This window comes from Pseudomonas sp., from assembly GCF_046581935.1.
GTDB lineage: Bacteria > Pseudomonadota > Gammaproteobacteria > Pseudomonadales > Pseudomonadaceae > Aquipseudomonas.
In genome coordinates this window covers 1-56184 of sequence record NZ_JAYGFK010000016.1, presented here as the reverse complement: position 1 = coordinate 56184, position 56184 = coordinate 1, and the positions used below count along the sequence as shown (strand labels likewise).

The window sequence follows — 56184 nt, the reverse complement described above, 5'->3', positions numbered from 1 at the left end:
CAGGTCATGCCGCTGATCGGCAGATCAAAAGTGCTGAGGTTAGGCATTAAACGCCCTCCGTTGGATTGCGCTACAGGATCAACCTTTCCCCCTTGGTAAGGTCAAGCGCTGTTTTATGGTGATGCATCTTGGCGTTAAAAATGATCCAGGTTTTTATGGCTTGACCTTACCCCGTGGGCAAGGCGGACACTGTGCGCCCAATCAGGCAATTTAGGTGTTAGTGATGCAAGCAACGAGCGCTCATGTATTTCGCGTCGAAGGGATGACCTGTGATCATTGCGTCAAGGCAGTAACTGAAGCCTTACTGGCGCGGGATGCGGCGGCTGAGGTCAAGGTAAAACTGCAGGGCGGCGAGGTGCGGGTGAGCAGCAGTTTGTCCAGTGACGAGCTGATTATCGCGATTGCCGAGGCCGGCTACAGCGCAGGCCTGGCTTAACCGCCGCTTAACTGTTTATTGGGCTGGCCAATCACTGATCAGCCCGCGAAAGCAGGCATCGAACATTGGCCCGGTGTCGGTCAGTGGGTCAAACAAATTGGGGTCGCGCGACCAGTCGTGGAATAAGCCGACTAGCAAAGCATGCACTGTTCGTGCGGCTAAGCGCGGGCTGAGCCCTGCGTGCAGGCGCACATTGACTGCTGGGCTACTGAACTGTTGTTCGCAGAGATCAATGAACAGATTGATAAAGGTTTCGTGCCGCTCTTCGGCCTCGCGCAACTCTTCGGTGAACTCACAGCGCCGCAGCAGAATGGTGAATATCCGGCGCTTTTGCTCACTGCGTGCCAAGCTGGCGACCGCATCGATACAAACCTCGCGCAATGCCTGCAGAGGATTATTTTCGGGGCATACGCGCATGCGCTCGGTTAGTTGCTCGGGCGGTAGGCGTACTTGGCTGAGCATCGCGCTGAACAGGTGCGCTTTGTTGGCGAAGTGCCAATACACAGCGCCTCGGGTCACGCCGGCATGACGGGCGATATGCTCCAGGCTGGTGTGGGCGACACCTTTCTCCAAAAATAAGATTTCGGCTGCTTCAAGAATGGCGATGCGGGTTTTTTCGGCGTCTTCTTTGGTTCTGCGCATGGATAAAGGCTGGTTTCTGGATAGGCTCAGGCCTGGAGTGTAATGAAATTAGGGTCTATGCGCTATTTACATACATGCGCGGTTGTAAATAGTATTGCCGGCACGCAAACTGTGCAGCTAGCCCAATTACCATGATTTCGTTGCCTTTCTCCCTGCGCGATCACCTTTGTTGCCCGCGCTAGTCGGCCTTTGATTGGTTCCGGGGATCATCTGCATGTTCGGGCGACTCCCTTGGTTATTGCGCTAATTGCGCCGCTCTACTTATGAAGAATTTGCGGGTCGCTGCAGTCGGGCCGAGATGCCTGTTTGAGTCTTACCGTGAGCTTTTAGCTGGGGCGTTGTCCGGGTTAAATCGCTCATTAGCCCTTACCTATCTGGATATCCATGCCTTTACGAATTTTGCTGATCCTCGGTGCGATTAGCGCCTTTGGCCCCCTGGCCATCGATTTTTATCTGCCGAGTTTCCCGGCCCTGGCGCATGCGTTTGATACCGATGTAGAGCACGTGCAGCTGTCGTTGTCCGCCTACTTTGTCGGCCTGGCCATTGGTCAGCTGGTCTATGGCCCGTTGGCTGATCGCTTCGGGCGGCGCACGCCGCTGCTGGTCGGGGTGACGCTATTCAGCTTGGCGTCGCTGGCCTGCGCGTTGGCGCCCAGCCTGGAGTGGTTGATCGCCGCGCGCTTTGTGCAGGCCTTGGGTGGTTGTGCCGGGATGGTGATCTCGCGAGCGGTGGTGCGTGACCTGTGTGACCCGATCCGCTCGGCCAAGGTGTTTTCCCAGTTGATGCTGGTGATGGGGCTGGCGCCGATTCTGGCACCGCTGGCCGGCGGTTTGCTGCTGAGCACGCTGGGCTGGCCGTCGATCTTTATCTGCTTGGCATTGTTCAGCTTTGCTTGCTTGCTGGCCTTGGCTAAGTGGCTGCCGGAAACTCTGACAAAAGATATTGCTCCGGCCCCTTTGCGCGGGGCTATCGGTGAGTACAAGCGCTTGTTTGCCGACCTGCCATTCCTCGGTTATGCGCTTACTGGCGGTTTCGCCATTGCCGGGATGTTTGCTTACATTGCCGGTTCGCCGTTTGTGTTTATCGAGTTGTACGGCATCCCAGCAGAGCATTACGGTTGGTTGTTTGGCAGTAATGCGCTGGGCTTTATTTTGATGGCGCAGCTGAATGCCTGGTTGGTGGCGCGGCACGGGCCGCAATACTGGTTGGGTAAGACCGTGTGGTTCTACCTGGCTAGCGGCCTGGCCCTGCTCCTAGTTGCATTGGCCAAGCCACAGGCCTTATGGCCGCTGCTGATTCCGCTATTTGGCTGCATTGCCAGTTTGGGTATTTTGCTGCCCAACTCTTCAGCCTGCGCGATGGCTGGGCAGGGGCGTCATGCGGGCAGTGCCTCGGCGCTGCTCGGTAGTCTGCAGTTCGTCATCGCGGCCACTGCGGCCGCTATGGTTGGTGTACTGCATGACGGCAGCGCCTGGCCCGTTGCCGTGGTGATTTTCAGCTGCGGGGTGCTGGCGGTGTTCTTCTCGCTATTTACCCGCTGGGCTGAGCGCCGAACTGCTGGCGCATTGGCTTAGCTAGCGATGCGTTGCTGCAACGGCGGCAAGATATGAGGCGCACTCAGGCGAGTTTGCAGTGTGCTAACAAACTGCCGCGCCTCGGCCTCACTGCGAAACGTGACGCTATGTTTGTCTAGGCATACTTGCCAGCCGCGACCTGTGGCTGTTTTTACCGGTTGGATCATGACGTTCATCAACGGATCTCCTCTGCAAGAGAGGGCAGTCTAGTCCTTCAATATGACTATTCATTGACCTGTAACAACTTAGTGACTGATGGCGTGCCGTTGATCTTATCCGCTTAGCGTTGGCGTGCTGAATGGACCGCCAGACCGGCCAGCCGAGTGAACTCGGTAACCAGGGCGATATCCGCCGAACTCGGCCGGGTTGGCTGCAGGTAGTAGATGCCAAAGGTGCCCAGTACCTGTCCGCTGTCATCCTTGAATGGCAGTGACCAGCAGGCGCGCAGGCCTGAAGGGCGGACGATATCCTGGAAGTCTTTCCAGTAAGGATGGCTGCTGAGGTCTTCGGCAATGACCAGCTCGCCGCTGCAGGCGGCATGTCCGCAGGAGCCGACTTCCAGGTCTGCCTGAATGCCGTCGATAGCTTGGCAGTAAGCCGTCGGGAGGCTCGGTGCTGCGCCGATATGCAGGCGCTGCTGGGCATCAAGCAGCATGATTGATACGCGCATCTGCGGTTGCAGCTTTTCCAGGCGGACGGTGATGCCGGCAAGAATGGTCTGCAAAGGATGTAAACCCAGCAGTTCATCGAGCACCGCATTGCGCGCTTGTTGCAGTTGCTGGGTCTGATGGCGCTCATGTACATCGCGCAGGGTGCCATGCAGGCCTGGTTGCAGCGGGCTGAAGTTGAGTTGCAGCTCAACCCGGCGTGTTTGGCCACTACGGGTTCGTAGTTGACACTCCAGGCGCAGATTATCCAGCTTGCCATTGCTTAGGTCTTGCAAGTGCTGGCTTAGCGGCGCCAGGCCTAGTTCCGGCATAAACCGTTGCAGTGGGCAGCCCAGGCTTTCGTGCAGCGGATAGCCGCTGATTTGCTCCCAGGCCGGGTTGAGGAAGCTCAGTTGATCGTCGGCGTTGGTGATGAAGATTGCATCGCCTAAGTGCTCAACCAATGAGCGATAGCGGCCTTCGCTGACCTGCAGCTCGCTGTCCATTTTCTTCTGCTCGGTCATGTCGATATCGACACAGTAAAGCTCTAGTTGGTCGAGGCTGTTACGCATCATTAGATGGCTGGAGTAAACCCAGATCAGGCTGCCATCCTTGCGTTGCAGTTGGATCTCCGCTGCCGGAATCGGCGGGCCACCGAGTTGCCACTGGTTAATTGCATTGGCTACAGCGCTGCGTGTTAGAGGCGGCACAATCAGCTCTTCCAGGCGACGGCCCATGACCTCATGCACGGCATAGCCATAGAGTCGCGTGCTGGCCTGGTTCCAGTAAATCACCCGGCGGTCGCGGTCATAACCCTGCACGGCGATGCGCGGTGTTTGCTCGAACAATTGGCGAAAGCGCTGCTCGCTTTCACGCAGGGCGTTTTCATCACGCTTGTGCGCGCTGATGTTTTGTAAGGTGCCGAGGATTTTTCCGCTGGCGTCGACCTCGCCCCGCAGCCTCAACCAGATGACCTGTTGGTTGGGGTGCAGCAAGCGCATGTTGATGCTCAGGGTTGTGTGCTCATGCAGTAGCGCAAGTAGCGCCTGCTGAGTGGTGTTGCGTTCGGCTGGGTGCAGCCAGCTGAGGAACTGTTCGAGGCTGCTATGTTGGCTGTCCGCCTCTCGCCCGAGCAGGCTCAAGGCTTCCGGGCTCCAATCAAAGTCGTCGTGGTATTCCCAACTGCCAAGGGCCGCATTGCGTTGCACATGCTTGAGCAGTTGGCTGTTGTGGGTGAGTTCTTGTAGCAACTGATTCTGGGCTTTGCGGTCGCGGTAGCTGAACAGAAAAATCAGCCCGGCGCTGAGCGCGATAAACAGCAGCTCCTTGGCCGTATGCAGCTCGGCTGCCAGGGTACTGTCCTTGAGCATGTGCAGCAGAGGGTCGCTGACAAGTACCCATACAGCACTGAATAGCAGGTATATGCCCGCCAGGCGCAGTGCTGCTTGAAGATCGGGTCGCATCCCTGGCCTCCAATGGCTAGCTAGGTCGGATAAGTTGGCGGGATTATGGGGCGGCAAGCCTGCCGCAAACAATGTGCTTAGTCTAGTTGGCCCTTGGCTGAGTGCATCAACCCCGGCTCGTGTGGTTACGAGCCTGGGTGGTTATGGCTTCTGTGCCGTGTTTGTGCAGCGCAACCCCGCACGTCGATAGTTCGTCTCAGAAACCTTCGAGGACGATCTTGCCCTTGGCTGTGCCGCTCTCCAGCAGGCTGTGAGCGCGGCGCAGGTTGGCCGCGTTGATGCTGCCAAAGTGCTCGCCGAGGGTGGTTTTTAGGGTGCCGGCATCGACCAGCTCGGCAACCCGCTCCAGCAGGCGATGCTGTTCGATCATGTCGGCTGTTTCGAATAGCGAGCGGGTGAACATCAGCTCCCAGTGCAGCGAGAGGCTTTTGCGCTTGAGTTGCATGATATCCAGCGCCTGCTCGGGATCATCGATTAAGGCCAGTCGGCCTTGCGGGGCCAGGGCTTCGACCAACTGCGCATAGTGTTGATCGGTCTGGGTCAGGCTGGCGACGTGAGTGACCTGATTGATGCCGATGCGTTTCAGCTCTTCGCTCAATGGCTGGCGGTGGTCGATCACGTGGTGCGCGCCGAGCTGGCGTACCCACGCCTGGGTTTCTGGGCGTGACGCCGTGGCAATGACGGTCAGACCCGTGAGCTGGCGCGCCAGCTGCAGCAGAATCGAACCGACACCGCCCGCCGCACCGACGATCAGCAGGCTTTGGCCCTGATCGGCACTGCCTTGCTCGATCTGCAGGCGTTCAAACAACAACTCCCAGGCGGTGATCGCGGTCAGCGGCAGCGCAGCGGCTTCGGCAAACGCCAGTGTCTTCGGCATGTTGCCAACGATACGTTCATCCACCACGTGCAGTTCGCTGTTGGCCCCAGCGCGATTGATTGCCCCGGCGTAATACACCCGGTCGCCAGGCTGGAACAGGCTGACCTCACTGCCCACAGCCTTGACGATGCCGCTGGCGTCCCAGCCAAGCACCTTGGCAGCGCCGTCTTCAGGGGCGACGTTGCGACGGATCTTGGTGTCCACCGGATTGACCGAAATGGCTTTGACCTCGACCAGCAAATCGTGCGGCCCCGGTACGGGTGCCGACAGTTCAACATCCTGCAGGGCGTCGGCGTGATCGGCGGGCAGGGAGTGGTAATAGGCGATGGCTTTCATGCGGGCTCCTTAAAGAATGCGTTGCATCAGTTGATGGTCGACCTGTTCCAGCAAGTCGCCGCAGGTTTGGCCGAATTGCAGGAAGTGCGCGGTCTGTTGGTGTGCGCTAAGGGCGGCGGCGTCCTGCCATTGCTCGACCATGATGAAGCGGTTGGCGTGCTCCTGGTGACGGTGCAGGTTGTATTGCAGGCAACCATTTTCTGCCTGGCTGGGCGGCACCAGTTGGCGCAGGCCGGCTTCGACGGCATCGGCGTGGCCGGGGCGTGCGGTGAGAGTGGCGATCAGGGTGAGTGGGCTCGACATGGTTGGGCTCCAGTTGCTGAGGTGGCCATGCTCGGTTATTTGATTGACGAGAAAAACAGCCTGCGAATAGAGTCTCTTTCAATATTTTTTTGATAATGAATTGTCATGCTGCGTTTTGATGACCTGCAGTTGTTTGTCTGTACCGCTGAGTTGGGTAGCCTTTCGGCCGCCGCGCGGCGTCTGGATATTTCTCCGGCGGTGGCCAGTGCCGGGCTTAAACGCCTTGAGCTGCAATTGCAGGTGCGCGTGTTCAGCCGTTCTACCCGCAGCCTGCGGCTGACGCCTGAAGGTGAGCTGTTTCTAGGGCATGCGCGTTTGGCGTTGCAGAGCCTGGATGACGGTCGGCAGCAGTTGGCGGGTAGCAAGGTCGGCATCAGCGGCCCGCTGCAGCTATCCGCTCCCTCGGACTTTGGCCGCAACACCTTATTGCCCTGGCTGGATGACTTTCAGCAGGCGCATCCGCACGTGCAATTGCGCCTGTTACTCGGCGACCGGGTGGCTGATCTGTTTCGCGAGCCGGTAGATATTGCCCTGCGCTATGGCGCACCGGCAGATTCCAGCCTGGTCGCCTTGCCGGTCGCGGCGCAAAACCGGCGGGTGCTCTGCGCCTCGCCGCAGTACCTGCAACAGCACGGCGTGCCGGCATCTGTCGAAGCGCTGGCTGAGCACAACTGCCTGCTGTATATGCTCGGTGGCCGCGTGCATGACCGCTGGCACTTCAGCGATGGCCGGCGCGAGCAGGACATCAGCGTCAAGGGTGACCGCATCAGTGACGATGCCGATGTGGTCCGCCGTTGGGCGGTGAGTGGCGCTGGCGTGGTGTACAAATCCTGGCTGGATGTGGCCGGTGATGTGCGGGCAGGGCGCTTGCAGGTGCTGCTGCCCGAGCTGCGCGGCGAGCCGACGCCGCTTAACCTGATTTGCGCGCACCGTGCGCAATTGAGCAAACCGGTGTTGTTGCTGCGTGAGTTTGTGCAGGCGCGGTGCAGTGCTTTGTTGGCGGATGCGCCCTGGCCGCACTAGAATTGCCGGCGGTACGCTGCGGCAATCAACCGCAGCCGTGCCGCGCGAATCACGCGCAAGAGCAATGCTAGAGTCGCGCCCCATGAAATTGACCCGTACTGATCGACGCTTGCTGGCCTGGATGCTGTATTTCAGCGTGCTGTTCAGTGCGCTCGCCTGCAGTATTGGTCACGGGCAAATGGCCGGTTTGCAGCTCAGCGGCCTGAGCAGCCAGTACTGTTCCTTTGAAGGCAACTTCGGTGCCGGGGCGGACCTGGATGGCTCGGGTGTTGTGGCACCCAATCCGGCTACCGGCGCCGGTTGCTCCCTGAGTTCCACGTTCAGCGCCATCATCCTTGCCGCGTTCTTCGGTCTGTTGGGGCTGCTGGCACCCTGCCGCGCACCACGGCTTAGCGTCTTCTTTGCTCCGCGTCCTGTTCGCTATCTCTGGCCTTCGGCCAACCCCCGCGCTTCTCCTGTTTTCGCCTGATAACTGCGCCCATTAAAGGGCTCTCTTTCGTGTGAATAGCGTGCGTGTCCTTTGCGCACGCCTCTGGAGAAGTTTCATGTCGTCGTTTTCCGACTCCGCTGCAGGCGCGCGTGTGCGTGGGCCGCTGTCTTTCTACAACCTGGCCTGGCGCTGGCATTTCTACGCCGGGTTGTTTGTCATCCCGTTCATGATCCTGCTGTCGCTCACCGGCCTGATCTACCTATTCAAACCGCAGCTTGATGAGCTGATGTATGCAGACTTGTTAACGGTGCCGGTGGCCGAGCAGCGCCTGAGTGCCGACCAACAGTTGGCGCGGGTACGCGAGATCTACCCGCAGGCCACGGTGAGCCAATACCTGCCGCCAGCAGCGGCTGAGCGCAGTGCGCAGTTTGTGCTCAGCTTGGGCGGGCAGCAGCTAAACCTGTTTCTCGATCCCTATAACGGCCGCGTGCTAGGCACTCAGGACGCGCTGTGGAACCTGCAAGCGGCGGCGCGCAAGCTGCACGGCGACTTGCTGATCGGCACCGTGGGTGATCGCTTGATCGAGCTGGCCGCTGGCTGGGGCATCGTGTTGGTGGTCTCTGGCCTCTACTTATGGTGGCCGCGTGGGCGCTCCGGGGCGGGGGTGTTGTGGCCTCGGTTGAATGCGCGTGGGCGCTTGCTGTGGCGTGACCTGCACGCAGTGACGGGGTTCTGGGGCAGCGCGGCGCTGCTGTTTATGCTGCTTACCGGCATGACCTGGACCGGCTATTGGGGCGCGCAGTTCGCCGGAGCCTGGAACCACTTCCCCGCCGCCATGTGGGATGACGTACCGCAGTCCGGCAAGCTCACCGGCAGCCTCAACAGCAGTAGCCAGCAGACTGTCGCCTGGGCCGTGGAAACCACGCCACTGCCAGCGTCTGACCCGCATGCCGCGCACTTGGGCCATGCGAGTCCCTCGGCACCTGCCGGGGCCGGCGGCTTGCTGCAGCAGGTGGTCGACAGCGCTGCCGAGCGCGGTGTGCAGCCGGGTTACAGCATCACCTTGCCCAAGGGCGAGCAGGGTGTTTACACCGTCGCGTTATTCGCCAGCGACCCGCATAACGACGCCACGTTGCACCTGGACCAATACAGCGGTGCTGTGCTCGCCGATGTGCGCTGGCAGGACTACGGCCTGGTGGCGAAGGCGGTCGAGAGCGGGGTGATGATCCACGAAGGGCGGATGTTCGGCCTGATCAATCAGTTGCTGATGGCGTTGGTCTGCCTGCTGATTCTGTTCAGTGCAGTCAGCGGCCTGGTGATCTGGTGGAAGCGCCGTCCAGCCGGGCGCTTTGGCGTACCTCCGCTGCGTCACGACCTGCCGCGCTGGAAGACGGCGATCGGCGTAATGCTGCTGCTCGGGGCGCTATTCCCGCTGGTCGGTGCGTCGTTATTGCTGGTGTGGGCGTTGGATTGGCTGCTTGGCCTGTGGCGTCGGTAGACGCTGCCGAGTACCCCGGCCGCCTGACGCGCTCCCCAAAGGCTGTCGGCTGACAGGTGATTTCCCCTCGCCGACAGGTATGTGCTGCGCCGTATGCGCACGTGAACAGGATTTTCTATACATGCAATTAGCTATCAAACCGCTGAATTTTTGTATCCACCTTGCTGCTGTTGCTCTGGGCTTGCAGGCTTTTCCCGTCTTGGCCGACAGCGCTCTGGCGCTGGGCAGCGTGACCGTTACCCCAGATGAGCAGGGCAAACTGTCGAGTTACAACATTCTCAGCTCGGTGGATTACGTGGGCAGCGATGTGCTGGAAAAGCAGCCGGTGCAATACAGCTGGGAGCTGTTCAACCGCGTGCCGGGCGTGATGCTCACCCAGTTTAACCAGGGCACCACCTCGGGTAAGTTGTCGTTTCGCGGCTTTAATGGTGAGGGCGAGGTTAACGCGGTCAAGCTGTTGATCGACGGCATCCCGAGCAACACCAATGACGGCAACATGCCGTTTATCGACATGGTCTACCCGCTGGATATTGAAGATATCGAAGTGGTACGCGGCACCAACGACCCGCGCTATGGCCTGCACAACATCGCCGGTAATGCCTCTATCAATACTCGCCAGGGCGGTAACGAAGGCAAGTTACGCCTGCGCGGTGGCAGCTTTGATACTCAGGAGCTGCAACTGGTTAAAGGCATCGAAGCGGGCAATTGGGCGCAGAACTATTTCGTCGCGTATCAGAAGAGCGGCGGCTACCGCGATCATGCCGATAGCGAGCGGCAGAGCTTCGCTGGTAAGTGGTTCTATACCGCTGATGCTGGCTGGCGTGCCGGGTTGATCGCCCGCCACTACGAGGCCGATGCGCTGGAAGCCGGTTACCTGAGTCATGACGATGCTCATGATCATCCGCGTCAGTCCTACACCAACAACGCTAGCGATGAAGGCGAGCGCAGCATGGACTCGCTCAGCCTGCATCTGGACACCGACGTGGCCGAAAACCTGGCCTGGTCGAGCAAGGCGTATTACAACCACTTTAAGGATCGGCGCTGGACCAAATACTGGCTGACCAGTGGCCAGCAGGAGCGCTTCAACGATGAAGATCAATACGGTGCGCTCAGCAGTTTGACCTGGCGTCCCGAGGTGCAAGGGCTGTATGACTTTGCCCTGGAGGGTGGTGTCGATATTCAGCGCCAGGAGGTGATCAGCGAGCGCTATCGCACCGTAAACCAAGCGCGCACCAGCCAGACCCGCGATCAGGTGTTTGACCTGACCACTACCGGCGCCTATGTACAGGCCGTGATTCAGCCATGGGAAAGTCTCAAGTTGATCCCGGCCTATCGTGTTGATCGCGTCGAAGGTGATTATCACAACGAGCTGAGTGGCGAGCGTGCCAGCGCCAACGACTATGGCACGATCAAACAGCCCAAATTCAGTGTGGTGTATTCGCCCTGGAAGGAGGCCAGCTTCTACGCCAACTGGGGCCGCACCTTCCAGATCGGCGTGGGCTCGGGTGCTTATCGCCTGGCCAGCCAGAATGATGACCTGAAACCCTCGATCAACGAAGGCTGGGAAACGGGCATCAAGTTCAGCCCGGTGGCCTGGCTTGATGGTCGCGTGGCTTATTGGGAGCAGCATGCTACCGATGAGGTGCAGCGAAAGCTGAACGATGCGCTCGGCGACTCTGAAAACGTCGGTGAAACCTTGCGTCGCGGTTATGACATGCAGCTCAACCTATACCCCAACGATCAGGCACGCGTCTGGCTGTCCTACTCGCGGCAGTTCTCAGAAATTCTCGAACCCAGCCCCAACCTGCCAGCCAGCAAAGGTAAGGAGATGGATCACGTACCCCATCATCTGTATGCCCTAGGTGCTGATTACCAAGCCAATGACCAACTCAAGCTCAGCGCCTGGGTCAACGGCCAGAGTGATTACTACCTGGAACGCACCAACAGCACGGGCCAATATGGCGGTTACACCCTGCTCAACCTCGGTGCCGAATACCGCCTGAGCGAGACGGTGAGCGTGGACATGCAACTGAAGAACGTCACCAACCGCTACTACGAATACGTCTGGTATGACCCAGATGCTGCGCTGGACTCGCTGCATGCGCCTGGCGATGGCCGCGCGCTGTATGCCGGTTTAACCCTGGACTTCTGATTTTCTTTCCCCAAAGGAGGCAACACCCATGAGCTTAAAGAAAACCCTGCTCGGCTTAACCCTGCTGCTGCCGGCTCTGCTGGCCCAGGCCCACGAATACCAAGCCGGCCAACTGCATATCGACCACCCTTGGTCACGTGAGATGCCAGCAGTAGCGCCTACCGCAGCGGCTTATTTCGTGGTGCACAACAAGGGCAGCGAGGCTGATCGTCTGCTCAGCGTGAGCACCCCGCACGCAGGCAAGGCCGAGTTGCATGAACACGTGCACGCAGACGGCGTGATGAAAATGCAGCAGGTGCAAGACGTGACCATCCCGGCTGGCGGCGAGGTGAAGTTCGAGCCCATGGGCTACCACGTGATGATGTTCAACCTGAAGCAGCAGGCCAAAGACGGCGAGCGTTTCCCGCTGACCCTGACTTTTGAAAAGGCCGGCAAGGTTGAGGTCGAGGTGGCTGTACAGAAGGAAGCCCCGGCAGGCCATGACCACGCTGAAGGCCACGCCCACTGACCCGCAGCGCCGAGCCCCGCTGTGTGGCAGTGGGGTTGCGGTGGCCAAGTCGTTGACCTGTATCAGCCGTGTTTCCCCGGTCTTTGGCCATAATCAGCGCAGCATTCTTGAGTTGCCGTGATGCCCCATAAACGCTCTCTAACTGCCCACTACAGCGCGACTTGCCTGGCCTTATTGGCCATGCTGTTGCTCAGTGTCGGGCCGTTATGGTCACAACTTAGTCAACCTGCCGAACCGGCCTGGCTGACTGAGCTGGCCTGTGGCGAGCACAGTGGTAGTCATGACCGCTCGCTGAATCATGAGGCCCCGTGGGCCAAGTGCGGCTATTGCACGCTGTTGTTGCACAGCCCGGCAACCGGCTGCGCCAGCCCAACACTGGCGCTGGCTGCAACTAATGCAGTGGATCGACACAATGCGCCGGTACGCAGCGGCGTGGCGCGTTCGGCCATCTTCCCTGGTTCACGTAGCCGCGCGCCCCCCGTTTACTCCTGATCGTCATCAGCCTATTGCCTGTGTCACTGCCGCTTCGCGGCGCTGGCCACTCTCTAGTTTTGTCTCGATTTTGGAATCCCCATGTCTACTCGTTCGCTATTGATAAGTGCTGCACCTTTTCGTTTGGCTCCGCTGTGTGTCGGCCTGCTCTGGGCTGCTCAGGGGCATGCAGGACAAACGCCTGAACAAACTGCCGAGCTGCAGTTGCCGCCGTTGGTGATTACCGCCGTACAGCAGCGCTCACCACTGACTGTGGTGGCAGACCCTAAGCAAGCGCGTCAGCCAGTGCCGGCCAGTGATGCCGCTGATTACCTGAAGACCATTCCCGGTTTCTCGGCGATTCGCAGTGGTGGCAGCAACAGCGACCCGGTGCTGCGTGGGATGTTTGGCTCGCGCCTGTTGTTGCTCACCGATGGCGGGCAGATGCTCGGTGCCTGTCCGGGACGAATGGACTCGCCCAGCTCGTATATCTCGCCGGAAACCTATGACCTGCTGACCGTCAGCAAAGGCCCGCAAACGGTGATCTGGGGGCCTGGTGCCTCGGCTGGAGTGGTGCGCTTTGACCGTGAGCCGGAGCGTTTTGGTGAGCTGGGCACCCGCCTGCATGCCAGTGTGCTGGCCGGCTCCAACGGCCGTTTCGACCAGACGCTCGATGGCGCTGTCGGCGGCGAGCTGGGCTACTTGCGCTTCACCGGCAACCGCTCGCATTCGGATGATTACGACAACGGTAATGGCGACACCATCCCCTCGCGCTGGGACAAATGGAACGGCGATGTGGCGCTGGGCTGGACCCCGGATGCCGACACGCTGATCGAGCTGACTGCCGGCCGTGGCGATGGCGAGGCGCGCTATGGCGGTCGTGGCATGGACGGCACCCAGTTCAAGCGGGAAAGCCTCGGTTTGCGCATTGAGCGCAGCAATCTCGGTGGCGTGCTGGATAAAGTCGAGGCCAAGCTCTACTACAACTACGCCGATCACATCATGGATAACTTTCGCCTGCGCATGCCGGACCTCACCAGCATGATGAGTGGCCCAATGGCGGCCCAGGTCGACCGCCGCACCCTTGGTGCGCGCCTGGCCGCCACCTGGAAGTGGCAGGACGTCGAGCTGATTACCGGCGTCGACGCCCAGCGCAGCGAGCACCGCCAGCGCAGTTCCACCTTGAGCATGATGGGCGACTACACCGACGCTGACCGTTTTCCTTGGGACAAGGACGCTCTGATGCACAACTACGGCGTGTTTGCTGAGTCCACTTGGCAACTGGCCGAACGTAATCGCCTGGTGTCCGGTGCACGTCTGGACCGCGCCTCGGCCAAGGATTATCGGCAGAGCTTCAGCAGCATGATGGGCATGCCGACGGCTAACCCAACAGCCGGCGAAACCCGTGCCGATACCTTGCCCAGCGGCTTTGTACGCTACGAGCATGATCTGACTGGCTCGCCGACCACGGTGTATGCAGGTATCGGCCATGTGCAGCGTTTCCCTGATTACTGGGAGCTGTTTTCTGCTGAGCTTAATGGGCCGGCCGGTGCGGACAACGCCTTCGATGGCATCAAACCGGAGAAAACCACGCAGTTGGACGTTGGTATTCAGTATCGCGATAAAGCGCTGCAGGCCTGGGCCTCGGCCTATGTCGGTCAGGTGCGCGATTACATCTTGTTTGATTACCGCGGCATGAGCACTCAGGCCGACAATATCGACGCGCGCATCATGGGCGGCGAGCTGGGTGTGGCGTATGACTTGACTGCCAACTGGAAGACCGATGCCACCCTGGCTTACGCCTGGGGCAAGAACAGCTCCGATGGCGAAGCGCTGCCGCAAATGCCGCCACTGGAAGCCCGCCTGGGGCTGACCTACCAGCGTGATGACTGGAGTGTCGGCGCGTTGTGGCGGGTGGTCGATGGCCAGGGTCGCGTGGCGGACGGGCGTGGCAACGTGGTCGGGCAGGACCTAGGCGAGAGTGCTGGTTTCGGCGTGTTCTCGCTCAACGGCGCTTACCGGGTAACCAAGCAGGTCAAGCTGAGTGCCGGGGTCGACAACCTGCTCGACAAAAACTACGCCGAGCACCTCAACCTGGCCGGCGACGCCGGTTTCGGCTTCCCCGCCGACACCCGTATCGACGAACCGGGGCGGACCCTCTGGGCCAAGGTCGATTTCGACTTCTAAGGTGTCCAGTCGTGGGAGGGGTTGGGCGGCATTCCACATCTGCACGGTTCGCTGGCTTGCACGATCTTCCCCGAACCGCCTCTGCGCGATGAATCTGCACGCGCTAATACAGCCTTAAGGTTCAGGCGCGACAGTAGTCCCCGCAGACACACAACTTCCCCTGCATCACGAGGACTACATCATGCGTAAATTGCTTCTGCTGTCTCTGGCTCTGGCCAGCCCGCTGACCTTCGCCGCGACCGAATGCACCACCGCTGATAAAGCGCAGTGGCAGGATCAGGACAAGTTCCAGGCTGACCTCAAGGCTCAGGGTTACGAAATCAAGAAGTTCAAAGTGACCAGCGGTAACTGCTATGAAATCTACGGCCACAACAAGGATGGCCAGAAGGTTGAAATTTACTTTGACCCGGTCACCGGTAAGGTCATCAAAGGTGGCGTTGAAGGCTGATGAACACACCGACCCTACGCCTGTGGGACCCAGTGGTTAGGCTGTTTCACTGGTCCTTGGCGGGCGCTTTTCTGGCTAATTACTTCTTCACTGAAGAGGGCGAAAACTGGCACCGCTGGTTTGGTTATTACGCCGTAGCCTGGCTGGCGATTCGGCTGGTGTGGGGTTTTGTTGGATCACCGGCAGCGCGCTGGGCCGACTTTTGGCCGACTCGGGCGCGTTTGAGCGAACATCTTAAAGCGCTCGTCAGCGGGCGTGACTACCACCGCATGGGGCATTCGCCACTTGGCGGTTTGGTGATGATCGGCATGATGCTGCTGATGCTCGGTCTGGGCGTGACCGGCTTTCTGATGGAGGAAGTCGATTACTTCTGGGGTGCCGATTTACCGCTGGAAATTCATGATTTCTGTGCCAATACGCTGATGGCCCTAGTCGGCCTGCACATCGCAGCGGCGCTGTTTGAAAGCTATCGACTGAAGGAAAACCTGCCGTTGTCGATGGTTACCGGCAAGCGGCGTGTGCGGCGCGATTGAGCCGCGCGTCACTGGCTATTTTCCATTAATCGCACTATCTCGCCGCTGCTACGCAATTGCTCGAAGGCGCGGCGAGTCCGCTCAACAATCGCGTCCTCAGTGGCGTTGCTGTAGGCCAGATAGAGGCCGGTGATAAGACCGTCCAGGGGCATAACTTGCTCTAGGCTGGTGAAATCAGCGCCTGCTTCCTTGCTTAGGCGTTTAGCGTCTCCCTCTAACAATGGCAGCAAGTCGATCTGCCCATTAAGCAGTTGCCGCATGTTGTTGTGATTCTGCGGCGCTACAAATAGCTTGGTGAAGCCTTGGGACTTCAAGTAAGCGTGGCGCACGTCGTCGCGTACCACGCCGATTGAGTAACGCTTGGCGTCTTCCAGGCTGTTCACCTGGATGTCCTGGCGCTGCCTGAGTTTGTAGAGGTAAGCCTTATAGGGCTTCACTTCGCCCACCCATTTGAACAGCTGCTCGCGCTCTGGCGTGCGCAAGATCAGATAAATGAGCACGTTGGGTTGCTGCAGGGCCATGTCGTAGGCGCGTGCCCAGGGGTATAGCGCCAACTGGTATTCCAGGCCGGCGGCATTGAGCGTGCGTTCAACCACTGCAGTGGCCGGGCCAGAAACCTTATCGCCATCCATAAAGGCATGCAGGCTGTCTTCGGTAACCGCCTGGATCGTCTCGGCACGGACAGCGCTGCACAACAGCATAAGCAGGGCTGCAAGCCAGGCACCATGGGGTATGGTCTTCATGATGAGCCTCTTTAGTCGGATGTGGATGTACGGTTTCGTCCCTGATGCTTAGCGCGATATAACGCTTCGTCTGCACGTTGTAGCAGGGTCTCGAAATTGTCTGGGGCATTGCCCAGTTGGGCGACGCCGATACTCAGTGTTATATGCGGCGCTACAGGCGAGTAGGCGTGGGCAATCGGCTGCTGTTCAAGCAGGCGGTGCAAGCGCTGTGCGGCATTCTCTGCTTGCTCGGCATCGAGTCCTGGCAGCAGTACGGCAAACTCTTCGCCGCCGAGCCGGGCAACCAGTTCGCCGGCTCGGCAGAACACCTGTGTCAGCAACTGGGCAAACTGTTGCAGACACAGGTCGCCCGCATTGTGGCCATAGTTGTCGTTGTACAACTTGAAATGGTCGACGTCGCACATTAATACCGAAAGTGGCTGGCCCCGACGCCGGGCGCGGCGTAGCTCGATTTCCTTGACCTCGTCAAAGTGGCGGCGGTTGGCAATGCTGGTCAATGGGTCGCGACGGTTCAGTTCCCGCAGCAGGTCGTTGGCGGCGCGTAGCTCAACGGTGCGTTCTTCCACCAGTTCTGCCAGGCGGTCGCGGTGGGCGGCCAAGTCTTGTTCTGCCTTGTGTTGGCGTTCGATGTAGCTGGAGAGTTTGTTCTGCAGGTTGTTCACGCCGCTCTCCAGCAGGCTTAGCTCGTCCTTATGCTGCCCGCGGCGTTGCAGTCGCAGCGCGCGATGCAGACTGGCAGGTGAGAGCTGGCTCAGGTGGTTGGCGATGTGTCGGACGTGAACCGTTACCGAACGATTGAACGCCCACATGATTACTCCGGCCAGTAGCAGGGATTGCAGCACCTGAGTAACGACAATACTGGCGACATCACTGATTAACTGCCGCCAGAGCAGGGCTGAGTTGCCGACCAGGCGTAGCTCGCCAACTTTTTCCTCTCCCCCGGGGAAGGGCGTATAGGTCAATACGCGCTGCAGTGTCGGAGCTTGGCTTGAGGTGGTTGAGGTGTCAGGTGTTGTGCGCTGGAGCACCTCGGGGGCACGCCCCGGCTTGAGTATGTGCAGTTCAACATTACTGACAGTGGCAACCTGAGCGACGCTGTCCAACTGGGCTTGCAGCGAGTCCTGGTCCATTTCCCAGATTGCCTTGGAGAGTGTGCCGCGAAATACCTGATCGATCAGCTGCAGGTCGTTGCTCATGGCATCCCGGTTGTACTGCCAGGCAGAGAGGGTGCGTACGGTGGTACTGAGCAGGATAAATAACACGCAAAACGCCAAGGTCGTCAGCACGAGGCGACGCCCCAACGAGTGATCGATGAGGGGCGGCACTGCTTGTCCTTCTATACTGCTCAACGGCTGTTCAGGCATTGGCGAAGTCCTATTGCCACTTGCGGGTGATGGTGTCGTAACGGCCACTGGCGCGAATTTTTTGCAGGCCTGTGCGGAATCGCTCGACCGTCGCATCGGGGGTCTTCAGGCTGAAGGCCATACTTAGCCCCCGAGCGCCACCCAAATTAGCCAGTGCCAAGGCGCGATGCAGTGTCTGCGCTGGGTCCTGACCAGCACTGCGCACCAAGTACACGGCGTTTGGTTCATTGGCAATCCACAGATCAACACGACCCAAGAGCAGTTTTTCGTAATTGTGCTCGTACTTGTTGCTCGACTGCAGGTTTTGCCCAACAGCGAAGCCTTGGCCGATCAGGTACTGTTCGCCGGCATCGTCCTTGACCGTGGCAATCTGCAGACGGCGCGCTTCATCCAGGCTATTCAGGCGTAAGTTTGGATTGAGTGAAAATAGGTACCAGTCGGTCTGGGCGATAGTGTCGACCCATTTGAACTTAAGCTCGCGCGAAGCGGTGCGTGCCATGCAATAGATCAGCACGTTCTCGGTGTTTGTGGCGATATCGTAGGCCCTCGCCCAGGGCATCGACTGGATCGTCGCTGTTTCGCCAATTTCGTCCAGTATGGCTTCGACTATCTCTGTGCAAAGCCCGGTGAGATGGCCGTCGATCGTCATATTGAACGGCGGCAGCTCTTCGGTAACGATGCGCAGCTTTTCTTCTGCAAGTGCCGGCAGCGAGAGGCCGAGCAGTAATGCGAGTGATTCCAAAAGATAAGCGCAGCGCCATGGCCTCTTCATAATGCAACCTCAGCAATGCAATGTTGGCGAGAAGCGCAGCCTGATTGCGCATTGCTATCATCGTGCAATATCTCCCGCCGCGCTACGCCGCAGCGGGAAATCATGCCAGCTTGCTGGGTCGCCTTGGCTTTAGGCCAGGCGCGCATCCAGGCTGTTTTGCGCCAGGCGCTTGGCCTGTTCCTGAGTCATGCCGAGGCTGTTATGCAGCGCGGCGAAGTTCTCGGTGACGTAGCCGCCGAAATAGGCCGGGTCGTCCGAGTTCACCGTGACCTTCACCCCGCGTTCGAGCATTTGCAGGATGTTGTGCTGGCGCATGTCGTCGAACACGCAGAGCTTGGTGTTGGATAGCGGGCAGACGGTCAGCGGGATCTGCTCGTCGATGATGCGTTGCATCAGCCGCTCGTCCTCGATGGCGCGTACACCGTGGTCGATGCGCTCGATCTTCAGCAGGTCCAGGGCTTCCCAGATGTACTCCGGCGGGCCTTCTTCACCGGCGTGGGCCACGGTCAGATAACCCTCGCTGCGCGCCTTATCGAATACTCGCTGGAACTTGCTCGGCGGATGGCCCATCTCTGAACTGTCCAGACCGACGGCGATAAAGGCATCGCGGAACGGCATGGCTTGCTCAAGGGTTTTAAACGCTTCTTCCTCGGACAGGTGACGCAGAAAGCTCAAGATCAAACCGTGGCTGATGCCCAGTTGTTTCTCGCCATCGACCAGCGCCTGCTTGATACCGCGCAGCACCACTTCAAAGGGAATGCCACGGTCGGTGTGGGTCTGCGGGTCGAAGAACGGCTCGGTGTGGATAACGTTCTGCGCCTTGCACTTTTGCAGGTAGGCCCAGGTCAGGTCGTAGAAGTCCTGCTCGGTGCGCAGCACGTCGGCACCGGCGTAGTACAGATCGAGAAACTCCTGCAGGTTGTTGAAGGCATACGCACTGCGCAGCGCTTCGACATCATTCCAAGGCAGGGCGATCTTGTTGCGTTCGGCCAAGGCGAACAGCAACTCGGGCTCCAGCGAGCCCTCAATGTGCAGGTGCAGTTCGGCCTTGGGCAGGGCGTTGAGCCAGTCGTACATGGTCAGTTCTCGTTATCAGGCGTAATCGTTGGCAAGTTTAACTGTAAGGACAGGATTTCGCCGAATCGAACGGTGACTCGCAAGGTTGGTTTGAGCGTTCCCACGCTTCGCGTGGTAATGCAGCTGCAGATGCTCTGCGTCTGTGGGACGCGGAGCGTCCCAGGCTGGGGTTCCCACGCTGGAGCGTGGGAACCATCAGAAACGCCAAAGCTCGCGGCTAAAGCCCCTCCCACGGGAAGCCTCAGCTATAAACCCTGCTGCTCTTCGCGCCGATACGCATAAGTGTCGGCAAAGCGCGACAGCAGGTACTCGGCGCTGGTGACGGGCGGGTACTTGGGCGGGTTGGCGGCGTCTGAACAGTTTGGCAGGCAGCTGATTTCGGTGTCCGGGTGCGGCTCGGCGAAAAACGGCATGGAGTAGCGGTCCACGCCCAGCGGGCTGACTACCCGGTGCGGGGTGGAGGTGTAACGGTCGTTGCTCCAGCGCGCGAGCATGTCGCCGATGTTCACCACAAAGCTGCCGGCAATCGGCGGTGCATCAATCCACTCACCCTCGCGGTTACGTACTTGCAAGCCACCGGCGTCGTCCTGGTAGAGCAGGGTGATGCAGCCGTAATCGGTATGCGCGCCGGCACCTTGCTGTTCGGCACTGCTGGCGGTGTGGCGCGGCGGGTAGTGGATCATGCGCAGCACGCTGATCGGCTCGCGAAAGCGGCTGTCGAAAAAGTCGCGCTCGATATCCAGCGCCAGGGTCATGGCCCGCAGCAGGGTCTGCGCCAGTTCCTGCATATCGCGGTAGTGCTGTTCCATCAGTGCAGCCCAGCCGGGTAGCTGTGGATGCCGATTGGAGCCGCGTAGTGGCTTACCGGCGAGCACCTCCGGGTGCTCGGCAGGCATATGGAAACCCATATCAAAGGTTTCCTTCAGATCGCTCGGTGTGTTCGGGTCCAGCTGCTCGGTGGCGATGGCCCCGTAGCCGCGATGGTGAGCGGTCTGGGTAATGTCGATCTTGAGCTTCTCAGCCGCTGGCAGGGCGAAGAAGGTCTTGGCGGCAGTCAGCAGCTCGTTGATCCGCGCCGGGCTGATGGGATGCCCGGTGATATAGAAGAAGCCCCACTCACGGCAGGCACGGTCAATTTGCTCAGCCACCTTAGGCCAGGCGGATTGGTCGCTGCTGTAGAGAGGGGCGATGTCGATAATTGGTAGAGCGTTCATGGTTAGCCTCGGGTGGGGCGTGCTGCGAGTCTTCTCGTACCCAGGGCAGCGAAAAAGGACGATACCGGTTAAGGCATCGTCCTTCTGATGCGGTTCTGCCGGTGAGGCAGGGACGGCATCTGGGTTATGGCTTACTTCGGCAGTTCAGCCTTTACGTTTTCCACGTAGTAGTTCATTGAGGCCAGTTCGGCATTGGTCGCGACCACGCCGGCTGGGATCTTCTCTACGCCGCTTTGGTCCTTGATTGGCCCGGTAAACGGGTGGAAAGCACCGCTCTTGATGTCGGCAATGAGCTGCTCTGCTTCGGTTTTCACGTCAGCCGGTACCAGGTCGCTGATTGGCAGGCGAATGGTGTCTTCAGCCAAACCGCCCCAGAAATCCTGCGACTTCCAGGTGCCGTCGATCACCGCCTGGGTGGCTTGGACGTAGTGCGGGCCCCAGTCGTTGACGATCGAGGTGAGCACGGCTTTTGGCCCGAAATGCGCCATGTCCGAGGCATAGCCTACCGAGTAAACGCCACGACGTTCGGCGGTCTGGATCGGTGCCGGGCTGTCGGTGTGCTGGAATACCACGTCCACGCCTTGGTCGATCAGCGCGTTGGCCGCGTCGGATTCTTTGCCCGGATCGAACCAGGAGTTGACCCACACCACTTTGATCTCGGTGCCTGGGTTGTACTTGTCCAGCGCGAGTTGAATGGCGTTGATATCGCGGATTACTTCCGGGATCGGGAAGGAGGCGATGTAGCCGATTTTCTTGGTCTTGGTCATTTTCGCGGCGAGGAAGCCACCCACGTAACGGCCTTCATAAGAGCGCGACAGGTAAGTGCCAACGTTCTTGTCCTGCTTGTAACCGGTGGCGTGTTCGAAGGTCACCTTGGGGAATTGCTTGGCCACTTTCAGCGTCGGGTTCATGTAGCCGAAGGAGGTGGTGAAAATCAGGTCGTAACCGCCTTTGGCCATGTTGCGGATAACCCGCTCGGCGTCGGCACCTTCAGGCACGTTTTCCACGTAGCTGGTTTCAACCTTGTCACCGAGTTCCTTGATCACCGCCTGACGGCCTTGCTCGTGCTGGTAGGTCCAGCCATGGTCGCCAATCGGACCGATATAGACGAAGCCGACCTTCAGCGGGTCAGCAGCGGATGCGCCCAGGGTGGCGCTGAAACCCAGGGCGGCTACAAGGGCGCGCAGCAGCGGTTTTTTGCTCTTCTCGAACATGGTCAGTGGAACTCCGATGTGTGTGGGTACGTTGTTGTTAAACAGCTGCCAATTGAATTGCAAAAAGCTGACCAACTGGACAATTAGCGGGTAATGCCGCGTTATTACGCAGAACCCCGCCGAAGCGGGGTTCTGCTGTGGTGCTGTGCTGGTGCGTAACAGGATTGCTTTGCTTCCTGCTGGTGCGATGGTGCTCTTGGGGTGTCGCGGCTAAAGCCCCTCCCACGGGACGCAGCAATCTTGGGAAACGGCTTTTGTGGGAGGGGCTGGGCGGCATTCCGCTTTAGCCGCGACTGGCGATAGTGCGTTTCAAGCAGCTATAACCTGTGCAGCGAAAACTATCAGGAGGCAACGGAATGCCCCACTCAAAGCACCTGCGCATCGCTCGCTTTTCTGAGCATCAGCGTATCTACCTGCTAACGGCCACTGTCGAGAAGCGCGAACCGATCTTTACGGATATCCAGCTTGGTCGCCTGCTGGTTGCAGAGCTAAGAGCGGCTCATGGCGATGGTCTGGCTGAGTCCTTGGCTTGGGTAGTGATGTATGACCATCTGCACTGGCTGCTTGTGCTGCAGCGCGGCTCACTCAGCGAGTTGATGCGACGAGTAAAAGGTCGCAGCGCTCGGCAGATCAATCCACTTATTGGCCGCCATGGGCGGTTGTGGCGGGACGGTTTTCACGACCATGCGCTACGCCGCGAAGAGGATGTGTTGGCGGTTGCGCGCTATATCGTCGCCAACCGCTTTGCGAGCGGGGCTGGTGCAGCGGGTTGGTGATTACCCGCTGTGGGATGCTGTGTGGCTGTAAAAGCTGTCGCGGCTAAAGCCCCTCCCACGAGTTACCACAAGTGGTGGGAGTGCTGCGTGGGAGGGGCTGGGCGGCATTCCGCTTTAGCCGCGAGCAAGTTAAAAAATTAGTGCCCCGGCTGCCAGGGTTTGCCCAGTGATACGGGAGCGAACAGGCGGGTTTTGATGGCGTCGCGCGAGAGCAGTACCAGCACCAGAATGGTCGCCACATACGGCAGCATCGCCAGCAGGTTGGACGGGATCGATAGGCCGATACCCTGGGCGACCAGATGGATGATGCTGGCCAGGCCGAACAGGTAAGCGCCGAGCAGCACACGCAATACCCGCCAGCTGGCAAATACCACCAGAGCGAGGGCGATCCAGCCGCGTCCGGCGGTCATGTTTTCTGCCCACATTGGCGTATAGGCCAACGATAGATAACCGCCCGCCAGCCCGGCCATGGCCCCGCCGAACAGCACCGCCAGGGTACGCACGCGCAGTACCGGCAGGCCCATGGCGCTCGCTGCATCGGGATTCTCGCCAACGGCTTGGATGATCAAGCCGATGCGGCTTTTCAGCAGCACCCAGGCCACCAGGCCGAACAGGGCGAAGGACAGGTATACCAGCACATCCTGAGCAAACAGCATGCGCCCGATCAGTGGAATATCACTGAGCAGCGGGATGGCGATAGGTTCGAAACCGGTCAGGGGTTTGCCCACCCAGGCTGCGCCAACAAAGGTCGACAGGCCGACGCCGAAGATGGTCAACGCCAGCCCGGTGGCCACCTGATTGGCGTTAAAACCCAGTGCCACAGCGGCGAATAGCGTCGACAACAACATGCCCGCCGCCATCGCCAGCAGTACGCCGAGCCACAGGTTGCCGGTGCTCAGGGCGACGATAAAGCCGATCACCGCGCCAAACAGCATCATGCCTTCCTGGCCGAGGTTGAGCACACCGCTCTTCTCGCACACCAGTTCACCCAAGGCCACCAGCAGCAGCGGCGTACCGGTGCGCACCATGGCGTAGAAAATATTGCTTAGTAGATCGAGATCCATGTTTTAAACCTCAAGCTGCGCGCTAAGCGCGGCAGGTAAAAATGATGTCGGTTATCTGACTTGTGGGAGGGGCTTTCGGCTCTGGCATCCTGCTTCGCTCTACCTCCTGCATCCATGCAGTCGTAGCCGCGATGCTTTGAATAAAAAAGCAGTCGCCGCTAAAGCGGAATGCCGCCCAGCCCCTCCCACATGCTCGGTCTTAAGTCGTCGCCTGTTTAAGTGCTGCGCGCTGTGTCCACTTCAACTTCAAGCGTGGCCGATAGAGGATCAGCACGTCACAAGCGAGCAGGAAGAACAGCATCATTCCCTGGAATAGCTGGGTGATCGCCTGGGGCAGGTTCATGGTCATCTGCGCGTTCTCACCGCCCAGATACAACAGCGCCATCAACAGGCTGGCGAAGACGATGCCGAGCGGGTTGAGGCGACCGAGAAAGGCCACGGTAATCGCTGCATAGCCGTAACCCGGTGAGACCTGTGGCACCAATTGGCCAATCGGCCCGGCTACTTCACCGACACCCGCCAGCCCGGCTAGGCCTCCGCTGACCAGCAGGGCGAACCACACGAGGCGCTTCTCGCGAAAGCCAACAAAGCCGGCAGCGCGGCGGTCGAGGCCGAGCACCTTAATCTGGAAGCCAAGAAAGCTTTTTTGCAGCAGCACCCACACCGCCACCAGCGCCAGCAGGGCGAAGTACAGGCCGGCGTGCAGGCGGCCGTCCTCACTCACCAGCGGCAGGCGGCTGGCATCGCCGAACATCGCCGACTCGGGGAAGTTAAAACCGGCCGGGTCCTTCAGCGGGCCATGCACGAAGAACAGCAGCAGGTTCAGGGCGATGTAGTTGAGCATGATGCTGGTGAGGATTTCGTTGGCATTGAACTGCGTGCGTAGCCACGCCGTCAGGCCGCCCCAGGCTGCGCCCGCCGCCATGCCGGTGAGCATCACCCAGACCAGCGCCCAGCGGCTGTCCCAGTCGATGATCTGAATCGCCATGGCGCTGCCGGCCAATGCGCCAAGTAGCAACTGGCCTTCGGCACCGATATTCCAGATGCGCGCTTGGTAGGCCACGGCCAGGCCCAGGGCGCAGAGCAGAATTGGCAGCGCCTTGACCAGCAGCTCCGATACTCCGTACCAATCGGCCAGCGGCGCGATCAGCAGGGTGTGCAGGGTTTCCAGCGGGTCATGGCCGAGCAGGGTGAACAGCAGCGCGCCGCTGCACAGGGTCAGCACGGCGGCGAGCAGTGGCGATAACCAGAGCATGGCACGTGATTGCTGACCGCGTGGTTCGAGGGATAACAGCATCTAAAACTCCGTCAGCTCAGGCTGGCAGCAGGCGCTGCGAGCGGGCTTGTTATAGGGGGCAGCACCGCGAATTCGCCAGCCATCCAGCGGCCGACTTCCACCGCTTCAGTTTCTGCTGTGGCGGCCAGGGGCGAGAGCTTGCCGCTGCACAGCGCGCCGATGCGGTCGCTGATCTGGAACAGCTCGTCGAGGTCTTCGGAAATCACCAGGATCGCCGCGCCGGCATCACGCAGGGCAATCAGCGCGCGGTGAATCGCCGCTGCTGCGCCGACGTCCACACCCCAGGTGGGGTGCGCGGCAATCAACAGTTTCGGGTTCTGCAGAATTTCGCGGCCAAGGATAAATTTCTGCAGGTTGCCGCCAGACAGACTACGTGCGGCCGTATCGGCATCCGGGGTCTTGACCGCGAAGCGTTGGATGATCTCGTCAGCTAGCGCGCGCACCTTGCCGCGCTGAATCAAACCGTTGCTCAGCAAGCCGTGCTGAAAAGCGGTAAGCAGTGCGTTGTCGCTCAGGCTCATGTCCGGCACGGCGCCATGGCCCAAACGTTCCGCCGGGACAAAGGCCAGGCCCAGCTTGCGCCGCGCGTCCGGGTACAGATCGGCAATCGGCTGCGTGTCCAGGCTGATGCGTTCACGCTCGTTGCGCGGCAGGCGGGTTTCCCCGCTGAGCAGGGCCAGCAGTTCGTCCTGACCGTTACCCGCAACGCCGGCAACCCCGACGATTTCGCCGCTGCGTACTTCCAGGCGGATGTGGCTGAGGGTGCAGCCGAATGGGTCGGCATTGCGCCAGCTGAGGTCGTCCACGCGCAGGCGCGGCAGGCCGCCCTCGGCTTTCGGGTAGCTGCTTTCCAGGCCTTCGGCATCGCCAACCATCAGCCGCGCCAGTTCTAGGTCGCTGCATTCGGCAGGCACGCAATGGCCCGACACTTTGCCGCCGCGTAGCACTGTGGCGCTCTGGCACAGCGCGCGTACTTCGCCGAGTTTGTGGCTGATAAACAGAATGCTGCAGCCCTCGCCGGCCAGGCGGCGCAGGGTGACGAACAGCTCGTCGGCCTCCTGCGGGGTCAGCACCGAAGTCGGCTCATCGAGGATCAGCAGTTTGATGTCCTGCATCAGGCAACGGACGATCTCCACCCGCTGGCGCTCGCCAATCGACAGGCTGTGCACCAAACGCCCCGGCTCCAGAGCCATGCCGTAACGCTGCGAGACCTCACGAATCTTCGGCTCCAGCTGCTTTGGCGTGCCAGCGCTGGCACCCATGGCCAGGGCGATGTTCTCTGCGACGGTGAGGGTTTCAAACAGCGAGAAATGCTGGAACACCATGCCCACACCCAGGTTGCGCGCCATGGCCGGGTCGCGCATTGAAAGCAGCTCACCGTGCCAGCGAATCTCACCGCTGCTGGGTTGGGTAACGCCGTAGATGATCTTCATCAGAGTGCTTTTGCCGGCACCGTTCTCGCCCAGCAACGCGTGAATCTCGCCGGCGGCAATCGTCAAATCGATACGGTCGTTGGCCAGGCAGCCGGGGTACTGCTTGCTGATGGCGCTTAGCTGCAAGCGTGGAACAGAGGGGGAACTGGACATGGGCAGTGGCTCGGGAATGACAACTGCTCGGGTTAAAGCAAAAAGCTGGCCAGTGAGTCAGAAAATTCACCAGGCGTGGCGGGCTGTCCTCAGCGGTTAGCGCAAGTCCCGATCCTTGCTCTTTTCTGGTGCGTGGCGTGGGCCGGCTCGCGCCAAACCGGGTCGTGCTAACGACATATTCCCTGACAAATGGTCCCGGTAGCGCTTGTCGGGTAAAGGCTGGTGAAAGGTTCGCTCTTTAGGCTCCGCGCGGTTGTGCATGCGGCCCCCGATTGACAAGAACCCGATTGACAAGAACAAAGAGGAGAACGCGGTTTGTTGACCCTGATTGGTTTGTTGACCATTTGTAGCCTGGTAGTGCTGTTGCTCATTGGGCGCATGTCGCCTGTTCTGCCGCTGATTGTGGTGCCGCTGCTTGGGGCGCTGGCCGCCGGCTTTGGCCCCGAAGCAATTTCTGGATTCTTCACCGATGGCATCGGCCGCGTTATGTCGATTGCCACGATGTTTGTCTTCGCCATCACCTTCTTCGGTGTGCTGCAGGACACCGGGCTGTTCCGCCCGCTGATTAACGGCATGGTGAAACTGACTCGCGGCAATGTGATCGCGGTGACTGTCGCCACGGCAGTGATCGGCATGCTCGCCCACCTCGACGGTGCCGGTGCCACTACTTTTCTGCTGACCATTCCGGCCCTTCTGCCGCTGTACAAGCAGCTACGCATGAGCCCCTATCTGATGCTGCTGTTACTGGCACTCGGCGCGGGCATCTTCAATATGCTGCCGTGGGCTGGTCCGCTTGGCCGCGCCTCGGCGGTTACCGGCATTGAGGTGACCGAACTATGGCGGCCGCTGATCGCCGTGCAGGTGGTTGGCGTGGTCTTGCTGATCGCCCTGGCAGCATTGCTTGGCTGGCGTGAGCAGCGCCGCATCGCTGCCGGTAAAGCCGCTGATGAAGGCGTACTGGTAGAAACCGACAATGCCCTGGGTGAAGTCAGTGATGAAGAGCGCGCCCTGGAGCGCCCGACGCGGCTCTGGCTGAATGCCGGGCTGTTTCTGCTGGTGCTGGTCTCGCTGTTTAGCGGCATTCTGCCGGCCGGCTACATCTTTATGATCGGCCTGTCGCTGGCGCTGTTGCTCAACTACTCCGGTGGCAAGGCGCAGATGCAGCGTATTGCCGCGCATTCACCGGCAGCGCTGAGCATGGGCATGATCATTCTGGCGGCGGGTTCGATGCTCGGCATCTTCACCGGTACTGGCATGCTCACCTCCATCGCCCAGGACTTGGTGCAGGTATTGCCCGCGCCGCTGGTGGGCCAGCTGCACATCATCCTTGGCCTGTTCGGCCTGCCGATGGAGCTGATGCTGAGCACCGACGCCTACTACTTCGGCCTGCTCCCGGTGACCTTGGAAGTGGTCGGCAACCAAGGCGTATCCGCCGCTTCAGTGGTCTATGCGCTGACTATCGGTAACATCATCGGCACCTTTATCAGCCCGTTCTCGCCGGCACTCTGGCTGGCCTTGGGCCTGGCCGGCCTGGACCTGGGCCGACACATTCGCTACTCGCTGTGGTGGATGTGGGGCTTCTCGCTGGTGCTGTTCGGCGCGGCCTGGACCATCGGTCTGTTCTAAACAGTTAGCCTCACCCGCCGTCACGGGTGAGGCTGCATTGCACGGCTAATCTGGCGCGCTAATCGGCTGCAGCAGCAGGCGTCCACGGCTGAGGTCAGCCAGGGTTTGTTGCAGGGCAGCGAATTGCCCCTGAGGCACGCTCAGGCTGAGCAGCGCGCCGTTGGCGTCGAAGGTTTCCGCCTCGATGCGGCTGGCAAAGTCGTTCAGGCGCGCCTTGACCAACGCCAGATCGGCAAACGGGCAATGCAGGCTGACCAGTTGCTGCGCGACCTGTTCGACACGCTCGGCCGCTTGCAGGCATTTGTTGGCGCTGCCGCCATAGGCGCGGGCCAAACCGCCGGTGCCAAGCTGGATGCCGCCATACCAGCGGATTACCAGCACGGCCACCTGGTCGCAGTCCTGCGCTTCGATGGCCGCTAGGATGGGGCGGCCAGCGGTGCCGCCCGGTTCGCCATCATCACTAAAACGATACTGCTGACCCACCTTCCACGCCCAGCAGTTATGGCTGGCGCTGGCGTCGCTGTGCGCGGCGATAAAGGCTTGCGCCTCGGCTGCGCTGGCAACGGGCGCGGCGAGGGCGAGAAAGCGGCTTTTGCGAATCTCCTCGCGGTAGTCGCAAGGGCCGAGCAGGGTAAAGGGCATGCACAAGGCCTAAAACGAAAAAACACCCGCCAGTGTAAGGATCTGGCGAGTGTTTTTCGAATTGGTGTGGCGTAGGTTAAGCGCCGATTACACCACCGTCTTCGCGGCGGATGACCACCACCGAGGAACGCGGGCGCATGTCCGCGCGGTGGTCCGGGAAGGTCGAACCGCCACCTTCGCCCGGATGCTGAATGCCCACGAACATCGAGCGTTGGTCCGGGGCAAAAGCCAGCCCGGTCACTTCACAACCGCGTGGACCGACCATAAAACGGCGTATCTCGCCGCTGTCTGGGTCGGCGCAGAGCATCTGGTTGTTGCCCATGCCGGCGAAGTCGCCGCTGTCGCTGAAGTTGCCATCGGTGAGAATCCACAGCCGCCCAGCCGCATCGAAACCCAGGCCGTCAGGGCTGTTAAACATGTTCTCGGCGTTGATCTGCGCGGAGCCGGCGTTAGCCGTGTCGGGGTGCACGGCCGGGTTGCCGGCGACCACGAAGAGGTCCCAGTCGAATACGTCAGCGGCGGCATCATTGCCGCTTTCACGCCAGCGCAGAATCTGTCCGTAGAGGTTGTTCTCGCGTGGGTTGGCGGCATCGACCGGCTGGCCTTCGCTGCCGCGCTTGCTGTTGTTGGTCAGGGTGCAATACACCTGACCGTCCTTGGGGCTCACGGCGATCCACTCGGGGCGATCCATGCGTGTGGCGCCGACATGACGACCGGCCTGGCGAGCGCGAATCAGGACGTTGCCTTGGTCAGTGAAGCCGTGTTCGGCGGTCAGGCCGTTTTTGCCCAGGGTCAATTCCACCCAGCGGCCCTGGCCACGTGGTTGCTCGCCGCTGGCGTCGAGTTTGGCCACAAACAGCGTGCCGTGATCGAGCAGGTGACGGTTGGCTGCCGCGTCGTTAGGCGTTAGGCGGTCACGGCTGACGAACTTGTAGATGAACTCACCGCGCTCATCATCGCCCATGTACACCACCACACGGCCATCACGGCTGGTGGCAAGGGCGGCGTTCTCGTGTTTGAAGCGACCCAGCGCGGTGCGCTTGATCGGTGTGGAGTCCGGGTCGAATGGGTCGATTTCAGTGATCCAGCCGTGGCGGTTCAGCTCGTTGGGGTGGCGGGAAATATCGAAGCGCTCGTCATACAGGTGCCAGCGGTTGTCGCTGGCACCGGCGAGTTGCACGCTGAAGCGCTGCTGATCGTCGCTCAGCGCCAGGTTGGCATCGGTGCTGTCGAAGCAGTCGCTGAAGTTTTCCTCACAGGTCAGGTAAGTGCCCCACGGCGTCATGCCGCTGGAGCAGTTCTGGAAGGTGCCGAGTACCTTGATACCGTGCGGGTCGGCTGCGGTTTTAAGCAGTTCGTGGCCGCGCGCTGGGCCGCCGAAGGTCATCGGCAGGTTGGCGTGAATGCGCCGGTTGTAGCGCGAGTCCTGAACAAACTGCCAGGCACCGTTGTGCCGACGTACTTCGATCACGCTGACGCCCACGGCGTTTTGTGCCTTGCGCACATCTTCCAGCGATTGCGGCGGTTTGCCGTGCACCAGGAAGTAGGCGTAGTTGACGTACTCGTTGTTGATCGCCAGCAGCGCGCGGTCCGGGTTGCCGGGCCACGGGAAGAAGCTCATGCCGTCGTTGTTATCGCCAAACTGACTAAGTTGTTCGGCGGCGCTATGGCTGCCATCACCCCGGTAGGGCGTGGCATCGGCGTGCAAGGGCTGGCCCCAGCTGATCAGCACATCGAACTTATAGCCAGGCGGCAGGGTGATGGTATCGGCCGTGCTGGCCGCCAGGTTGGCGAAGCCGAGCAGCGGGCTGGCGGCAATGGCGTTGGCCAGCGCGCTGCGGCCCAGCAGGCCGCCGCCGAGAAACAGCGCAGCTCCGGCCAAAGCACCCGCGCCGATAAAGCTCCGGCGGCTGAGTAGCAGACGCTCCATATCTGTCAGTTGGTGATCGTTCATGCAGGCGGCTCCCATTCGGTTTAGGGAGTGCATGCTAGAAAGCCATCGTTACGTTTAGATGACGGCTCTACTACGCGCTTATCAGACCGGTGGCGTGAGCCCGCAGCCTTTGAGAATGATGTGGATGAGGTTGTTGCCCGCGTGCTCGATATCCTGCTTGGTGAGGCGTGCTTTACCGCTGACGCGGCAGACCTGCGAGGCGAAGTCAGCGTAGTGCTGGGTGCTGCTCCAGAGCAGAAAGATCAGGTGCACGGGGTCGACCGGGTCCATCTTGCCAGCGGCGATCCACGCCTCGAATACGGCGGCGCGGCCACGGAACCAGCTCAGGTAGTCCTGGTTGAAGTATTCGGACAGGCATTCCCCGCCGCTGATCACCTCCATGGCGAAAATGCGCGAGGCCTTGGGGTAGCGCCGCGAGAACTCCATCTTGGCGCGGATATAGCGGGCCAGCGCTTCGGCCGGGTCGTCCTCGACCGTCAGGGCGTTGAAGGTGCTGTCCCAGAGTTCGAGGATGTTGCTCAGCACCGCCAGGTACAGGCCTAGCTTGTTGTTGAAGTAGTAGTGCAGGTTGGCCTTCGGCAGGCCAACGGTCTGCGCGATGGTATTCATGCTGGTGCCTTTGAAACCGTGTTTGGCGAACTCTTCCTCGGCCGCTGCGAGAATGGCTTCTTCGTTTTTCTGACGAATGCGCCCGGCAGGTTTGCCGGAAGAATGGGCGCTGTGCGCCGGTACTTCAAAGGTCATGGAGTGATTCCGAACTGTTCTGGGAGCGTGTGCACTGATACCGCACAGCTGGCTGAGTGACAAGCATAAGGCCGCGATATCGCACACAAAATCGTCTGCCAAGCATGCCGTGCACTGCCTTTGTGCATGGCGCATGCGCTGTGTGCAGTTATATGGCTACGGTGCTCATCGCGCTGAGCTGCCTCAGGCCTGCCCAGTGTCAGTGGCGCTGTTCGCTGTCCATCGGCAGCAGCAGGTTCATCAGAATGGCGGTAAGGCCGCCGCTGGTGATGGCCGAGCCGAAGACGTTCTGTACCAACTGTGGCATCTGGTTAAGCAGCTCCGGCTGGCTGGAAACGCCCAGGCCGATGCCGAAACTGGTGGCCATGATCAGCAGGCTGCGGCGGTCTAGCGGTGCTTGGGCGAGGATGCGGATACCGGCAGCCGCGACGCTGCCGAACATCACCAAGGTTGCGCCGCCGAGCACCGGCTTGGGAATTTGTTGGAGCACCGCGCCGATCAGCGGGAACAACCCCAGCACGATCAGAATCGCGCCGATGTAGTAACCCACGTAACGGCTGGCCACGCCGGAGAGTTGGATCACCCCGTTGTTCTGGCTAAAGGTGGTGTTGGGGAAGGTGTTGAACAGCGCGGCAATCAGCGAACTGATGCCGTCGCCGAACACTCCGCCCTTGATGCGGGCCAGGTACTCGGGGCCTTTGATTGGCTGTTTGGAAATCATGCAGTTGGCAGTCAGGTCACCGGTGGTTTCGATGGCGGTAATCAGGTAGATCAGGGCCACTGGGATAAAGGCCATCCAGTCAAACGCGAAGCCGTAACGCAACGGTATGGGCAGGCTCATCAGTGGCAGGTCCGGCAAGGCTTTGGGCACCAGCACCCCGCAGAACCAGGCCGCCAGGCAGCCAACCAACAGGCCGATGATGATTGCCGAGAGGCGCAGCCAGGCATTATTCAGGCGGTTGAGCACGATGATCACCAGCAGCACCAGAGCGCCCAGGGCCAGGTTGATCGGTGCGCCAAAGTTCTCCGCTTTTACTCCGCCGCCGACATCGGTGATGCCGACCTTAATCAGGCTGACGCCGATGATGGTGATGACAATACCGGTCACCAGCGGCGTGACGATGCGCTGCAAACGGCCAATAAAGCGGCTGAGGATCATCTCGATAAACGCGCCGAAAAAACACACGCCGAAGATCATCGCCAGAATATCGTCCGGGCTGCCGCCGCGTGCCTTGACCATCAGTCCGGCACCGAGCACCGCACTGAGAAAAGCAAAGCTGGTGCCCTGTACGCAGATCATGCCGGCGCCAATCCCGAACGGCCGCCGCGCCTGAATCAGCGTACCCACGCCGGAGACCATCAAACCCATGCTGATCAGGTAGGGCAGTTGCTCAGCGAGGCCGAGTACGCCGCCGATGATCAGTGTTGGCGTGATAATGCCGACAAAGCAGGCCAGCACGTGCTGTAGCGCGGCGGAGAACGCCGGCAATGGCGCAGGGCGGTCATCAAGGCCGTAAAGCAGATCGGAAGTGGCTGGCGATTCAGTGGTCATGGGGCTGTTCCGTGAATGGGTTGGCGTACCTGCAAATGCGCGCAGGCACGCCGGCCACTGCAAGAAGCTGTCCAGGTTGTCAGCTTTGTGCGGATTTTCCGTAGCAATAGTCGAAGGTCTTGTTGCGCCTTATGTATACGATTGTTTTGTATTCTGTGTGCAGTTTTTCTGGTCGATATGCCGTGGATTTTTTGCACCGACAAGGTGCGCGTGCCTTTTAAGAGGTCGCCAGCGCTTCGAGAAAGCTCTCCAACACCAGATGCGGACGGCGGCCTTTGCGCGTGACCGAGGCCAGGCTGATGTCATAAAAGCGGCTGTCGGGTTTCAGCACGCGCAGGCGGCCCTGTTGCACCCACGCCTGGGCATAGTGGTCGGGCAGGTAGCCGATATAGCGCCCGGTAAGAATCAGAAACGCCATGCCTTCGCGGTCCGAGGCGCTGGCGGTGCAGTTCAGCACCTGGTAATGGCTCTGCACCTCGGGCGGCACGCGGAAGGTCGGCGCGATGGCTTCCTGGCTGTCCAGGCGCTCATCCTCCAGTTGGCGGTCATCGACATAGAACAGCGGGTGGCCGACTGCGCAGTAGAGCAGCGAACGCTCGTCATACAGCGGCTGATATTCCAGCCCAGACAGCGCACTGACCTGTGGCACCACGCCAATGTGTAAGCGACCATCGAGTACGCCTTGTTCCACTTCGCTGGGCGGGGTCATGCGGATATGAATGCGCACATCCGGGCCGCGCTCTTTGAGGCGCGCCAGGGCGTGGGTGATGCGCATGTGCGGCACCGTCACCAGGTTATCGGTCAGGCCGATATTCAGCTCGCCGCGCAGGTGCTGGTGCAGGCCGTTGACCTCGGTACGAAAACTCTCCAGCGCGGCCAGCAGTTGCTGGGTGCTCTGGAACACCTCGCGGCCTTCCTCGGTCAGGGCAAAACCGGCGCGGCCGCGTTGGCACAGACGCAAGCCGAGGCGCTGTTCGAGGTCGCTCATTTGTTGGCTAATGGCCGAACGGCCGATGCCCAGGGCGCTTTCTGCAGCGGAAAAACCGCCGCATTCCACCACGCTGCGAAATAGCTTGAGCAGGCGAATATCAAAATCACTGACCTGGGCCAGCGGGGCGGGGCGACGTGTGCTCATTCGTGTGCTGCTCATTGTTTAGTGAGGGCTTAACTAAAGATAAAAAGAGTCGTGTTTTCCTGACTCTAAGCCCGTGGCACCTTTGCTGACAACTGCTTCTCTATTTAGAACACCGCCCTTCCTCGCGAGGCCGCACCATGAACATGCCGCAGACCGAAGTCCCGTCCCTGGCCAGCCAGCTCAAGCTGGATGCGCATTGGATGCCGTTTTCCGCCAACCGCAACTTCAAGCGTGACCCGCGCCTGATTGTCGGGGCCGACGGCAACCACTTTATCGACGACAAAGGTCGGCGCATCTTCGACAGCCTGTCCGGGCTGTGGACCTGTGGCGCCGGGCATAACCGCAAGGAAATTCAGGAAGCTGTAGCCAAGCAGCTCGGCACTCTGGATTACGCGCCGGGCTTCCAGTACGGCCATCCGCTGTCCTACCAACTGGCCGAGAAAATCACCGAGCTGACCCCAGCCGGCCTCGACCACGTGTTCTACACCGACTCCGGCTCCGAGTGCGCCGACACCTCGGTGAAAATGGCGCGCGCCTACTGGCGTTTGAAGGGCCAACCGAGCAAAACCAAATTTATCGGCCGCGCTCGTGGCTACCACGGCGTAAACATCGCCGGCACCTCGCTGGGCGGCATTGGCGGCAACCGCAAGATGTTTGGCCAGATGATGGACGCCGACCACCTGCCGCACACCCTGCAGTCGCACCTGGCCTTCACCAAAGGCATGGCCGAGACCGGCGGCGTGGAACTGGCCAACGAACTGCTGAAACTGATCGAACTGCACGACGCCTCGAACATCGCTGCAGTGATTGTCGAGCCAATGTCTGGCTCCGCTGGGGTGATCGTGCCGCCTACCGGCTACCTGCAGCGTCTGCGTGAAATCTGCACCCAGCACAACATCCTGCTGATCTTCGACGAAGTGATCACCGCCTACGGGCGCATGGGCAAATGGACTGGCGCGGAATTCTTCGGCGTTACCCCGGACATCATCAACACCGCCAAACAGGTCACCAACGGTGCTATTCCGCTGGGCGCAGTGATCGCCTCCAGCGAGATCTACAACACCTTTATGAACCAGGCGATCCCCGAGCACATGGTCGAGTTTGGCCACGGCTACACCTACTCGGGTCACCCGGTGGCCTGCGCCGCTGGCCTGGCCACTCTGGAACTGCTCAAGCGTGACAACCTGATCGAACAATCGGCGGCCCTGGCTCCGATCTTCGAAGAGAAGCTGCACGGCCTCAAAGGCAGCAAAAACGTCATCGACATCCGCAACTGCGGCCTGGCCGGCGCGATCCAGATCACCCCGCGTGATGGCGACCCCGTGATTCGTCCGTTCGAGGCGGGTATCAAACTGTGGAACGCCGGCTTCTACGTGCGCTTCGGCGGCGACACCCTGCAGTTTGGGCCAACCTTCAACACCACGCCTGAGCAGCTGGACTCGGTGTTCAATGCCGTGGGTGATGTACTGGCTGAGCTCGACTGATGAGCACACGCCCGCAAGCGGTAGCGACCGTGCAAGTGGACAACGATGAGGTGATCGTTACCGAGTGGCGCTTTGCCCCCGGTGCGCAAACCGGTCACCACTGCCACGGTTATGACTATGTAGTGGTGCCCATGAGCAATGGCACCCTGCTGCTGGAAACCCCAGAGGGCGATAAACACGCGCCGCTGGTGGCTGGTCAGGCTTACTTTCGCAAGGCCGGTGTCGAACACAACGTAATCAATGCCAGTGACCACGAAGTGGTCTTTGTTGAAACCGAAATCAAGTAAGTACTGGCGGTTGCGCCCAGCGCCGCCGCCCTCCCGAACAATTACGAGGAGTTTCCATGAGCATCGTTAATCACCTGATCCACGGCGAACTAACCGCCGGTACTGGCCGTCACGCCGACGTGTTCAACCCGTCCACTGGTGAAGTCAGCAAACAAGTCGCCCTGGCCGATAGCGCCACCATGCAACTGGCCATCGATTCGGCCAAGAGCGCTTTCCCAGCCTGGCGCAACACCCCGCCGGCCAAGCGCGCCCAAGTGATGTTCCGCTTCAAACAACTGCTGGAGCAGCACGAAGCCGCGATCTCCAAACTGATTAGCGAAGAGCACGGCAAAACCCTGGAAGACGCCGCCGGTGAACTCAAGCGCGGCATCGAAAACGTCGAATTCGCCTGCGCCGCCCCGGAAATCCTCAAGGGCACCTACAGCCGCAACGTCGGCCCGAACATCGACGCCTGGAGCGACATGCAGCCAATCGGCGTAGTCGCTGGCATCACCCCGTTTAACTTCCCGGCCATGGTGCCGCTGTGGATGTACCCGCTGGCCATCGTCTGCGGTAACTGCTTTATCTTGAAGCCGTCCGAGCGTGATCCAAGCTCCAGCCTGTACATCGCCCAACTGCTGCAAGAAGCCGGCCTGCCAAAAGGCGTGCTCAACGTCGTACACGGCGACAAAGAAGCCGTGGATGCGCTGATCGCTGCGCCGGAAGTCAAAGCCCTGAGCTTCGTTGGCTCCACGCCGATTGCCGAATACATCTACAGCGAAGGCACCAAGCGCGGTAAGCGCGTACAGGCCCTGGGCGGCGCGAAAAACCACGCTGTACTGATGCCCGATGCCGACCTGGACAACGCCGTCAGCGCGCTGATGGGTGCCGCTTACGGTTCTTGCGGCGAGCGCTGCATGGCCATCTCCGTTGCCGTGTGCGTCGGCGATCAGATTGCTGATGCGCTGGTTGAGAAGCTCACTCCGCAAATCAAAGCACTGAAAATCGGTGCCGGCACCTCCTGCGGTCTGGACATGGGCCCGCTGGTAACTGGCGCTGCGCGTGACAAGGTCAAAGGCTACATCGACGCTGGTGTCGCCCAAGGCGCAAGCCTGGTGGTCGACGGTCGTGACCTGGTCGTAGCGGGCAACGAAAATGGCTACTTCGTCGGCGGCACCCTGTTCGACAAAGTCACCCCGGAAATGACCATCTACACCGATGAAATCTTCGGCCCAGTGTTGTGCATCGTCCGCGTCGGCAGCCTGGAAGCTGCCATGCAACTGATCAACGACCACGAATACGGCAACGGCACCTGCATCTTCACCCGCGACGGTGAAGCAGCGCGCCTGTTCTGCGACGAAATCGAAGTCGGCATGGTCGGCGTCAACGTACCGCTGCCCGTACCGGTGGCCTACCACAGCTTCGGCGGCTGGAAGCGCTCACTGTTCGGCGACCTGCACGCCTACGGCCCGGACGGTGTGCGCTTCTACACCCGCAAAAAAGCCATCACCCAACGCTGGCCGCAACGCGCCTCGCATGAAGCGGCTCAGTTTGCCTTCCCGAGTAATGGTTAACTAAAAGACCAAGGGGGCTGATCGCAGGATCAGCCCCCTTTTTTGATACGCAGAACTACCTGTAGGAGCGGCCGGGCGGCGTTCCGTCATGCCCGCGATCAAGGCCAACGCCAAGTCACCCACAGGCGCAATTATTCTGTAGGAGCGGCCTTGGCCGCGATCGTTGCCAACCGCGAATCGCGGGCAAGGACTAGGCGTCCCCCCCGCTCCTACACAAGTAGCACCGTAGGATGGGTTGAGCGCAGCGATACCCATCAAGCAGCAACAGCTTCACGCAACAAACCAGCCGCGCGGGCGCGGCGTTGGTGCAGTGCCCGGCCTGGCCGGTTACGGCACCCCTTGGGTGAGCGGGTTCACGGATAGCGTGACCCGCAAGCCCGCTCTCCCAAGGGCAGCCCACTTCAATTATTTATGAAGAGGACTTGCTATGAACAAACCTTTTATTGGCCTTCCCCTGTGCCGCTGGCAGCTGACTGACCGCGATATCGGTTGGTTTCATCTGGTGGGCGAGAAGTACATCAGCGCAGTCACCGGCTACGGTGCCTTCCCGCTGATGATTCCGGCCTTCGGCGACGACCTGGACATGGACACCGTGCTCGATAGTGTCAGCGGCATCATGTTCGGCGGCTCGCTGTCCAACGTGCACCCAAGCTTCTACGGCGACGAACACCCTGGCCTGGGCCTGGCCGATAAACCCCGCGACGCCACCGTGCTGCGCCTGATGCGCGCCTGCATCGAGCGTGGCATTCCCTTTATCGGCATCTGCCGGGGCGTGCAGGAACTCAACGTGTTGTACGGCGGCACTCTGCACCGTGAAGTGCACAACGTACCCGGCCGTCTCGATCACCGTGAGGTCAAGGACGTACCGGACGACGTGGCCTACGGCCCGATGCACAACGTCACCCTGGCCGAAGGCGGTGTGCTGCACACACTGCTCAGCGAGCGCGAAATTAAGGTCAACTCACTGCATGGTCAGGGGATTGATCGCCTTGGCGAAGGCTTGCAGATCGAAGCGGTGGCTGAAGATGGGCAGATCGAGGCCGTCAGCGTGATCGGTGCCAAGGCGTTTGCCGTTGGGGTGCAGTGGCATCCGGAGTATCGCTATTGGGAGAAGGCGGATTACAACGCGCTACTGGGGGCGTTTCATCAGGCGGCGAGGGAGTATCAGGTGAGGAAGGCTGATAAGAATCGAGAGGTAAATTTTGCGTAGCATTGATTGATAGCAGGAAATGAAAGGCCCATTTTTTGGTGGGCCTTTTGCTGATTGATTTTCAGTGGAGTATCGGCAGAGTGTGGCCTAAATTAAGATTGCTCTTTCTTGACGGCATCCTCAGTCGTATCTCTGTTGGAGTCAAGTTTGTCTTGAGCATTTAAACCATCTACTACCTTGGCATTCTGACCATCAAACAAGTCGTTTGATTTTTTCGAGAGTTTTTCTGCCAAAGCAGAAAAGCCAGGAAGTTTAGATAAGGTCTCGATAGCAGCCCCTAATTTAGCGCTATTCTCTAGCGCTTCCATGAATGGGTGGTCCGATTTATTGTAGTCAGTAATAAGCTTTCCTGGGTTCTCTGAGCTAACTTGTAATATATTGAAAAGAAGCCTAGTTCTGAGGTCATCCTTAACCGCAGATTCGTGCGGCAAATTAATAATTTGATTTGATAGTCCGGAAAACGTCTTGCCGAGAACAGCTTTGTGCGTGTACTCCTCTATAAGGCGTTTGGAGAGATTCAGTTTTTTATTTGCTGAAAATGCGAACCAAAGTACGGGGAAGTAAAGTGGCAGTATTGATAGTATTAAGTTCGGCGTGTCTTTTACTACTTGCACAATGTCAGCATTTCTTTCAATTAACAAGTATGCATCAACCCCGAATGGGATGCATGATATGCAAATCATGGCAATAATTGCATATCCAAAGCTGGTCGAGTATTTCCCTTGGGATATAACTTCCTCAGCCTTTTTTTCTTCATATGCAGCGCTGAGTCCGGCCGCCATACCTTTGGGCATAAGTGCTTTTAATTCGTCATCAACTGCCTTTATTTGCTTTCCAGAATCAGAGACTAGAAGTTCAAATTTTTCTTGATGTTCATTCATTTTCTCTTGGTTTGCCGAAACTATATCGGTAACCAGTTTTTCAATAGTAGAGTCGATGCTTTCAACCTTGTCTCTTACTTCGCTGTAAGCCTCTTCTAATTCATCGCGAAGACCATCAATGTTTTGAGTTGAACCGTCATCTGCGCTAATTTCGTAGCCAAAAATCTCCTTGTGAAGATCATCAATTTTGACTTTCTTTTTTAGCGCGCTCTCAAGTAGGTCGTTTATATTTTTACATTGTTCAATTGCTTTGTTGTTTAGGTTGATGATCTCATCAATTTTATTTGATAGGGATTCCCCTTCAGATAAAAGTTGCTTGATTTTACCAGCCTGTTCAAGGGTTTCGTTTATGGATGTATCTAGTGATTCTTTTCTCTCTATGAACTCACTAAATGCAGCATCTGTCCTCTCAATTGAAGACTCAAGGGATGAGTTATATTCTAGAGCCTTGGTTTGAGTATCATTAATTTCTGCGACTTTTTCGGTGGCAATGGTGTTGCAATTTTCGAGGGCTTGTAAAAGCTCCCCGATCCGTTGCTCAGTGGATCGGATGTTGGCCTCAATCTGAGTCGCATTCTCTGCGGCAACGCGAGCGCTATTCTCTGAATCAGTCGCCTTTAGCTTTATTTCTGCTTCTAACTCAGCGGTTCTTCTGTTAGTAGAGTTCTCTAGGCTTGACAGTTTGGCTAGAAAATCAGACTTGAATTGTTCAAACTCGTTTCGATCAATGCCGGAATCAAAAATTCCCATATACACTCCCTGATATATTTAATTTATTCAGTCTGTAGCGAGTAGGGTGGATGACGCTTTTTCATCCACCATTTAGTTCGGTATTAATCTGTGCTATGTGCGTTGAGTTCGCCGTAGATGCGTTTGACGTTGGCGATTTCCTCGAACAGGCCTTCAACGATTGCGGCGGAGGCGTTGTAGGCGTCGATCAGCACGGCAAGGTGTTTTTGCTGCCGAGGTGGGCTGGATTTGGCTGCCATGCTTCTTCCTTGAATAGGGTTGGCTCGACCTTACTGCGAATAGGTGGCAATGCGCCACGATTTGCGCATTGGCTTTTGGTCTTGGGTGTGTGTCCGCCGCTATGTGTTGTTGCTAACGGTTGACTCGCTCCGCTCGCCCTGCGGGCCAGCCTGCGGCTGTTACTTCGCTGCGCTCCGTTTCGCCATTACGGCGGGTCACTTTTGGCAAACGCCCGGATGGCCGGCCCCGCCAAAAGTAACCAAAAGGTCTTGCCCCTTGCATCCGGCCCGACTTCGTCGACTTGATTCGCTGCGCTCACCCTGCGGGCCAGCCTTCGGCTGTTACTGCGCTTCGCTCCGTTTCCTCGCTCCATCATTGCTCCAGGGGCCGGCGTACAAGGGCCGTCCCTGGCCCTTTATCGCGGTGGCGCCCAGCCTCTCGCCGCATCCATGCGGCTCACTCCCTTCCACAACGATTCCACTCGGCCTCCTGATGGGGCGTTTGGCGTCGTCTGTGAAATCGCTGGTTGAAAAGCAAAAAGCATGGCGGGTTTCACCCGCCCTACAGGCTACGAACCCGTAGGAGCGGCCCATGGCCGCGATGCTTTGGCCTTTGTTCTGTTTTTGCCTTTCGCTCTGCCGTCCACAAGTCACCTAGGCAACGCGGTCCCCAAATCCCGTCAGGAGGCCGAGTGGAGGTGATGTGGAGAGGGGCGTTTGGCATGGATGCCAAACGAGGCATGTCGGGCCATGGATGGCCCGTCTTGCCGACCCTCGGAACAGCACCGGAGCGAGGGGAGTTGAGCGCAGCGAAACCCGGATGCAGGGCGCGCTTTCTCTTTGGTTATTTTCTGCGCGAGTGAAGAGATACGCAGCGAAGCGCAGTAACAGCCGAAGGCTGGCCCGCAGGGTGAGCGCAGCGAATCAAGTAACTCGCCGTAAGGGCGAAACCAGTAAGTAATGACAATACACCTGCGGCGGAATGCCTGCGGTCAATCAGCGGCCGATTTACTGCGGTAGCGCGTCGCCTACTGGACTCAGATGTTTGCTGCCCGCTAGTGGACGCTAGAGTGTCGAGGTCGGCATTCCCATGCGGCGCGTGGGAACGATCAAGGGCATGTGCACTCTCGTTGGTAGCGGCAGGTTGGGAGTAGGCTTGGCTCGACTCTGTGCGAATACTTCCGCCTGTTTGGCGATTCACGTTCTCTTGACTCACTGAGCAGCACACTTGGCAGAAAGCTGGCCGCAAGGTGGCTGTGTTGTGATATGGCCAGCGAAACCTAGAGCATAAATGCAAGACGCGCTTCTCATTTTTTAGCTAATACGCTGGCATGTTCTATGTTTATTGGGATTGATGGCGCTCGCTGAATTTATTGGTGGAAACCGTTAGCCGGCTAACTATTTTCCTAAATAGGTCAGTGGCTCAAAGGTGAATTAAGATGCGCGCCCGCTGCCGGCGTTGAAGTGGTTTTCCCGACTCACTCGCGCGCCTATTTTTATAAGAACCGAGCAGTCCCCCTCACCTCACAACACCGGCTGCGGCGTTGTGAGCTATGTGCTTTTTGTGACTCGTCTATAAGGCGAATCGAGGAAATATCGTGTCGATGAAGTGTTTTATGCGTGCAGTGCTGCTCGGTTGTAGTTTGTTGGTTAGCGTGACCAGTTGGGCGCAAATGGCGCCGCTGGAAGCGATGAACATGGCCGGCCTGCAGCGCAGCCTTGGCCAGATTATCGCCAAGGATTACCTGATGATTGGCTCTGATGTGAAGGTCGACTCGGCCATGCGTCAGCGTGATGAGAGCATCGCGCTGTTTGAGGATCATCATCAGCAACTCAAAGATTACGCGCCCAATGACGAAATCCGCGCTTCGCTGGCGCGGGTTGAGGCTGCTTGGGTCGACTACAAACCTTTGATTACTGCTCAGCCGGACAAGGCTCAAGCGCCGCAGGTATTGGCCAAGGCCGAGACACTGGTGAAGGAATGCCAGCAGATGGTTGACCTGTTTGAGAAGCACAACGGCGATGCCGCTTCCCACTCCATTAATCGCAGTGGCTGGAACCGCGTGCTGACCCAGCGCACGGCGATGTTCTATATGGCGCGTGCCTGGGGTGTTACGGCGCCGAATCTGGATGCTGATTTCAAGGCGTCCGTGGAAGAGTTCGGCACCATCATGCGTGAGCTTCAGGCCGCCAAAGCACCTAATCCAGAGATCGCCGAGGCGCTGCGCAAGACCGACGCCAAGTGGCAGTTTGCGAGCAAGGCGTTTGCCTCCAAGGATTTCGTGCCGACCATGGTGGCGGTTAACGCTGACTCCATGTTCCGCCAGTTGAATGAAATGACTCGCCTGTATGCCGGCCTGCGTACCGACAGCCTCTGATCGCGCAGAGCGTGCCGCTCCGTTTCATGCGGGGCGTTGCGTTCAGTAAAGGGTTAGTTATTTCGGCATTTGCGGACAGCTAGGTGAGGTAGGCGGGCAGCACTGCCAGTGCACGACTGGGCCCGTCAGGCTGTCCCTCACACACTTCTCTGTGTCGCCTATGGCTTGGGGTTCTGCTGAGCAGAAACCATCAGCCTGATCTGGGTGGCAGGCTGCCCGCCCTAAGCCTACTCCACCATCTTGTAAAGCGACTGCTTTGGTTGGGCGAATACCCGGCGCAGCATCGGCTCAAAAAACGCTAACGGTAGTACTTCGCCTTGCGGATCAAACGCGGCGGCGTCGTAGTGCGCGCAGAAGTCGATGGTGGCCTGGTACTGCGGGTGATCCTTGAATTGCTCGCGCAGGTGGCGATCCATGCCCAGGTGATGGAAGAAGTAGTAGCCCTGGAATACCCCGTGTTTCTCAACCATCCAATGGTTCTCTGGGCTGACAAAGGGCTTGAGTATGGCAGCGGCGATGTCTGGGTGGTTGTAACTGCCGAGGGTGTCGCCGATGTCGTGGAGCAGGGCGCAGATCACGTATTCCTCATCCCGGCCGTCGCGGTAGGCAAGGGTGGCGGTTTGCAGTGAGTGGGTCAGGCGGTCCACCGGGAAACCTCCGAAGTCGCCATCCAGCAGTTGCAAGTGGGTCAGGATGCGTGCGGGCAGCTTGTCGGCATGCTGCTTAAAGTCCTTGGCGATGATCTGCCAGTCGTCGGCAGTGCCGTCCTGCATGTGAGTGAACGTGGCCTTTGCATTCATCAGCGTGTCTCCTCTGCGGGGGATTTAGTAAGCACTGCTGCGTATTCGGCAGTGACTAACTTTGCCACTCTAAGCTTCTGCATGAATCTAGGCAGTGGCGTGCAGTGCCAGCTTGCTGTCCTTGGTGGCCATGCTGCGTTGCCGGGCACAAAAGGGCGGTTTTTCCACTAGAGTGAAGGTCATGTTCCGGTATAGGTTCCGACTATGAGTGAATACCCACGACCTCTAAACGATGAAGCCCGCATTCGTGCCCTTGATGCCCTGGAACTGGTGGGATCACGGCCGGAGCGGGAGTTTGAGCGCATCGTGCAGATGGCTTCGCGGATCTTCGATGTGCCTATCGTACTGGTGTCGTTGGTGCACCGTGATCATCAATTCTTCAAGGCGCGAGTTGGCTTGGATGTTAGCGAGACGAGCCGAGAAGTCTCGTTTTGTACTCACGCGATTATGGGGGAGGGCGTATTCGTTGTGGCGGACGCCCACGAGGATGAGCGCTTTCGCAGCAATGCGCTGGTCACGAGCGCGCCGTATATTCGCTTTTATGCGGGGTATCCGCTGCTGACCAGCGATGGTTACGCGTTGGGTAGTCTGTGCTTGATTGACCACAAGCCGCGGCATGATTTCTCTGTGCGTGATGAGCAGGTTCTCAAGGATTTAGCCGCGCTGGTGTGCGAGTACATCGACCTGCGCCGCTTTGAGCGCGAGGGCAATGAAGTGCGCAGCCGCTTCCGGCATATTGCCGCCACCTCGCCCGACGGCATTATTTGTGCCGACAGTCGCAGCCTAATTACCTCCTGGAACGCGGCGGCCGAAACGCTGTTTGGCTACTCGGCGCAGGAGGCAATTGGCCAACCGCTAGATTTGATCATCCCTGCGCCGATGCGTGGTTATCACGCCGCAGGTTTTACGCGGGTTGCCAGTGGCGGGCCGGCACGGATCATTGGTTCGCCGGTCAATCTCAACGCTCTGCGCCGTGATGGCTCGCAGTTTCCCGTCGAGCTGTCGCTGTCGCAGTGGCAGGAAGGCGATGAGCGCTGTTTTGGCGCGATCATCCGTGACATAACCGTGCGCGCGGAGGTGGAGAAGCAGCTTAAATATGCGGCGGACCACGATTACCTGACCGGGCTCGCCAACCGCTCACGGCTCAAGCACTGCATCCAGGAGGCGCTGGCTGCGCAACAAACGGCCACGTTGCTGCTGATCGATCTGGACGGCTTTAAGGATGTTAATGACACCTTGGGCCATAGCGCGGGTGATTTTGTCCTGCAGGTCGTGGCGGCCCGTTTGCGCCAGGCCGTGCCGAGTGAGTGCATGGTTAGCCGGCTTGGCGGTGATGAGTTCGTGGTGTTCGTTACCGGTACTACCGACCCGGTAAAAGCGCGTGCGTTGGGGCGGGAGCTGATCGGTGTCATTGAGGAGCAGATTGAATTTGAGGAACAGCCGATTTTTATCGGTGCGAGTGTGGGGGTCGCGGTCAGCAATGGCGCTGGTGATACGGAGGAACAACTGCTGGGCAATGCCGATTTGGCGCTTTATCAGGCTAAATCCGATGGCCGCCATCTGGTCAATGTCTTCACTCCCGAGTTACGCCAAACGGCCTCGCGCAAGGGCGTGATCAGCTCGTCGATGCGCCAGGCATGGGAGCGTCAGGAGTTCGAGTTGTATTACCAGCCGCAGGTCAATTTGGCCGATGGCTCGTTGTGCGGGGCAGAGGCGCTTATCCGCTGGAACCATCCAACCCAGGGGGTAACAGGGCCTGCCGTGTTTCTCTCGGTGCTCGAAGCCGGACTGCTGGCCGTGCCGGTGGGGGATTGGATTCTGCGCACGGCCTGCCAGCAGGCCGCGCAGTGGCGCGGCATGGGCCTTAGGCCGTTTCGTATCGGGGTGAACTTGTTCGCTGCGCAGTTTCGTGTGCGCGATTTTGCCGGCATGGTGGAAGCCGCGTTAGTCGATTTCAACCTGCCTGCCACCGCTCTGGAGTTGGAGATCACCGAGAACACCATTCTGCGTAACGAGCAGCGCATTATGCAGCCGTTGCATCATTTGCGTTCGCTGGGCGTGGGGATCGCCTTCGATGATTTCGGCACCGGTTTCGCCTCTCTCAGCCTGCTCAAGGATTACCCCGTCAGCCGCTTGAAAATCGATCGTTCCTTTGTCAGTGGAGCCGACCGTAGCCCGCGTGATGACGTCATTATTGAGGCCGTTACGCGCTTGGCTGCGGGCTTCCAGCTTGAGGTGATTGCCGAAGGGATTGAGACGGCGGAGCAAGCCGCGCTTATGCATCGTTATGCCTGTGGTGAAGGCCAGGGTTATTTTTATGGTCGACCGATGACGGCAGGTGATTTCACACGGCGTTATATCGAATCGGCGGGCACTGACGAGTAGTCGGTGCCGTGTTGCTTGTGAGTGGCTGGCTCAGCCGTACAGGTTCTCGCAGAAGCATTGCTGGATATGCATGACGTCTTCACGCTGCGCCAACAGTGCTTGCAGGCAAGCGGGATCAAACATGCTGCCTGAGCGTTCGAGCATCCATGTGAAAGCTTGCTCATTGCTCCAGGCTTGCTTGTAGGGGCGCTCACTGGTGAGTGCGTCGAACACGTCGGTCACGGTGACGATGCGTGACTCCAGAGGAATGGCCTCGCCAGCAAGGCCGGATGGGTAGCCGCTACCGTCGTAGAGTTCGTGATGGTGCAGGACTATGTGGCGCAGCATCTGCACTTGGCTGACGCTGGCCAGGCCGAAGTTTTCCAGCAGTTGGTCGACCAGGTCGAGGCCCGCCCGCGCATGCTGGCGCATGATTTGTTGTTCGTCATCAGATAGGCGGCCGGGTTTGAGCAGCACGCGGTCGGGGATGGTGATCTTGCCCAGGTCGTGCAAAGGCGCAAACAGGTAAACGTGTTCGACAAAGCTGTCATCGAGACCATGCTGGCTTGCCAGCTTTTGCGCGATCAGCCGCGAGTAGCGTGACATGCGTTCGAGGTGGTTGCCGGTTTCCGGGTCTCGGGCATGGGTCATTGTCATGGCTGACTTGAGTGTGGCCAGTAGGGTGCGGACGATGGAGCGCTCGTTGTAGACCATCAGGCTGGCCAGGTGGCCGAGCACATCCAACTCGCTGAGCAGCATGCCGTGGAATATGTTTGGCGTGCGCGAGTTGAAGAAGACGAAACCGAAGAAGTAGCCGTTAACGCACATGGGCACGGTGTAGCTGGCCTGGTATCCGGCATTGAGTAGCGCGCGAACGTGGGTTTTCTGGCTGTTCTGCAGCACGTTAAAGTCGTTGATGACTCGCGGCGTCTGGTTCGTGGCGACGGCCAGCAGCCAAGTGGTGTCCTTGAGTTGGGCGTGGTAAAGCGGCAAGGGGTTGGGCTGGTTTTCCACGGCAACAAAGGTTTTCACCCAGTCACTGCCATGGTCATACAGGGCCACAGCCAAGCGCTCCACCTCGGGGTACTTGTGCTGCAGGGTTTGCAGAAGGAAATGCATTTTTTCGTGCAGCGGGCCTAACTCCTGCAGGTCATGTAAGTGCGACATTCCATTTCCCCCAAAGGCATATTTTGCTGCCTAGGCTTATGAGCTTAGCTGTCTTAAGCGGTTTGGTTACGCAGTGTTCTGTACACACCATCTGATTTTTAGGTGGTCAGGCTTAATAATTGCTTAATCCCGTCGATACAACCTATCTACAGACACCATTGAAGGCGATGCTCCATGAATATCAGGTCTAAATTGCTGGTGAGTTTTCTCGTGGCAACCCTTATTCCGGTGCTGGTTGTGGCGTTGCTAACGATTCGTAATGTCACGGAGCAGGCCAAAGAGAACTTTCTGGTATCCAGCAGCTTGGATATGAAACTGGTAAACAATAGCTTCGCCACGTTCTTTGATTCGGTGGGTTACACCGTTTCCGCTCTGGCGGAATACCCGGCCGTGAAGGATACCCAGGGCGGTGAGCTGAGCACCTATTTTGGTGCCGCGCGCAAGCCTGGTCAGGTCGCTACAGCGAATGGCGGGCGGGAAAAGCAAATTTTCGATTACTACTCCAGCATCGGTAACAACAATCCCACCTTTGGTTACGTTTATATGAGCGATACCAATGGTGCGTATGTGGAGTGGCCAGGTACAGCTGATTATGGCGATTGGGACCCACGTAAGCGGCCCTGGTACACCATCGGTAAAGACGCCAATTTCACTCTGGCTCGCCGTGACGGTTACTACTGGGAAGCAGATGACGCGGTCTATGTGTCGGTACTCAAGGGCTTCAAAGACAATGCCGGCCAGTTTGCCGGGGTTGTTGCGGTGGATGTGTCGCTAAAAGCACTCACGGACATGGCGCAAAAGGTCCGCTTCGGTGACACCGGTTTTCTGATGCTGGTAGAAGGTAGCGGCACTTTGCTGGTGGATGGCCTGCAGCCGAACAATAACTTCAAGAAGGTCAGCGAGCTGCCCAGCGAGTATTTCAAAACCATTGAGAAGACCCAGAACGGCCTGGTCGAAGTGTCTATTGATGGCGTCGACTATATGGCCAACGTTTACACCTCGCCTGAGTTGGGCTGGAAGTTTGTTGGCTTCAAACAGGCCGATGAGATTTATGCGAGCGCCCGCGAGCTGACATGGATAACCCTGGTTGTCTGTGTGGTTCTGCTGCTGGTGTTTGGTTTCGCTGGGGTGGTTATCGCTAACCGTATCGTCAACCCGATCAATCTGGTGAAGGAGGGCTTGCGCACCATCGCTCAGGGGGAAGGTGACCTGACCCGCCGCCTGGATCTGTTCAGCAAGGATGAAACGGGTGAGTTGGCCAAATGGTTCAACCAGTTCATCGAGTCGATCCAGGGCATGATCAAGGTGATCAAGGAAAACGCCATCAGCATGCATGGCGTGTCCAGCGACACCAATAAGCGCACCACCGCGATGTCGGCCACCCTGCAACGCCAGTTGAGCGCGGTGGAGCAAATCGTTACGGCGGTGACGGAAATGTCTTCGGCGGCCAATGAGGTAGCCAAGACCTGTGTGCAGACCGCCGAGGTATCGGAGCAGGGGTTGCTGGCGACGCGTAATGGCAAAGAGGTGATTGCTCGCAGTACTTCTGGTGTCAATAACCTAGGCAGCAGTATTCAGAACTCCAGCAAGGTGATTCAGGAGCTGGAGAAAGAAACAGTCAATATCAACAATATCCTCTCGACCATTCAGCAAATCGCCGAGCAGACCAATCTGTTGGCCTTAAACGCGGCCATTGAGGCCGCCCGGGCCGGTGAACAAGGACGTGGCTTCGCGGTGGTAGCCGATGAGGTGCGTAACCTGGCCAAGCGCACTCAGGATTCCACCGAGCAGATCAACAACATCCTTAACCTGCTGGTTAACCGTATCAAGGAAGTAACGGTGAGCATGGACCAAAGTTTGGTCGAGTCGGGTAAGGCCATTGAGCTGTCTGGCGAGGTTATGGCAGCCTTTGAAAGCATTGAAAACAAGGTGCAGATGATTCGCGACATGACCATGCAGATCGCCACGGCGACTGAGGAGCAGCATCTGGTGACCGAGGAGATCAACCAGAACATTGTCTCCATCAACGAGGCGGTGACGCAGATATCTGTTCAGGCATCCGAGGTGGAGAGCTATGCCCAGGAGCAAAGCGGCTTGAGCGGTGAGCTGAAGCAGCTCGTGGTCCGCTTCCGTACGGAGTGAGACCGGTTGGCTCTTGGCCAGCCTTGGCTCCAACAAAAAGTCCCGCATATGCGGGACTTTTTGTTTTACCAGCCGCGGCCATAGCCGTCGTGGCGGTATTGGTCATGGCCATGCCGGCGCTGGTGTCGTGGTGGTTGTGGGGCGTAATACACCGGGGCTGCTTGGTAATACACCGGCTGCGGTGGGTAGTACACCGGTTGAGCCGGGTAATAGGCCACCGGTTGTGGTGGGTAATAAGCTACAGGCGGTGGTGGGTAATAAGCCGGCGGTGGCGGGCTATAAACCTGCACCGGGCGGCTTTGGCTGACGATGACACCACCAATGACCGCCCCAACCACTGCGCCGGCAATCGCCGCGTCACGATTGGAGGCCTGTGCCGGCGCTTGGCTAAGCAGCGCAACGCTGGCTACCAGGCTTGTGATAAGGGGGATACGCGACAGCATGATTGATATTCCTCTGCAATCCGGTCTTTCCGGCTTGTGGTTTCGACCGCGGATATTGCTCGGCATTGCATCGGGCAGTGTAAAGGCTGTGTAAAAGCGCTGAGCGGTCGTTAGCCGCGTTTGCGCTGTTCCACCGCAGCTCGGCGCAGTGGGCTGCATTGGCTTATGTCGAGAGCCCCGACATAGGGGTTGCTGTGGCCCATAACGCAGCCTACTTGCTGGTTACGCCAGCGCTCCCATTCGCTGACTGGGTACTGCCGGTTCCAGGCTTCGTAAGTGCGTCGGTCGAGTTTGGACAGGCGCAACTGGTAGTGCTCAGCCATATATAGGTAGATGCGTGCCGCTGCACCGCGGGCGTGTACCGGTGGCATAGCGGTCTTGGCCTTGAAGTTAACCACCATGGGGCAGGCGCCGTATTGCTGCGGTGTATCGCTGAGCATCCCCAGGGCGTAGTTGGAGCGGTCGCCATTCACTTCACCGATGCTTGGCACCAGGTTGTGCAGGTCGGCTTCGGCAGCCTTGAAGGTGGCGTCGTTACGTGCGCAGTTTTTACGCCCGCCTTTTTGCCAGCATTGACGTTGATGGCCGATCACCCAGGCGGGCACCACATGCTCCCACTCCACGCGTTGGGCGCGACGTAGTTGTTTGCGCGGGCTGTAGCCGCAGCTGTTGAGGTCAACCTGATTGCCTTGGTACGCGCAGTGGCAATAGAACGTACTGGGGCGTACGGCGTAGATTCGCCAGGCAATCTTCTTGGCGGCGCTGAAGGTTTGTGGAGCATCAGCAAAAGCAGGGAGGGCAATAAGCAGGCAGAGCAGGGTAAGCAGGCGCAGCATGGGTGACTCGGCAGCAAAAAGCCGCGGATGATATCGCTAAAACCGCTCTGCGACGGGCTTTTTTCGATAGTTTTTCACGAGCTTACTAACTTTTTGCATGTGTGGCGGTCAGTTGGGACGCGACTTGAGCTTACGCAGCTAGGTGCTTGATTGTGCTGTAAGTCATGCCTTTTGGCAGAAAAATTGGCCAATCTGGATTTTGTTGCTAGCGTTACTCCATCACACCGCAGCGGATGACCTCCTCTGATGAGTACTGTGCAGCGTTTACCAAGGCTGGAAACGCGCGCCCATGCACTGCCTATTTTGGCTATGGCGAGGCGGGGGTTGCTTGTGCCCGGGCTGCTGTTCACCTTGCTCACGCTGCTGGCCTTGAGTGGTTGCTCCACACGGCAGGACCACCAGAGCATCATCAGCAACAGCAGCCCAATCAAACCCACCGAGTTCTTCCAGAGCCATGCTGACCGCATGGCAACTATCGGCATGCGCAACAACCTCAACAGCCTCTATCGCTTGATGGACAAGCTGTACCTGCGTAATCCGCGCGAGTGGCACAAAACCGGCTTGGCCAATGTGGACGCGGCTAAGCGAGAAGTGCAACGGGCAATCGAGCTGGACCAGCCGCTGCCACAGCTCGGTGGGCGTACTGATATTGCAGCGCTGGGTTATGCGCTGAGCGCCGAGTATCAGGGCGATCGCGTCGGGGCCTTTATCTATTCACTGGCGAGCATGCTGATTACCGCCCATGGCGGCCGTACCGAGTATTACCTGAGCGATACGCTTGATCCGCAGTTTATTCACAACGCCGCGCGCAATATCGAGAAGGCCAGTTGGATGCTGGCTCAGCGCACCGATGCGCTAGGCAAACCATGGCTGCTATCCAACGAGATTTCCGCTGAAGGGCGAAACCTCAGCTATGCCGTGGAGTTCGGCAAGATTGTGGCGCGCTTGGATCTGCTGACTGATGTGCTGGATGAGCGCTATCGGCGCATGGGGGTCAGCTATGCCCAGGGGCTGCTGTTTATGAACTTCTTGCCGGTGCAGTAAGCGTTATTACCAGCTTTGCTGGGCGTCGGCTGCTGGCTTGAACCGCTGGTCTGCATTGGCGCCACTAATTCTTCTGCGCTTTCCCGCCTTTTAGTAGCTTTGTTCCAGGCGCTTGTTGCTCTGCGCGTTAGCCGCTTCAATTTGCAGCTTGAGTTGTTCTGTCTGCTTTTGCAGTTGCACCGCCTGTTCGGCTTGCAGGCTGGCGGTTGCGGCTGTTTCTCCCAGGCCGCAGGCGCTGAGTAATAGACAGGTACAGAGTAGTAAGACGGTAAGGCTGCGCATGGCAACTCCAGGACTGTTTGGGCGGGCGATCTATTGCCAGCGCCGGTAGATGATTTCCAATGTGCCAGCCTGTCTTAAACGCTCAAGGGCTGCTGCGAACTGCTCGGCACGGCTGCGATCACCCTTGGCGAAGGCCACATAACGTGGCATTTCCACTAAGGGTTTGAACAGAACACGCACCTCATGTTCGGCGCGTTGTTCACGGACGAAGTACATCAGTTGAGCACGGTCGCCGACGATGATGTCGATACGTCCGGCCAGCAGCATCGAGACCAATTGGCGTGGGTTCTGCGCGCTGCTGTCGCGGCGCAGATCGGCTTTGTCGAAGGCCGTTTGGTAAGAGTAGCCGCGCACCTGGCCGATGACGTAGGGCGAAAGGTCATCCAGGATAAGCCAGTCGCGGATAGCCGTTTTGCCAGTGGTCATAAACACGGTGGAGCCGGTGCGGATCGGCCCGACCAGTTCGTACTGCTGCATGCGCTCGGGGGTGCCGGCGAACTGAAAGGCCATCGCCACCTCTTTGCGATCAAGCATGCGTTTGACCCGCTCCCAGGGGTACAGGCGCAGGTTGTAGGGAATATTGGCAGCTTGCATTACGGCTTCCACCAGCTCGACGTCCAGGCCTCGCGGTTGGTCATCCTCGAGAGTGACAAAACTGTAGGGGGCGAACTGCTCGTCACCCACGACCTTCCAGTCATCGGCCTGTATCGCGCAGGACGTCAGCAACCACAAGCACAGCGCGGTGATACGCATGACGACCTCCGAGGTTGGCGTTGAGTGAGCAGCTGTTCTTTCAGTGATGCTAGCTAATTGCGCAGTAGATGCCTGGACGGCAAGCTCTTTTCGTTAACAAGGTCGCTAAACAGCTGGTTGCTCGTGAATAGCAAAAGCCCCAGCAGGTGCTGGGGCTTTTGCTTGTGCCGGTGGCGCAATCAGACTTTGCGGACGAACTCGGATTTCAGTTTCATCGCACCGATACCGTCGATTTTGCAGTCGATATCGTGATCGCCATCGCACAGACGGATGCCCTTGACCTTGGTGCCGACTTTTACCACCAGCGACGAGCCTTTGACCTTCAGGTCCTTGATCACGGTGATGGTATCGCCGTCCTGCAGCACGTTGCCTACTGAGTCCTTAATCACCTTGGTGTCATCCGCCGCGTCGGTTGCAGCATTGGCTGACCACTCATGCGCGCACTCGGGGCAGACCAGTTGTGCGCCGTCTTCATAGGTGTATTCGGAGTTGCATTTGGGGCAGGGTGGCAGAGTGCTCACGGCGGGTCCTTTTGGTGGCTGGAATTAAAGGCCGCATATTGTATAGGGTTTTGCCTTTACTGTTTTACTGGGTTGGCGGCTGTGGCCAATTCAGGGTGCCAAAGTCGTTGAAGCGCCAGGTGCCGAATAGACCGTTGGCTAGCTTGCCGCGCAGTTCATAGGGCAGGCCCTGGCCATTCTGGTAACCCGCTGCGGCCCAGGCCTGGCGTAGTGCGGCATAGGCGGAGAGGCTGACCGGTACGTTGAGCAGGGCTTCGCCGTAGCGCGGTATTTGCCCGCTTTGTGGGCTAACGCCGCTGAGTAGGGGTTGGTTGTTGACGCGTAGCTCTAGGTCCACGCCATTGAAATCGATGGTGCTGTTATTCGGATTCTGTACGCGCAGTTTGATCGCGAAGCGGGCTTCAAGGCCTTCACCAGGTAGTGGTTCGATACCAACGAGTTCGATGCGTAATGGGTCGCGCGGGTGCAGGCTGCTACAAGCGCTCAGCGTGACCAACAGGCTGAGCAGCAGGGTGCGCATAAGAGTGGGCATATTGGGGCTCCGCTTTTGGGCTTCAGAGTAGAAGACCCTATTTGCGCGCCAATTACGCCGCAATCTGTGAAATGACGTAAACAATGTTGCCTTTGCGTGCCTCGCCAGCATCTGTGTAGATGCGCTGACGAGGCGCGCAGGAGCATCAGAAGTGCGCTTTTACCAGCAGGCTGGCGGTGTTCTGATCGGTAGCGCCGACAAAGTTGTCGCTGACAAAACCGCTGTCCTTGATGCCGTACTTATCCTTCCAATAGTCGTATTCGATACCGACATACAGTTGCTTCTCGCCCCAGTTCATCGCCTTGCCCAGGTCGTACTTAATTTGTGGGTTGAAGTGCAGGTTGGCGTGGTAGGTTTTATCGTTATCCACCACCCAGTCCATGAAGCCGTCGATAACGATGTCAGATTTACCTGCCGGAATGGTGTAGCTCCATACAGGAGTGATCTGCCAGACGTTTTTGCCATCGCGCTTGCCATCAGGGGTGCGCAGGTAGGTGTTGAGTTGGAAGTAATCGAAGCCGGGGATGGCCAGGTCTATGGCTGGGCCGATCAGGTAAGACTCGTTGTCGTCTTCGCCAAACTCATAGGTGGCGGCGAGCAGCACGTCCTTGATAGGGCCGAATTCCAGCTTGGTATTGAACATTTTGCCAAAAGACAGGCGCGGTGAGAGTTCGCCGTAGAACGTGTGGCCGTCGCCTGAACCGTTGGTGGCTTCAGTGTTGTACTTGATCGTATCGACGAAGAAGAACAGGTCGCCGAAGCTCCAGCCGCTGGCATGTTCGAAGGTGATGGTCTGCTGGATCTCAGGGTCGATTTTGAAGTCCTGGCCATATAGATAGGTCAGGCTGTTGTTCTGCCAGTACAGCAGGTCGCCTGCCATGGCCTGGCTGCCCGCCAGCAGCCCGCCAGCCAGGACGAGAGAGGAAAGAGTACGGTTCATTGAGTGGTGCTCCCCAAAGTGCTGAATTATCGTTTTAAACCTGTCTGAGTGGTCAGGCTGGCTGATCCTACAGCAAGAAAAAGGCCAAGTTTAATAGTTGTCTGTGTTGTCACGCCACAGGGCGCTGGCGGCTCTGCTAGGGGCAAGTACGCAGGCTGGTAGGCATGCGCTGGCGCGTGCCTGTGTGCACTGATAATTGACTAGGTGGACAGTTTTAGCCTTAAGTTGGTGCGCCGCTGGCTTTGTGATGGCGTCGCGCGTCAAGGTGCTTATTGGCTGGCGCGCGGGCTTGGCGTTGCTCGGGGTATGCAGGCGGGCGTCACGTTTCCGGTTGGGGCTGCGGTCAGTTGGGCAGCCTATTTATTGCGGCTTATGACTTTGACTCAGTACTCACCTGCTGTCGGTTCCAGGCTTTTTAGCACTACTTGCTCAAGCGTGCTGCTGGGTTCCGGCTGCGTGCCAGCCAGTTGGCTGAGCAGTTGCCATTGTTGATCCAGCTCACTGTTGATCGCCAGCATGCGCTCGATCATCTTGTGCGCGGTGGCGTTTACTGTGCCGTCCTGGGTGTTCAGCAGTTCAAACGACATTGCAGTAATAGCAGCCGTCAGGTGGGTGAGTGTGCGCGTGGACAGGCTGAGCAGTTCGGTCAATTGCGCTTCCTTGGCAGTCATGGTCATCTCCTTGTGAGTCTCGACCTGAGCTTAGCGCGACATTATGTCGCCCGGCTATGCGCTCCATCGCCTGAGTCCTACCGTCGGGCTTCTGCATTATCGTCCGGTGGCTGGTTTTGCAGGTTGTGTGCGCACTCCGTCGGCCACTGCACGGAGAGTGATCTGTTGTGCTTTGCTCAGTTGAGGTGTGAATAAAAGCCTTGGTGCAACCATGTCGGTGTTTTGGTTATACCTGTCGTCGGAAGCAGTGCGGTTTTTTAAAACGAGCGTTTTCCTTGTGCTGCAGGTGATTTTAGCTAGAGCCTGGTCCGTATTGGGCTTGCGCCAGAAGGCAGCGGGACTCAGTGATATTGAGTGCTGCTGAAACCTTGATTTTGTTTGGTTGCACCTAGTTGCACCTTGCGCCTTCTGAGGTTTAATCTCTCGCCAGATTTTTTGTGACCCGCCACCCATGGCGGCCACCCCTCGGGGCCGTCGCGGGGCGACGTCCAAAATTGTTCCCGGCGATTATTTGCCGTGCTCCAGCTCATACAGGACAAACCAATGGCTACCACTACCCTTGGCGTAAAGCTCGATGATGCAACCCGTGATCGCCTCAAGCAGGCTGCGCAGTCGATTGACCGCACGCCGCATTGGTTG

At 58.8% G+C, this 56184-nt stretch carries 54 protein-coding genes and 2 pseudogenes (1 of these 56 only partly in view); 24 read left to right on the top strand and 32 right to left on the bottom strand.

Annotation, left to right across the window (positions count from 1 at the left end; translation table 11 throughout):
• On the bottom strand, window positions 1–47 hold the beginning of the coding sequence (locus tag VCA57_RS14255) for a heavy metal translocating P-type ATPase (RefSeq protein WP_411185707.1). It extends 2347 nt beyond the left edge of the window; 47 of the gene's 2394 nt are visible here — the first part of the coding sequence; it begins with the start codon at window positions 45–47; its stop codon lies off the left edge, out of view.
• Window positions 48–223: 176 nt separating this feature from the next.
• Between VCA57_RS14255 and VCA57_RS14250 the strand changes: the two genes are divergently transcribed.
• Entirely contained in the window at window positions 224–436 is a 213-nt protein-coding gene (locus VCA57_RS14250) for a heavy-metal-associated domain-containing protein (RefSeq protein WP_411185706.1), read from the top strand.
• Window positions 437–451: 15 nt separating this feature from the next.
• On the opposite strand, the gene VCA57_RS14245 is transcribed toward VCA57_RS14250, so the two are convergent.
• On the bottom strand, window positions 452–1078 hold the full coding sequence (locus tag VCA57_RS14245; protein WP_411185705.1) for a TetR family transcriptional regulator: 627 nt from the start codon (window positions 1076–1078) through the stop codon (window positions 452–454).
• 384 nt (window positions 1079–1462) lie between these two features.
• Here VCA57_RS14245 and VCA57_RS14240 point away from each other — a divergent pair, with 384 nt between their 5' ends.
• Window positions 1463–2653 (top strand): multidrug effflux MFS transporter, encoded by a 1191-nt coding sequence (locus VCA57_RS14240; protein ID WP_411185704.1) that lies wholly within the window; start codon window positions 1463–1465, stop codon window positions 2651–2653.
• Here VCA57_RS14240 and VCA57_RS14235 read toward each other — a convergent pair.
• The 4 genes from VCA57_RS14235 to VCA57_RS14220 form a co-directional block, all read right to left on the bottom strand.
• Window positions 2650–2829: a hypothetical protein gene (locus tag VCA57_RS14235; RefSeq protein ID WP_411185703.1), complete on the bottom strand. Its 180-nt coding sequence runs from the start codon at window positions 2827–2829 to the stop codon at window positions 2650–2652. The two genes, VCA57_RS14240 and VCA57_RS14235, sit on opposite strands and share 4 nt — an antisense overlap.
• A gap of 104 nt (window positions 2830–2933) precedes the next feature.
• A complete protein-coding gene (locus VCA57_RS14230) occupies window positions 2934–4763 on the bottom strand; it encodes a PAS domain S-box protein (protein WP_411185702.1) in 1830 nt (609 codons plus the stop codon).
• 196 nt (window positions 4764–4959) lie between these two features.
• Window positions 4960–5976, bottom strand: a complete 1017-nt coding sequence (locus VCA57_RS14225) for a zinc-binding alcohol dehydrogenase family protein (protein ID WP_411185701.1) — start codon at window positions 5974–5976, stop codon at window positions 4960–4962.
• A gap of 9 nt (window positions 5977–5985) precedes the next feature.
• Window positions 5986–6279: a putative quinol monooxygenase gene (locus VCA57_RS14220; protein ID WP_411185700.1), complete on the bottom strand. Its 294-nt coding sequence runs from the start codon at window positions 6277–6279 to the stop codon at window positions 5986–5988.
• A gap of 105 nt (window positions 6280–6384) precedes the next feature.
• Here VCA57_RS14220 and VCA57_RS14215 point away from each other — a divergent pair, with 105 nt between their 5' ends.
• From VCA57_RS14215 to VCA57_RS14170, 10 genes are all read left to right on the top strand, one after another.
• Window positions 6385–7302, top strand: coding sequence for a LysR family transcriptional regulator (locus VCA57_RS14215; protein WP_411185699.1), 918 nt, complete (start codon window positions 6385–6387; stop codon window positions 7300–7302).
• Between the two features lie 82 nt (window positions 7303–7384).
• Window positions 7385–7771, top strand: coding sequence for a DUF2946 domain-containing protein (locus VCA57_RS14210; protein WP_411185698.1), 387 nt, complete (start codon window positions 7385–7387; stop codon window positions 7769–7771).
• 76 nt (window positions 7772–7847) lie between these two features.
• Window positions 7848–9230, top strand: coding sequence for a PepSY-associated TM helix domain-containing protein (locus tag VCA57_RS14205; RefSeq protein WP_411185697.1), 1383 nt, complete (start codon window positions 7848–7850; stop codon window positions 9228–9230).
• 121 nt (window positions 9231–9351) lie between these two features.
• Window positions 9352–11382: a TonB-dependent receptor gene (locus tag VCA57_RS14200; RefSeq protein ID WP_411185696.1), complete on the top strand. Its 2031-nt coding sequence runs from the start codon at window positions 9352–9354 to the stop codon at window positions 11380–11382.
• Between the two features lie 28 nt (window positions 11383–11410).
• The gene (locus VCA57_RS14195) at window positions 11411–11890 is read left to right on the top strand and encodes a copper chaperone PCu(A)C (RefSeq protein ID WP_411185695.1); all 480 of its coding nucleotides are present in this window, start codon (window positions 11411–11413) and stop codon (window positions 11888–11890) included.
• Complete coding sequence (locus VCA57_RS14190) at window positions 11862–12011, top strand: hypothetical protein (RefSeq protein WP_411185694.1); 150 nt, start codon at window positions 11862–11864, stop codon at window positions 12009–12011. The genes VCA57_RS14195 and VCA57_RS14190 overlap by 29 nt, the downstream gene beginning before the upstream one ends.
• Window positions 12011–12382, top strand: a complete 372-nt coding sequence (locus tag VCA57_RS14185) for a DUF2946 domain-containing protein (RefSeq protein ID WP_411185693.1) — start codon at window positions 12011–12013, stop codon at window positions 12380–12382. Before VCA57_RS14190 ends, VCA57_RS14185 begins: the two co-directional genes overlap by 1 nt.
• Before the next feature lie 81 nt (window positions 12383–12463).
• The gene (locus VCA57_RS14180; RefSeq protein WP_411185692.1) at window positions 12464–14548 is read left to right on the top strand and encodes a TonB-dependent copper receptor; all 2085 of its coding nucleotides are present in this window, start codon (window positions 12464–12466) and stop codon (window positions 14546–14548) included.
• A gap of 181 nt (window positions 14549–14729) precedes the next feature.
• A complete protein-coding gene (locus tag VCA57_RS14175) occupies window positions 14730–14996 on the top strand; it encodes a PepSY domain-containing protein (protein WP_411185691.1) in 267 nt (88 codons plus the stop codon).
• Complete coding sequence (locus VCA57_RS14170; RefSeq protein ID WP_411185690.1) at window positions 14996–15529, top strand: cytochrome b/b6 domain-containing protein; 534 nt, start codon at window positions 14996–14998, stop codon at window positions 15527–15529. Before VCA57_RS14175 ends, VCA57_RS14170 begins: the two co-directional genes overlap by 1 nt.
• An 8-nt stretch (window positions 15530–15537) precedes the next feature.
• On the opposite strand, the gene VCA57_RS14165 is transcribed toward VCA57_RS14170, so the two are convergent.
• From VCA57_RS14165 to VCA57_RS14140, 6 genes are all read right to left on the bottom strand, one after another.
• Complete coding sequence (locus tag VCA57_RS14165; RefSeq protein WP_411185689.1) at window positions 15538–16272, bottom strand: substrate-binding periplasmic protein; 735 nt, start codon at window positions 16270–16272, stop codon at window positions 15538–15540.
• Between the two features lie 11 nt (window positions 16273–16283).
• Complete coding sequence (locus VCA57_RS14160; RefSeq protein ID WP_411185688.1) at window positions 16284–17597, bottom strand: diguanylate cyclase domain-containing protein; 1314 nt, start codon at window positions 17595–17597, stop codon at window positions 16284–16286.
• A 49-nt stretch (window positions 17598–17646) separates the two neighbouring features.
• On the bottom strand, window positions 17647–18408 hold the full coding sequence (locus tag VCA57_RS14155) for a substrate-binding periplasmic protein (protein WP_411185687.1): 762 nt from the start codon (window positions 18406–18408) through the stop codon (window positions 17647–17649).
• Window positions 18409–18537: 129 nt separating this feature from the next.
• Window positions 18538–19485 (bottom strand): adenosine deaminase, encoded by a 948-nt coding sequence (locus VCA57_RS14150; RefSeq protein ID WP_411185686.1) that lies wholly within the window; start codon window positions 19483–19485, stop codon window positions 18538–18540.
• Window positions 19486–19730: 245 nt separating this feature from the next.
• Window positions 19731–20699 carry a 2-oxoglutarate and iron-dependent oxygenase domain-containing protein gene (locus VCA57_RS14145; protein WP_411185684.1) on the bottom strand — a complete coding sequence of 323 codons (969 nt, stop codon included), beginning with the start codon at window positions 20697–20699 and terminating at the stop codon, window positions 19731–19733.
• Between the two features lie 131 nt (window positions 20700–20830).
• Window positions 20831–21913, bottom strand: coding sequence for a BMP family ABC transporter substrate-binding protein (locus tag VCA57_RS14140; RefSeq protein WP_411185683.1), 1083 nt, complete (start codon window positions 21911–21913; stop codon window positions 20831–20833).
• Between the two features lie 356 nt (window positions 21914–22269).
• Between VCA57_RS14140 and VCA57_RS14135 the strand changes: the two are divergent.
• Window positions 22270–22720 (top strand): annotated as a pseudogene (locus VCA57_RS14135) (REP-associated tyrosine transposase).
• Between the two features lie 106 nt (window positions 22721–22826).
• Here VCA57_RS14135 and VCA57_RS14130 read toward each other — a convergent pair.
• The 3 genes from VCA57_RS14130 to VCA57_RS14120 all read right to left on the bottom strand — a co-directional run bounded on the left by VCA57_RS14130 (window position 22827) and on the right by VCA57_RS14120 (window position 26636).
• The gene (locus VCA57_RS14130) at window positions 22827–23753 is read right to left on the bottom strand and encodes an ABC transporter permease (protein ID WP_411185682.1); all 927 of its coding nucleotides are present in this window, start codon (window positions 23751–23753) and stop codon (window positions 22827–22829) included.
• A gap of 199 nt (window positions 23754–23952) precedes the next feature.
• Window positions 23953–25050, bottom strand: coding sequence for an ABC transporter permease (locus tag VCA57_RS14125; protein WP_411185681.1), 1098 nt, complete (start codon window positions 25048–25050; stop codon window positions 23953–23955).
• 11 nt (window positions 25051–25061) lie between these two features.
• Window positions 25062–26636, bottom strand: a complete 1575-nt coding sequence (locus VCA57_RS14120; protein ID WP_411185680.1) for an ABC transporter ATP-binding protein — start codon at window positions 26634–26636, stop codon at window positions 25062–25064.
• 315 nt (window positions 26637–26951) lie between these two features.
• On the opposite strand from VCA57_RS14120, the gene VCA57_RS14115 reads away from it, so the two are divergent.
• Window positions 26952–28262, top strand: coding sequence for a CitMHS family transporter (locus tag VCA57_RS14115; RefSeq protein WP_411185679.1), 1311 nt, complete (start codon window positions 26952–26954; stop codon window positions 28260–28262).
• A 45-nt stretch (window positions 28263–28307) separates the two neighbouring features.
• Here the strand turns inward: VCA57_RS14115 and VCA57_RS14110 are convergent, their stop codons facing one another.
• The 5 genes from VCA57_RS14110 to VCA57_RS14090 all read right to left on the bottom strand — a co-directional run bounded on the left by VCA57_RS14110 (window position 28308) and on the right by VCA57_RS14090 (window position 34289).
• Complete coding sequence (locus tag VCA57_RS14110) at window positions 28308–28904, bottom strand: IMPACT family protein (RefSeq protein ID WP_411185678.1); 597 nt, start codon at window positions 28902–28904, stop codon at window positions 28308–28310.
• Between the two features lie 76 nt (window positions 28905–28980).
• A complete protein-coding gene (locus VCA57_RS14105; protein ID WP_411185677.1) occupies window positions 28981–30858 on the bottom strand; it encodes a PhoX family protein in 1878 nt (625 codons plus the stop codon).
• A gap of 81 nt (window positions 30859–30939) precedes the next feature.
• Window positions 30940–31602, bottom strand: coding sequence for a TetR family transcriptional regulator C-terminal domain-containing protein (locus VCA57_RS14100; protein ID WP_411185676.1), 663 nt, complete (start codon window positions 31600–31602; stop codon window positions 30940–30942).
• 199 nt (window positions 31603–31801) lie between these two features.
• On the bottom strand, window positions 31802–33154 hold the full coding sequence (locus VCA57_RS14095) for a uracil-xanthine permease family protein (RefSeq protein WP_411185675.1): 1353 nt from the start codon (window positions 33152–33154) through the stop codon (window positions 31802–31804).
• A 217-nt stretch (window positions 33155–33371) separates the two neighbouring features.
• Window positions 33372–34289, bottom strand: a complete 918-nt coding sequence (locus VCA57_RS14090) for a LysR family transcriptional regulator (protein ID WP_411185674.1) — start codon at window positions 34287–34289, stop codon at window positions 33372–33374.
• Between the two features lie 137 nt (window positions 34290–34426).
• Between VCA57_RS14090 and VCA57_RS14085 the strand changes: the two genes are divergently transcribed.
• The 4 genes from VCA57_RS14085 to VCA57_RS14070 all read left to right on the top strand — a co-directional run bounded on the left by VCA57_RS14085 (window position 34427) and on the right by VCA57_RS14070 (window position 38823).
• A complete protein-coding gene (locus VCA57_RS14085) occupies window positions 34427–35773 on the top strand; it encodes an aspartate aminotransferase family protein (RefSeq protein ID WP_411185673.1) in 1347 nt (448 codons plus the stop codon).
• Window positions 35773–36060 carry a cupin domain-containing protein gene (locus tag VCA57_RS14080; protein WP_411185672.1) on the top strand — a complete coding sequence of 96 codons (288 nt, stop codon included), beginning with the start codon at window positions 35773–35775 and terminating at the stop codon, window positions 36058–36060. Before VCA57_RS14085 ends, VCA57_RS14080 begins: the two co-directional genes overlap by 1 nt.
• 56 nt (window positions 36061–36116) lie before the next feature.
• A complete protein-coding gene (locus tag VCA57_RS14075; protein WP_411185671.1) occupies window positions 36117–37613 on the top strand; it encodes a CoA-acylating methylmalonate-semialdehyde dehydrogenase in 1497 nt (498 codons plus the stop codon).
• A gap of 427 nt (window positions 37614–38040) precedes the next feature.
• Window positions 38041–38823, top strand: a complete 783-nt coding sequence (locus VCA57_RS14070) for a gamma-glutamyl-gamma-aminobutyrate hydrolase family protein (RefSeq protein WP_411185670.1) — start codon at window positions 38041–38043, stop codon at window positions 38821–38823.
• 92 nt (window positions 38824–38915) lie between these two features.
• Here the strand turns inward: VCA57_RS14070 and VCA57_RS14065 are convergent, their stop codons facing one another.
• Both VCA57_RS14065 and VCA57_RS14060 read right to left on the bottom strand, forming a co-directional pair.
• The gene (locus VCA57_RS14065) at window positions 38916–40454 is read right to left on the bottom strand and encodes a hypothetical protein (RefSeq protein ID WP_411185669.1); all 1539 of its coding nucleotides are present in this window, start codon (window positions 40452–40454) and stop codon (window positions 38916–38918) included.
• An 83-nt stretch (window positions 40455–40537) separates the two neighbouring features.
• Window positions 40538–40693, bottom strand: coding sequence for a hypothetical protein (locus tag VCA57_RS14060; RefSeq protein ID WP_411185921.1), 156 nt, complete (start codon window positions 40691–40693; stop codon window positions 40538–40540).
• Between the two features lie 1583 nt (window positions 40694–42276).
• On the opposite strand from VCA57_RS14060, the gene VCA57_RS14055 reads away from it, so the two are divergent.
• The gene (locus tag VCA57_RS14055; RefSeq protein WP_411185911.1) at window positions 42277–43050 is read left to right on the top strand and encodes a hypothetical protein; all 774 of its coding nucleotides are present in this window, start codon (window positions 42277–42279) and stop codon (window positions 43048–43050) included.
• Between the two features lie 227 nt (window positions 43051–43277).
• Here VCA57_RS14055 and VCA57_RS14050 read toward each other — a convergent pair whose 3' ends face one another.
• The gene (locus VCA57_RS14050; RefSeq protein ID WP_411185668.1) at window positions 43278–43850 is read right to left on the bottom strand and encodes an HD domain-containing protein; all 573 of its coding nucleotides are present in this window, start codon (window positions 43848–43850) and stop codon (window positions 43278–43280) included.
• Window positions 43851–44054: 204 nt separating this feature from the next.
• Between VCA57_RS14050 and VCA57_RS14045 the strand changes: the two genes are divergently transcribed.
• A complete protein-coding gene (locus VCA57_RS14045) occupies window positions 44055–46235 on the top strand; it encodes a putative bifunctional diguanylate cyclase/phosphodiesterase (protein ID WP_411185667.1) in 2181 nt (726 codons plus the stop codon).
• Window positions 46236–46265: 30 nt separating this feature from the next.
• Here VCA57_RS14045 and VCA57_RS14040 read toward each other — a convergent pair whose 3' ends face one another.
• Window positions 46266–47381 (bottom strand): HD-GYP domain-containing protein, encoded by a 1116-nt coding sequence (locus tag VCA57_RS14040; protein ID WP_411185666.1) that lies wholly within the window; start codon window positions 47379–47381, stop codon window positions 46266–46268.
• A 174-nt stretch (window positions 47382–47555) separates the two neighbouring features.
• Between VCA57_RS14040 and VCA57_RS14035 the strand changes: the two are divergent.
• A pseudogene (locus tag VCA57_RS14035) lies at window positions 47556–48662 on the top strand (cache and HAMP domain-containing protein); the annotation flags it as partial.
• A gap of 15 nt (window positions 48663–48677) precedes the next feature.
• On the top strand, window positions 48678–49523 hold the full coding sequence (locus VCA57_RS14030) for a methyl-accepting chemotaxis protein (RefSeq protein ID WP_411185910.1): 846 nt from the start codon (window positions 48678–48680) through the stop codon (window positions 49521–49523).
• Between the two features lie 65 nt (window positions 49524–49588).
• On the opposite strand, the gene VCA57_RS14025 is transcribed toward VCA57_RS14030, so the two are convergent.
• Window positions 49589–49966, bottom strand: a complete 378-nt coding sequence (locus tag VCA57_RS14025) for a hypothetical protein (protein WP_411185665.1) — start codon at window positions 49964–49966, stop codon at window positions 49589–49591.
• Window positions 49967–50076: 110 nt separating this feature from the next.
• Complete coding sequence (locus VCA57_RS14020; protein ID WP_411185664.1) at window positions 50077–50802, bottom strand: endonuclease; 726 nt, start codon at window positions 50800–50802, stop codon at window positions 50077–50079.
• Between the two features lie 309 nt (window positions 50803–51111).
• Here VCA57_RS14020 and VCA57_RS14015 point away from each other — a divergent pair, with 309 nt between their 5' ends.
• Entirely contained in the window at window positions 51112–51846 is a 735-nt protein-coding gene (locus tag VCA57_RS14015; RefSeq protein ID WP_411185909.1) for a hypothetical protein, read from the top strand.
• Between the two features lie 90 nt (window positions 51847–51936).
• Here the strand turns inward: VCA57_RS14015 and VCA57_RS14010 are convergent, their stop codons facing one another.
• From VCA57_RS14010 to VCA57_RS13985, 6 genes are all read right to left on the bottom strand, one after another.
• Window positions 51937–52128 (bottom strand): hypothetical protein, encoded by a 192-nt coding sequence (locus tag VCA57_RS14010; RefSeq protein WP_411185663.1) that lies wholly within the window; start codon window positions 52126–52128, stop codon window positions 51937–51939.
• Window positions 52129–52158: 30 nt separating this feature from the next.
• Window positions 52159–52881, bottom strand: coding sequence for a substrate-binding periplasmic protein (locus VCA57_RS14005; RefSeq protein WP_411185662.1), 723 nt, complete (start codon window positions 52879–52881; stop codon window positions 52159–52161).
• Window positions 52882–53060: 179 nt separating this feature from the next.
• Complete coding sequence (locus VCA57_RS14000; RefSeq protein WP_411185660.1) at window positions 53061–53402, bottom strand: zinc ribbon domain-containing protein YjdM; 342 nt, start codon at window positions 53400–53402, stop codon at window positions 53061–53063.
• Window positions 53403–53466: 64 nt separating this feature from the next.
• Complete coding sequence (locus VCA57_RS13995; RefSeq protein ID WP_411185658.1) at window positions 53467–53934, bottom strand: LEA type 2 family protein; 468 nt, start codon at window positions 53932–53934, stop codon at window positions 53467–53469.
• A gap of 145 nt (window positions 53935–54079) precedes the next feature.
• A complete protein-coding gene (locus VCA57_RS13990; RefSeq protein WP_411185657.1) occupies window positions 54080–54874 on the bottom strand; it encodes an outer membrane protein OmpK in 795 nt (264 codons plus the stop codon).
• A 383-nt stretch (window positions 54875–55257) separates the two neighbouring features.
• Window positions 55258–55545: a hypothetical protein gene (locus tag VCA57_RS13985; protein WP_411185655.1), complete on the bottom strand. Its 288-nt coding sequence runs from the start codon at window positions 55543–55545 to the stop codon at window positions 55258–55260.
• Window positions 55546–56088: 543 nt separating this feature from the next.
• Here VCA57_RS13985 and VCA57_RS13980 point away from each other — a divergent pair.
• Window positions 56089–56184 (top strand): hypothetical protein (locus VCA57_RS13980; protein WP_411185908.1); only part of this gene is annotated, 96 nt, incomplete at its 3' end.

Coding starts and splice junctions, on each gene's coding strand:
- VCA57_RS14250 (WP_411185706.1), top strand. CDS start 224: ATGCAAGCAACGAGCGCTCATGTATTTCGCGTCGAAGGGATGACCTGT.
- VCA57_RS14245 (WP_411185705.1), bottom strand. CDS start 1,078: ATGCGCAGAACCAAAGAAGACGCCGAAAAAACCCGCATCGCCATTCTT.
- VCA57_RS14240 (WP_411185704.1), top strand. CDS start 1,463: ATGCCTTTACGAATTTTGCTGATCCTCGGTGCGATTAGCGCCTTTGGC.
- VCA57_RS14235 (WP_411185703.1), bottom strand. CDS start 2,829: ATGAACGTCATGATCCAACCGGTAAAAACAGCCACAGGTCGCGGCTGG.
- VCA57_RS14230 (WP_411185702.1), bottom strand. CDS start 4,763: ATGCGACCCGATCTTCAAGCAGCACTGCGCCTGGCGGGCATATACCTG.
- VCA57_RS14225 (WP_411185701.1), bottom strand. CDS start 5,976: ATGAAAGCCATCGCCTATTACCACTCCCTGCCCGCCGATCACGCCGAC.
- VCA57_RS14220 (WP_411185700.1), bottom strand. CDS start 6,279: ATGTCGAGCCCACTCACCCTGATCGCCACTCTCACCGCACGCCCCGGC.
- VCA57_RS14215 (WP_411185699.1), top strand. CDS start 6,385: ATGCTGCGTTTTGATGACCTGCAGTTGTTTGTCTGTACCGCTGAGTTG.
- VCA57_RS14210 (WP_411185698.1), top strand. CDS start 7,385: ATGAAATTGACCCGTACTGATCGACGCTTGCTGGCCTGGATGCTGTAT.
- VCA57_RS14205 (WP_411185697.1), top strand. CDS start 7,848: ATGTCGTCGTTTTCCGACTCCGCTGCAGGCGCGCGTGTGCGTGGGCCG.
- VCA57_RS14200 (WP_411185696.1), top strand. CDS start 9,352: ATGCAATTAGCTATCAAACCGCTGAATTTTTGTATCCACCTTGCTGCT.
- VCA57_RS14195 (WP_411185695.1), top strand. CDS start 11,411: ATGAGCTTAAAGAAAACCCTGCTCGGCTTAACCCTGCTGCTGCCGGCT.
- VCA57_RS14190 (WP_411185694.1), top strand. CDS start 11,862: ATGACCACGCTGAAGGCCACGCCCACTGACCCGCAGCGCCGAGCCCCG.
- VCA57_RS14185 (WP_411185693.1), top strand. CDS start 12,011: ATGCCCCATAAACGCTCTCTAACTGCCCACTACAGCGCGACTTGCCTG.
- VCA57_RS14180 (WP_411185692.1), top strand. CDS start 12,464: ATGTCTACTCGTTCGCTATTGATAAGTGCTGCACCTTTTCGTTTGGCT.
- VCA57_RS14175 (WP_411185691.1), top strand. CDS start 14,730: ATGCGTAAATTGCTTCTGCTGTCTCTGGCTCTGGCCAGCCCGCTGACC.
- VCA57_RS14170 (WP_411185690.1), top strand. CDS start 14,996: ATGAACACACCGACCCTACGCCTGTGGGACCCAGTGGTTAGGCTGTTT.
- VCA57_RS14165 (WP_411185689.1), bottom strand. CDS start 16,272: ATGAAGACCATACCCCATGGTGCCTGGCTTGCAGCCCTGCTTATGCTG.
- VCA57_RS14155 (WP_411185687.1), bottom strand. CDS start 18,408: ATGAAGAGGCCATGGCGCTGCGCTTATCTTTTGGAATCACTCGCATTA.
- VCA57_RS14150 (WP_411185686.1), bottom strand. CDS start 19,485: ATGTACGACTGGCTCAACGCCCTGCCCAAGGCCGAACTGCACCTGCAC.
- VCA57_RS14145 (WP_411185684.1), bottom strand. CDS start 20,699: ATGAACGCTCTACCAATTATCGACATCGCCCCTCTCTACAGCAGCGAC.
- VCA57_RS14140 (WP_411185683.1), bottom strand. CDS start 21,913: ATGTTCGAGAAGAGCAAAAAACCGCTGCTGCGCGCCCTTGTAGCCGCC.
- VCA57_RS14130 (WP_411185682.1), bottom strand. CDS start 23,753: ATGGATCTCGATCTACTAAGCAATATTTTCTACGCCATGGTGCGCACC.
- VCA57_RS14125 (WP_411185681.1), bottom strand. CDS start 25,050: ATGCTGTTATCCCTCGAACCACGCGGTCAGCAATCACGTGCCATGCTC.
- VCA57_RS14120 (WP_411185680.1), bottom strand. CDS start 26,636: ATGTCCAGTTCCCCCTCTGTTCCACGCTTGCAGCTAAGCGCCATCAGC.
- VCA57_RS14110 (WP_411185678.1), bottom strand. CDS start 28,904: ATGCCCTTTACCCTGCTCGGCCCTTGCGACTACCGCGAGGAGATTCGC.
- VCA57_RS14105 (WP_411185677.1), bottom strand. CDS start 30,858: ATGAACGATCACCAACTGACAGATATGGAGCGTCTGCTACTCAGCCGC.
- VCA57_RS14100 (WP_411185676.1), bottom strand. CDS start 31,602: ATGACCTTTGAAGTACCGGCGCACAGCGCCCATTCTTCCGGCAAACCT.
- VCA57_RS14095 (WP_411185675.1), bottom strand. CDS start 33,154: ATGACCACTGAATCGCCAGCCACTTCCGATCTGCTTTACGGCCTTGAT.
- VCA57_RS14090 (WP_411185674.1), bottom strand. CDS start 34,289: ATGAGCACACGTCGCCCCGCCCCGCTGGCCCAGGTCAGTGATTTTGAT.
- VCA57_RS14085 (WP_411185673.1), top strand. CDS start 34,427: ATGAACATGCCGCAGACCGAAGTCCCGTCCCTGGCCAGCCAGCTCAAG.
- VCA57_RS14080 (WP_411185672.1), top strand. CDS start 35,773: ATGAGCACACGCCCGCAAGCGGTAGCGACCGTGCAAGTGGACAACGAT.
- VCA57_RS14075 (WP_411185671.1), top strand. CDS start 36,117: ATGAGCATCGTTAATCACCTGATCCACGGCGAACTAACCGCCGGTACT.
- VCA57_RS14070 (WP_411185670.1), top strand. CDS start 38,041: ATGAACAAACCTTTTATTGGCCTTCCCCTGTGCCGCTGGCAGCTGACT.
- VCA57_RS14065 (WP_411185669.1), bottom strand. CDS start 40,454: ATGGGAATTTTTGATTCCGGCATTGATCGAAACGAGTTTGAACAATTC.
- VCA57_RS14060 (WP_411185921.1), bottom strand. CDS start 40,693: ATGGCAGCCAAATCCAGCCCACCTCGGCAGCAAAAACACCTTGCCGTG.
- VCA57_RS14055 (WP_411185911.1), top strand. CDS start 42,277: ATGAAGTGTTTTATGCGTGCAGTGCTGCTCGGTTGTAGTTTGTTGGTT.
- VCA57_RS14050 (WP_411185668.1), bottom strand. CDS start 43,850: ATGAATGCAAAGGCCACGTTCACTCACATGCAGGACGGCACTGCCGAC.
- VCA57_RS14045 (WP_411185667.1), top strand. CDS start 44,055: ATGAGTGAATACCCACGACCTCTAAACGATGAAGCCCGCATTCGTGCC.
- VCA57_RS14040 (WP_411185666.1), bottom strand. CDS start 47,381: ATGTCGCACTTACATGACCTGCAGGAGTTAGGCCCGCTGCACGAAAAA.
- VCA57_RS14030 (WP_411185910.1), top strand. CDS start 48,678: ATGATCAAGGTGATCAAGGAAAACGCCATCAGCATGCATGGCGTGTCC.
- VCA57_RS14025 (WP_411185665.1), bottom strand. CDS start 49,966: ATGCTGTCGCGTATCCCCCTTATCACAAGCCTGGTAGCCAGCGTTGCG.
- VCA57_RS14020 (WP_411185664.1), bottom strand. CDS start 50,802: ATGCTGCGCCTGCTTACCCTGCTCTGCCTGCTTATTGCCCTCCCTGCT.
- VCA57_RS14015 (WP_411185909.1), top strand. CDS start 51,112: ATGGCGAGGCGGGGGTTGCTTGTGCCCGGGCTGCTGTTCACCTTGCTC.
- VCA57_RS14010 (WP_411185663.1), bottom strand. CDS start 52,128: ATGCGCAGCCTTACCGTCTTACTACTCTGTACCTGTCTATTACTCAGC.
- VCA57_RS14005 (WP_411185662.1), bottom strand. CDS start 52,881: ATGCGTATCACCGCGCTGTGCTTGTGGTTGCTGACGTCCTGCGCGATA.
- VCA57_RS13995 (WP_411185658.1), bottom strand. CDS start 53,934: ATGCCCACTCTTATGCGCACCCTGCTGCTCAGCCTGTTGGTCACGCTG.
- VCA57_RS13990 (WP_411185657.1), bottom strand. CDS start 54,874: ATGAACCGTACTCTTTCCTCTCTCGTCCTGGCTGGCGGGCTGCTGGCG.
- VCA57_RS13985 (WP_411185655.1), bottom strand. CDS start 55,545: ATGACTGCCAAGGAAGCGCAATTGACCGAACTGCTCAGCCTGTCCACG.